This window comes from Leifsonia sp. NPDC056824 (assembly GCF_042789575.1).
Taxonomy (GTDB): Bacteria; Actinomycetota; Actinomycetes; order Actinomycetales; family Microbacteriaceae; genus Leifsonia.
Genome location: NZ_JBHUAV010000003.1, coordinates 460,920 through 511,835, shown reverse-complemented (window position 1 = coordinate 511,835; position 50,916 = coordinate 460,920). Strand labels below are relative to the sequence as shown.

At 70.9% G+C, this 50,916-nt stretch carries 47 protein-coding genes; 21 read left to right on the top strand and 26 right to left on the bottom strand.

Annotated elements, in window-relative coordinates; all coding sequences use genetic code 11:
• Positions 1 to 84 precede the first annotated feature (84 nt).
• The 5 genes from ACFRFH_RS15245 to ACFRFH_RS15225 form a co-directional block, all read right to left on the bottom strand.
• Complete coding sequence (locus tag ACFRFH_RS15245; protein ID WP_382463838.1) at positions 85 to 2,394, bottom strand: FG-GAP-like repeat-containing protein; 2,310 nt, start codon at positions 2,392 to 2,394, stop codon at positions 85 to 87.
• 90 nt (positions 2,395 to 2,484) lie between these two features.
• Positions 2,485 to 4,425, bottom strand: a complete 1,941-nt coding sequence (locus ACFRFH_RS15240) for an esterase/lipase family protein (RefSeq protein ID WP_382463837.1) — start codon at positions 4,423 to 4,425, stop codon at positions 2,485 to 2,487.
• 212 nt (positions 4,426 to 4,637) lie between these two features.
• Positions 4,638 to 6,005 (bottom strand): NAD-dependent succinate-semialdehyde dehydrogenase, encoded by a 1,368-nt coding sequence (locus ACFRFH_RS15235; protein ID WP_382463836.1) that lies wholly within the window; start codon positions 6,003 to 6,005, stop codon positions 4,638 to 4,640.
• Positions 6,006 to 6,267: 262 nt separating this feature from the next.
• Entirely contained in the window at positions 6,268 to 7,560 is a 1,293-nt protein-coding gene (locus ACFRFH_RS15230) for an APC family permease (RefSeq protein ID WP_382463835.1), read from the bottom strand.
• A gap of 99 nt (positions 7,561 to 7,659) precedes the next feature.
• On the bottom strand, positions 7,660 to 8,040 hold the full coding sequence (locus ACFRFH_RS15225; RefSeq protein WP_382463834.1) for an SHOCT domain-containing protein: 381 nt from the start codon (positions 8,038 to 8,040) through the stop codon (positions 7,660 to 7,662).
• A 201-nt stretch (positions 8,041 to 8,241) separates the two neighbouring features.
• Between ACFRFH_RS15225 and ACFRFH_RS15220 the strand changes: the two genes are divergently transcribed.
• From ACFRFH_RS15220 to ACFRFH_RS15205, 4 genes are read left to right on the top strand one after another with little or no spacing between them, the layout of a single operon-like run.
• On the top strand, positions 8,242 to 9,723 hold the full coding sequence (locus tag ACFRFH_RS15220) for an anaerobic C4-dicarboxylate transporter family protein (RefSeq protein WP_382463833.1): 1,482 nt from the start codon (positions 8,242 to 8,244) through the stop codon (positions 9,721 to 9,723).
• Between the two features lie 24 nt (positions 9,724 to 9,747).
• A complete protein-coding gene (locus ACFRFH_RS15215; protein WP_382463832.1) occupies positions 9,748 to 11,100 on the top strand; it encodes a M20/M25/M40 family metallo-hydrolase in 1,353 nt (450 codons plus the stop codon).
• 26 nt (positions 11,101 to 11,126) lie between these two features.
• A complete protein-coding gene (locus ACFRFH_RS15210; protein WP_382463831.1) occupies positions 11,127 to 11,354 on the top strand; it encodes a hypothetical protein in 228 nt (75 codons plus the stop codon).
• A 43-nt stretch (positions 11,355 to 11,397) separates the two neighbouring features.
• On the top strand, positions 11,398 to 11,688 hold the full coding sequence (locus tag ACFRFH_RS15205; RefSeq protein WP_382463830.1) for a hypothetical protein: 291 nt from the start codon (positions 11,398 to 11,400) through the stop codon (positions 11,686 to 11,688).
• Positions 11,689 to 11,707: 19 nt separating this feature from the next.
• On the opposite strand, the gene ACFRFH_RS15200 is transcribed toward ACFRFH_RS15205, so the two are convergent.
• Positions 11,708 to 11,980, bottom strand: coding sequence for a hypothetical protein (locus tag ACFRFH_RS15200; protein WP_382463829.1), 273 nt, complete (start codon positions 11,978 to 11,980; stop codon positions 11,708 to 11,710).
• A 190-nt stretch (positions 11,981 to 12,170) separates the two neighbouring features.
• Between ACFRFH_RS15200 and ACFRFH_RS15195 the strand changes: the two genes are divergently transcribed.
• Positions 12,171 to 12,464 carry a hypothetical protein gene (locus tag ACFRFH_RS15195; protein ID WP_382463828.1) on the top strand — a complete coding sequence of 98 codons (294 nt, stop codon included), beginning with the start codon at positions 12,171 to 12,173 and terminating at the stop codon, positions 12,462 to 12,464.
• A gap of 5 nt (positions 12,465 to 12,469) precedes the next feature.
• Here the strand turns inward: ACFRFH_RS15195 and ACFRFH_RS15190 are convergent, their stop codons facing one another.
• The gene (locus ACFRFH_RS15190) at positions 12,470 to 14,806 is read right to left on the bottom strand and encodes a glycoside hydrolase family 5 protein (protein WP_382463827.1); all 2,337 of its coding nucleotides are present in this window, start codon (positions 14,804 to 14,806) and stop codon (positions 12,470 to 12,472) included.
• 108 nt (positions 14,807 to 14,914) lie between these two features.
• Between ACFRFH_RS15190 and ACFRFH_RS15185 the strand changes: the two genes are divergently transcribed.
• Positions 14,915 to 15,760: an SDR family NAD(P)-dependent oxidoreductase gene (locus ACFRFH_RS15185; protein WP_382463826.1), complete on the top strand. Its 846-nt coding sequence runs from the start codon at positions 14,915 to 14,917 to the stop codon at positions 15,758 to 15,760.
• 81 nt (positions 15,761 to 15,841) lie between these two features.
• Here the strand turns inward: ACFRFH_RS15185 and ACFRFH_RS15180 are convergent, their stop codons facing one another.
• Both ACFRFH_RS15180 and ACFRFH_RS15175 read right to left on the bottom strand, forming a co-directional pair.
• Positions 15,842 to 17,608: an ABC1 kinase family protein gene (locus ACFRFH_RS15180; protein WP_382463825.1), complete on the bottom strand. Its 1,767-nt coding sequence runs from the start codon at positions 17,606 to 17,608 to the stop codon at positions 15,842 to 15,844.
• 4 nt (positions 17,609 to 17,612) lie between these two features.
• Positions 17,613 to 18,209 carry a PadR family transcriptional regulator gene (locus ACFRFH_RS15175; protein ID WP_382463824.1) on the bottom strand — a complete coding sequence of 199 codons (597 nt, stop codon included), beginning with the start codon at positions 18,207 to 18,209 and terminating at the stop codon, positions 17,613 to 17,615.
• A 173-nt stretch (positions 18,210 to 18,382) separates the two neighbouring features.
• On the opposite strand from ACFRFH_RS15175, the gene ACFRFH_RS15170 reads away from it, so the two are divergent.
• From ACFRFH_RS15170 to ACFRFH_RS15160, 3 genes are all read left to right on the top strand, one after another.
• Positions 18,383 to 20,032, top strand: coding sequence for a DUF2510 domain-containing protein (locus ACFRFH_RS15170; protein ID WP_382463823.1), 1,650 nt, complete (start codon positions 18,383 to 18,385; stop codon positions 20,030 to 20,032).
• Between the two features lie 95 nt (positions 20,033 to 20,127).
• Complete coding sequence (locus tag ACFRFH_RS15165) at positions 20,128 to 20,697, top strand: molybdenum cofactor guanylyltransferase (protein WP_382463822.1); 570 nt, start codon at positions 20,128 to 20,130, stop codon at positions 20,695 to 20,697.
• Positions 20,697 to 20,942: a DUF6457 domain-containing protein gene (locus ACFRFH_RS15160; RefSeq protein ID WP_382463821.1), complete on the top strand. Its 246-nt coding sequence runs from the start codon at positions 20,697 to 20,699 to the stop codon at positions 20,940 to 20,942. The genes ACFRFH_RS15165 and ACFRFH_RS15160 overlap by 1 nt, the downstream gene beginning before the upstream one ends.
• 6 nt (positions 20,943 to 20,948) lie before the next feature.
• Here the strand turns inward: ACFRFH_RS15160 and ACFRFH_RS15155 are convergent, their stop codons facing one another.
• Together ACFRFH_RS15155 and ACFRFH_RS15150 are read right to left on the bottom strand one after the other, a co-directional pair.
• Positions 20,949 to 21,458 carry a hypothetical protein gene (locus tag ACFRFH_RS15155; RefSeq protein ID WP_382463820.1) on the bottom strand — a complete coding sequence of 170 codons (510 nt, stop codon included), beginning with the start codon at positions 21,456 to 21,458 and terminating at the stop codon, positions 20,949 to 20,951.
• Positions 21,458 to 23,428 (bottom strand): primary-amine oxidase, encoded by a 1,971-nt coding sequence (locus ACFRFH_RS15150; protein ID WP_382463819.1) that lies wholly within the window; start codon positions 23,426 to 23,428, stop codon positions 21,458 to 21,460. The genes ACFRFH_RS15155 and ACFRFH_RS15150 overlap by 1 nt, the downstream gene beginning before the upstream one ends.
• A gap of 594 nt (positions 23,429 to 24,022) precedes the next feature.
• On the opposite strand from ACFRFH_RS15150, the gene ACFRFH_RS15145 reads away from it, so the two are divergent.
• Genes ACFRFH_RS15145 through ACFRFH_RS15135 form a run of 3 tightly spaced genes read left to right on the top strand, consistent with a single transcriptional unit; the run spans position 24,023 to position 25,361 of the window.
• On the top strand, positions 24,023 to 24,673 hold the full coding sequence (locus ACFRFH_RS15145; protein WP_382463818.1) for a TetR/AcrR family transcriptional regulator: 651 nt from the start codon (positions 24,023 to 24,025) through the stop codon (positions 24,671 to 24,673).
• Positions 24,674 to 24,702: 29 nt separating this feature from the next.
• Positions 24,703 to 24,969, top strand: coding sequence for a type II toxin-antitoxin system Phd/YefM family antitoxin (locus ACFRFH_RS15140; protein WP_382463817.1), 267 nt, complete (start codon positions 24,703 to 24,705; stop codon positions 24,967 to 24,969).
• On the top strand, positions 24,966 to 25,361 hold the full coding sequence (locus ACFRFH_RS15135; protein WP_382463816.1) for a PIN domain-containing protein: 396 nt from the start codon (positions 24,966 to 24,968) through the stop codon (positions 25,359 to 25,361). Before ACFRFH_RS15140 ends, ACFRFH_RS15135 begins: the two co-directional genes overlap by 4 nt.
• Positions 25,362 to 25,379: 18 nt before the next feature.
• Here the strand turns inward: ACFRFH_RS15135 and ACFRFH_RS15130 are convergent, their stop codons facing one another.
• The 5 genes from ACFRFH_RS15130 to ACFRFH_RS15110 are packed head-to-tail and all read right to left on the bottom strand — an operon-like array spanning position 25,380 to position 30,318.
• Complete coding sequence (locus ACFRFH_RS15130) at positions 25,380 to 26,771, bottom strand: aspartate ammonia-lyase (protein ID WP_382463815.1); 1,392 nt, start codon at positions 26,769 to 26,771, stop codon at positions 25,380 to 25,382.
• Positions 26,768 to 27,925 carry a M20 family metallopeptidase gene (locus tag ACFRFH_RS15125; protein WP_382463814.1) on the bottom strand — a complete coding sequence of 386 codons (1,158 nt, stop codon included), beginning with the start codon at positions 27,923 to 27,925 and terminating at the stop codon, positions 26,768 to 26,770. Before ACFRFH_RS15125 ends, ACFRFH_RS15130 begins: the two co-directional genes overlap by 4 nt.
• A gap of 7 nt (positions 27,926 to 27,932) precedes the next feature.
• Positions 27,933 to 28,604 (bottom strand): DUF1028 domain-containing protein, encoded by a 672-nt coding sequence (locus ACFRFH_RS15120; RefSeq protein WP_382463813.1) that lies wholly within the window; start codon positions 28,602 to 28,604, stop codon positions 27,933 to 27,935.
• The gene (locus ACFRFH_RS15115) at positions 28,601 to 29,041 is read right to left on the bottom strand and encodes a RidA family protein (protein WP_382463812.1); all 441 of its coding nucleotides are present in this window, start codon (positions 29,039 to 29,041) and stop codon (positions 28,601 to 28,603) included. Before ACFRFH_RS15115 ends, ACFRFH_RS15120 begins: the two co-directional genes overlap by 4 nt.
• Positions 29,041 to 30,318: a flavin-containing monooxygenase gene (locus ACFRFH_RS15110; RefSeq protein ID WP_382463811.1), complete on the bottom strand. Its 1,278-nt coding sequence runs from the start codon at positions 30,316 to 30,318 to the stop codon at positions 29,041 to 29,043. Before ACFRFH_RS15110 ends, ACFRFH_RS15115 begins: the two co-directional genes overlap by 1 nt.
• Positions 30,319 to 30,557: 239 nt before the next feature.
• Here ACFRFH_RS15110 and ACFRFH_RS15105 point away from each other — a divergent pair, with 239 nt between their 5' ends.
• The 3 genes from ACFRFH_RS15105 to ACFRFH_RS15095 all read left to right on the top strand — a co-directional run bounded on the left by ACFRFH_RS15105 (position 30,558) and on the right by ACFRFH_RS15095 (position 34,471).
• A complete protein-coding gene (locus ACFRFH_RS15105) occupies positions 30,558 to 32,021 on the top strand; it encodes an aldehyde dehydrogenase family protein (protein WP_382463810.1) in 1,464 nt (487 codons plus the stop codon).
• A 10-nt stretch (positions 32,022 to 32,031) separates the two neighbouring features.
• Positions 32,032 to 32,883: an HpcH/HpaI aldolase/citrate lyase family protein gene (locus ACFRFH_RS15100; RefSeq protein ID WP_382463809.1), complete on the top strand. Its 852-nt coding sequence runs from the start codon at positions 32,032 to 32,034 to the stop codon at positions 32,881 to 32,883.
• A 79-nt stretch (positions 32,884 to 32,962) separates the two neighbouring features.
• Positions 32,963 to 34,471, top strand: coding sequence for an APC family permease (locus ACFRFH_RS15095; RefSeq protein ID WP_382463808.1), 1,509 nt, complete (start codon positions 32,963 to 32,965; stop codon positions 34,469 to 34,471).
• 243 nt (positions 34,472 to 34,714) lie between these two features.
• Here the strand turns inward: ACFRFH_RS15095 and ACFRFH_RS15090 are convergent, their stop codons facing one another.
• On the bottom strand, positions 34,715 to 36,274 hold the full coding sequence (locus tag ACFRFH_RS15090) for a GMC family oxidoreductase (RefSeq protein WP_382463807.1): 1,560 nt from the start codon (positions 36,272 to 36,274) through the stop codon (positions 34,715 to 34,717).
• Positions 36,271 to 37,701: a purine-cytosine permease family protein gene (locus ACFRFH_RS15085; protein WP_382463806.1), complete on the bottom strand. Its 1,431-nt coding sequence runs from the start codon at positions 37,699 to 37,701 to the stop codon at positions 36,271 to 36,273. Before ACFRFH_RS15085 ends, ACFRFH_RS15090 begins: the two co-directional genes overlap by 4 nt.
• A gap of 155 nt (positions 37,702 to 37,856) precedes the next feature.
• On the opposite strand from ACFRFH_RS15085, the gene ACFRFH_RS15080 reads away from it, so the two are divergent.
• The 4 genes from ACFRFH_RS15080 (at position 37,857) to ACFRFH_RS15065 (ending at position 41,899) form a co-directional block, all read left to right on the top strand.
• The gene (locus tag ACFRFH_RS15080; protein ID WP_382463805.1) at positions 37,857 to 38,792 is read left to right on the top strand and encodes a LysR family transcriptional regulator; all 936 of its coding nucleotides are present in this window, start codon (positions 37,857 to 37,859) and stop codon (positions 38,790 to 38,792) included.
• A 111-nt stretch (positions 38,793 to 38,903) separates the two neighbouring features.
• Positions 38,904 to 40,541, top strand: coding sequence for an amidohydrolase (locus ACFRFH_RS15075; RefSeq protein ID WP_382463804.1), 1,638 nt, complete (start codon positions 38,904 to 38,906; stop codon positions 40,539 to 40,541).
• Between the two features lie 28 nt (positions 40,542 to 40,569).
• On the top strand, positions 40,570 to 41,613 hold the full coding sequence (locus ACFRFH_RS15070; protein ID WP_382463803.1) for a DUF4037 domain-containing protein: 1,044 nt from the start codon (positions 40,570 to 40,572) through the stop codon (positions 41,611 to 41,613).
• A 139-nt stretch (positions 41,614 to 41,752) separates the two neighbouring features.
• Entirely contained in the window at positions 41,753 to 41,899 is a 147-nt protein-coding gene (locus ACFRFH_RS15065) for a hypothetical protein (protein ID WP_382463802.1), read from the top strand.
• A gap of 52 nt (positions 41,900 to 41,951) precedes the next feature.
• Here ACFRFH_RS15065 and ACFRFH_RS15060 read toward each other — a convergent pair whose 3' ends face one another.
• The 6 genes from ACFRFH_RS15060 to ACFRFH_RS15035 are packed head-to-tail and all read right to left on the bottom strand — an operon-like array spanning position 41,952 to position 48,098.
• The gene (locus ACFRFH_RS15060; protein ID WP_382463801.1) at positions 41,952 to 43,010 is read right to left on the bottom strand and encodes an ABC transporter ATP-binding protein; all 1,059 of its coding nucleotides are present in this window, start codon (positions 43,008 to 43,010) and stop codon (positions 41,952 to 41,954) included.
• The gene (locus tag ACFRFH_RS15055) at positions 43,010 to 43,822 is read right to left on the bottom strand and encodes an ABC transporter permease (protein WP_382463800.1); all 813 of its coding nucleotides are present in this window, start codon (positions 43,820 to 43,822) and stop codon (positions 43,010 to 43,012) included. The genes ACFRFH_RS15060 and ACFRFH_RS15055 overlap by 1 nt, the downstream gene beginning before the upstream one ends.
• Positions 43,819 to 44,793, bottom strand: a complete 975-nt coding sequence (locus tag ACFRFH_RS15050) for an ABC transporter permease (RefSeq protein WP_382463799.1) — start codon at positions 44,791 to 44,793, stop codon at positions 43,819 to 43,821. The genes ACFRFH_RS15055 and ACFRFH_RS15050 overlap by 4 nt, the downstream gene beginning before the upstream one ends.
• Positions 44,793 to 45,923, bottom strand: coding sequence for a PotD/PotF family extracellular solute-binding protein (locus ACFRFH_RS15045; RefSeq protein WP_382463798.1), 1,131 nt, complete (start codon positions 45,921 to 45,923; stop codon positions 44,793 to 44,795). Before ACFRFH_RS15045 ends, ACFRFH_RS15050 begins: the two co-directional genes overlap by 1 nt.
• A gap of 55 nt (positions 45,924 to 45,978) precedes the next feature.
• The gene (locus tag ACFRFH_RS15040; protein ID WP_382463797.1) at positions 45,979 to 46,959 is read right to left on the bottom strand and encodes a sugar phosphate isomerase/epimerase family protein; all 981 of its coding nucleotides are present in this window, start codon (positions 46,957 to 46,959) and stop codon (positions 45,979 to 45,981) included.
• Positions 46,956 to 48,098: a Gfo/Idh/MocA family protein gene (locus ACFRFH_RS15035; RefSeq protein WP_382463796.1), complete on the bottom strand. Its 1,143-nt coding sequence runs from the start codon at positions 48,096 to 48,098 to the stop codon at positions 46,956 to 46,958. The genes ACFRFH_RS15040 and ACFRFH_RS15035 overlap by 4 nt, the downstream gene beginning before the upstream one ends.
• Before the next feature lie 162 nt (positions 48,099 to 48,260).
• On the opposite strand from ACFRFH_RS15035, the gene ACFRFH_RS15030 reads away from it, so the two are divergent.
• Positions 48,261 to 49,427 carry an ROK family protein gene (locus ACFRFH_RS15030; protein ID WP_382463795.1) on the top strand — a complete coding sequence of 389 codons (1,167 nt, stop codon included), beginning with the start codon at positions 48,261 to 48,263 and terminating at the stop codon, positions 49,425 to 49,427.
• A gap of 89 nt (positions 49,428 to 49,516) precedes the next feature.
• Here ACFRFH_RS15030 and ACFRFH_RS15025 read toward each other — a convergent pair whose 3' ends face one another.
• Positions 49,517 to 50,011, bottom strand: a complete 495-nt coding sequence (locus tag ACFRFH_RS15025) for a peptidoglycan-binding protein (protein ID WP_382463794.1) — start codon at positions 50,009 to 50,011, stop codon at positions 49,517 to 49,519.
• 132 nt (positions 50,012 to 50,143) lie between these two features.
• Between ACFRFH_RS15025 and ACFRFH_RS15020 the strand changes: the two genes are divergently transcribed.
• Positions 50,144 to 50,338, top strand: coding sequence for a hypothetical protein (locus ACFRFH_RS15020; protein WP_370056725.1), 195 nt, complete (start codon positions 50,144 to 50,146; stop codon positions 50,336 to 50,338).
• A gap of 15 nt (positions 50,339 to 50,353) precedes the next feature.
• Here ACFRFH_RS15020 and ACFRFH_RS15015 read toward each other — a convergent pair whose 3' ends face one another.
• Complete coding sequence (locus ACFRFH_RS15015) at positions 50,354 to 50,830, bottom strand: hypothetical protein (protein ID WP_382463793.1); 477 nt, start codon at positions 50,828 to 50,830, stop codon at positions 50,354 to 50,356.
• Positions 50,831 to 50,916: the final 86 nt, after the last annotated feature.

Sequence of the window (50,916 nt, the reverse complement as noted above, 5' to 3'; positions counted from 1 at the left end):
GCCGAGGGGCACGTAAACGCCCCTAAAAGTGCGTTTTAGGGGCGTTTACGTGCCCCTCGGCGGGGCTTGGGCGGGGCTTGGGCGTCAGCCCATCCAGGTCATTCCGCCCCAGCCGGTGCCGATGCGGACGCGCGGCCAGAAGCCCGTGCCCCCGTCGCCGGCGTAGAGCCAGAGGTTGCCGGAGGTGTCGCGCGCGACGAGGTCGTCCGTGCCGTCGCCGTCGACGTCGCCCACCGCCAGGAGCTGGTTCATGATCCCCCAGCCGGTGCCGATCTGGATCGTGGGCTGCCAGCCGGTCGGGGTGTGCGGGTACAGCCAGAGCCGGCCTGCACCGTCCTCGGCCACCAGGTCTGACTTGCCGTCCGTGTTGAAGTCGCCGATGCCGACGAGGGAGACCATGCCCGCCCAGCCGGTGCCGATGACGCTGGCCGACAGCCAGCCGCCGTGGCCGTTGCCCGGGTAGAGCAGGAGCCGGCCGGCGGTGTCGGTCGCGACGATGTCGGCGGTCCCGTCCCCGTTGAAGTCGCCGACCGAGACGATGCGCACGATCGAGTTCCAGCCGGTGCCGACGAGGCGGCGCGCACCCCAGCCTCCCGAGCCGTTGCCCGGGTACAGCCACAGGGTGCCGGTCGTGTCCCGCGCGAGCACGTCGGGATGGCCGTCGCCGTCGAAGTCGCCCGGCGCGACCATTGCGGTCATGCCGTTCCAGCCGCTTCCGACCTGCACTGCGGCCGGGGTCAGCCAGCCCGCGGCGCCGTCGCCCCGGTACTCCAGCAGCGCGCCGGCGGTGTTGCGGGCGAGCACATCCGGGTGCCCGTCGCCGGAGTAGTCGTGCAGGCGCGGGTGCGGCGCGGTGATCGTGATGTCGACCGTCGCGGGGCTGCCCGCGCTCCAGGTGCTGACGTAGGTGACGGAGATGGTCCCCGTGGCGTTGTGGATGGGCTGACCCGTCGCCCACGGCGCTGTCGCGTCGTTGAACTTCCCGCCGCCCGGGTCGGGCTCGGTGACGACGACGGAGCCGCTGTACGCGTTGTCCGTGAGCAACCGGATGCCCGGGGAGACCCAGATCGGGTACAGGTTCGTGTCGTCCATCGCCGTCTGGACACCGCGGTAGTACGTCGCCCGGTCCTCCACGAAGTACACCTGCTGCGTCCCCGGGTCGACGACCCGCGCGTAGTCGCCCTGGGCCGACACGTCGTTGACCGGCACGGCGTGCCAGGTGTGCGTGGTCTCGCCGGGGGCGAGCGCGTAGGTGGTCTCGGTGTGCGGCGTCCAGCCGAGGGCGTCGCGCGTCGCCGAGTTCAGGTCGCTCAGGACGTCGTGCATGGGATCGGCCGTCCCCATCACGTCGTACATGTCGCCCCCGTAGAACCGGACGCAGTTCGGTCCGCGGGTCAGCCCGCAGTAGTCGAGGTCGGAGGAGCCGACACCGATGTTGACGCCGATGCCGTTCGCGAGGAACTGGGTGTCGACGTTGAGGCCGAGGGTCTCCTCGATGAGGCCGCTGGAGCCGAGGCCGTCGCCGATCGTGCTGACGGCCGTGTACTGGTTCTGGCAGTCGGAGGGCAGCAGCACGACCAGGTGGTGGGCGCTGCCGGCCGGCGGCCGGTTCAGGTAGTCCTGGGCGGAGGTGTAGCCGAGCGCGACGGCCGCCTGATCCCAGAACGTGTCGATGTCCTGGGCGCACCCCTGCGGGGAGGTGATCGTCGTCACCGTCGCGGTGTTCGGGAAGGCCAGCTGAGTCGAGGGGTCGGTCCCGCGGTGCGACTGGTTCGTCCAGAACGTCCCCACCGTGCTCGCGATCGTGTCCAGGTTCGCCGTCGAGTAGGTCGTGGGATCGATCGGCCGGATGCCTGCGCCCGTGGGGTTGACGATCACGATGTCGATGCTGTGCGTGTTCGGGCCGGCGACGATGGCGGGGGTGATCGTGGCGTTCGCGATCGGGAGCGGCTTCACGCTCCCGTCGCGCGCCGTGAGCGGTGCGGCGGTCGCCGTGCCGGACGGGACGGCCACCGTCCCGTCGAAGGCCGCACCTGTCGCCGCGCCGGCCGGCACCTTCCCGCTGACGGGGACGGTCGTGCCGGAGCCCGTCACGACGGCGTAGCTCGTGCCAGTGTGCGCGGTCTTCACCTGCGCGCCGGTCTTCGTGACGACGGGCTGGACGGTGGTCACCCGCAGGGTGCCCTTCAGGGAGACCGCGTGCGAGCCGTGCGGCACGGACCCGTTCACGGTCAGCGGACCGGAGGCGGGCGTGGCCTTCGCGGCCACGGTCGGTACGGTCGTCGCCGGCACGGGCGCGGCCGAGGCGGCGCCCGTGGCGGACAGTGCGGTCAATATCAGCGAGGCGGTGAGGGCACTGGAGGCCGCGGTCACCCAACGTCGGGTCGAAGTCACGGATGAACACTAATGGTCCGCGAGACCGGATCGGACGGCTCGGACCACCCCAGTCCGGGGCGCACGGTATGTTTTCGGGCCGCGCCGCCCTCACGCGTCCCGGTTGACGATGGTGAACGCGAGCTGCGCCGCCGGACCGAAGACCGGCAGGGCGCGGGCGGCGGGTGGGAGGTCGAGCACCGCGTGGATGACGTTGCGGTCCTGCGGGTCGGGGGTGAGCACGAGCTCGTCCGCCATCTGCCCGAGCTGGTTGATCGCCCCGGGGACGGCGCTGTTCCAGCCCGTCCAGGCGCCGAAACGGCCGTCCGCCGCACGGCCGATGTCGACGATGAGCACGTCCTGCCAGTCGCCGACCTGCTCCAGGTTGCTGGAGAAGTCGAAGACGCCGTTGCGGGTGATGACCTGGTAGACGCGCAGGGTGAGGGCGTAGCGGGAGAGATCCTCGCTGAGGCGGGCGTAGTCGGAGGCCGGCTGCGCGCCCGCCGGGGTCGCGGCCGCGGCCGCGTCCGCCGCGAGGTCGTGGGACACCGACGCGACCGCCGCGGCGGCCACTGCGGGCAGCGTCGGGTCGAGCGGGTTGTCGAGCGCGACGTTCACCGGCTCGAGCGACGGCGCCTCCCGCTCCTGCTCCTCCTCCCCCGCGGCGAACGACTCCGCGAAGCGGTGCCACCAGCCCTGACGCGGCTGCGCAGGCGCGGGCGGCGCGCTCTGCGCCGGCGCGACCGCCGGCGTCGGGTCGTCGCCCACCCCTGGCGTGACGTGCGTCGGCGGGAGGTCGGTCGGCGGCTCCTTCGAGAACAGGAACGTCCCCACCAGCGGGATCGGCGCGTCCACCGAGTCGTCGCCCACCGCGCCGGGCGCGTGCTGCGCGATCTCGGCGTTGAGCTGCACCGGGTTGTAGTGCACGGCCTTCTGCTCGGTGATCAGCACCGACAGTCCGCGGATGGCGAGCTGGAGGTCGGCCTGCCAGGCGACGTCGGGATGCGCGGCGATGGCCGAGGCGGGCGGAAGCTTGCTCAGCTCCACCTGCACCGACCAGTGGCCGAACAGGAAGCGCGACAGGTTCTGGTAACCCTCCTCGGAGTTGACCTCCCCGTACGGTCCCGAGTGCGACTTGTAGACGAAGGCCCGGTGCGCGCCCTTCACGTAGGCGTTCTCGATGAGCACCAGCCCGTCGCTGCGCGGCCCGACGCCGAGCTTCGCCAGGTTGTAGTCGTTCTGGTCGGTGCCGATGATGCAGAACACGTCGTCGAGGTCGAACACGTCCGGTGGGATGATCCGCGGGTCCCAGGCCTCCCCGATCGGCTTGTCCCCGAACTTCTTCCCCGGCGTCAGGTAGCCGTACATCTTCGGCGGCGAGAAGATGTCCGACCCGGCCGGACCGAAGGTCTCCATCAGCCAGTTGAGGAGGCCGCCGGTGAAGACGATCCCGCCGTGCGGCGTCGCGTACGTGCAGAACTTGGCGACCAGCTCCTTCGCCGGGATGCGGCCGTCCTCCTCGCACACCTTCTGCATCATGCAACGGGCGACCAGGCCGCCCATCGAGTGTGCGACCAGGAACACTTTCGGCGCTCCGGTCTTCTCGCGCACCTGAAGCACGAGGTCGTACAGCTCGCGTGCCGCCTGCTCGATGTCGAAGCCCTGCGCGCTGGTGTGCTCGCGGACCAGGTCCTCCGTCCAGGTGATCGCCCGGTCGAACAGGTTGCCCGACCGCGGGGTCGGCGCGGCGTAGGTGGTGGCGGCCTCGTCGTAGAAGCGGTGGATCCAGATCGACTTCTGCGGCAGCGAGCCGTGGGCGGCGGTCGCGAGCAGCTCCTTCTGGCTGCCGCGCACGAGCACCTGGTAGGCACGCTCCCCCAGCAGCCGCAGCAACGGCCCCTCGAACTGGTAGAACATCGGGTCGCCGTCCCCGTTGACCCGGGTGTGGGTGGCGCCCTCGTTGAAGCCGTAGAAGGGATCGTTGACCGTGGAGTCGATCTGACTGGTCGGGCCGGCATACCCGCGGCAGTAGACGATCGGCAGCTCTTGCACGGGGAAAGGGTCCCGCCGATCGTGAGGAAGTGTCAAGACCGGACGTTCCACCCCGCCGTCCCCCTCGCCCGCCCACCCCGCACACAGGAGAATCGCGAGCGACGCGCCTGAACTCTCCTTCCCAAAGCCGTTCGGAAGGAGATCCGCCGCGTTTCTCCTGCACAACACAAGAGGCCGGCCGCGCGTCGCGACCGGCCTCCTGTGGACAGAACTCAGCCGCCGATGCGGATGAGCTTCTTGTTGACGAACTCGTCGGCGCCGAACCGGCCGAGCTCGCGGCCCGAACCGGAGCGCTTCACGCCGCCGAAGGGCAGCTCGGCGCCGTCGGCGAGCACGACGTTGACGAAGACCATGCCGGCCTCGATCTGGTCGGCGACCCGGAGGGCCTGCTCCTCGTCGGTCGTGTAGAGGTACGAGCCGAGGCCGAACGGGGTGTCGTTGGCGATGCGCACGGCGTCCGCCTCGTCCTTCGCGCGGAACACCTGCGCGACCGGTCCGAAGAACTCCTCCTTGGAGGCCGGGTTCTCCGGGGTGACGTCGGTGAGCACGGTCGTCTCGAAGAACGCGCCGTCGCGGCCGCCGCCGCGCACCAGGGTCGCGCCGTTGGCGACGGCGCGCTGCACCTGCTCGTCCAGGCCCTCCGCCGCGCGGAGCGACGAGAGCGGGCCGAGCGCCGAGGACTCGCTGGTGGGGTCGGTGGCCTCCACCTCGGCGAGCTTGGCGGTGAACTTCGCCAGGAACGAGTCGTACAGCTCGTCCGCGACCACGAAGCGCTTGGCCGCGTTGCAGGACTGGCCGCTGTTGTCGAGACGGGCGTCGACGGCGTTCTGCACGGTCGCGTCCAGGTCGTCGGTCGACAGCAGGATGAACGGGTCCGATCCGCCCAGCTCCAGCACGACCTTCTTGAGGTTGCGGCCGGCGATCTCGGCGACGGCGGCGCCCGCGCGCTCCGAGCCGGTCAGCGAGACGCCCTGCACGCGCGGGTCGGCGATGACGGTCTCGATCTGGTCGTGCGACGCGTAGATGTTGACGTAGGCGCCCTCCGGGAAGCCCGCGTCCAGGAACATCCGCTCGATCGCGGCGGCCGACTCCGGGCACTGCTCGGCGTGCTTGAGCAGGATGGTGTTGCCGATGATCAGGTTCGGGCCGGCGAAACGGGCGACCTGGTAGTACGGGAAGTTCCACGGCATGACGCCGAGCAGCACACCCAGCGCCGAGCGGCGGACGACCGCGGACCCGGCGCCGTCGAGCAGCTGGATGGGCTCGTCCTTCAGGAACTCCGACGCGTGGTCGGCGTAGTACTCGTAGATCGCCCCGGCGAAGTCGACCTCGCCGAGCGCCTGCTCCACCGGCTTGCCCATCTCGCGCACGATGATGTCGGCCAGCTCCTGGCGACGCTCGACGTGCAGCTCACCGACGCGGCGCACCAGGGCGGCGCGCTCCTGGACCGTGGTCGTCTTCGACCAGGTGCGGTACGCGTTCTCGGACGACGCGATCGCGGCCTCGAGACCGGCGTCGGTGATGGTGTCGAAGGTCTTGACCGTCTCGCCCGTGGCGGGATTGGTCACGGCGTAGCTCATGTTGCTCCTTATTCCTACAGTGACGGGGTCGTGGCCCTGGGTGATCGGGCAAAGACGCCCGCACCAAAACACTACGGGTCCGGCATCGGCTCGCGCTACGAGCGCTACCCGACTCCCACGAGCGCGCCACCCCCTCAGCCGCGCACCGCACTCCCCGTCGGCAGGACCATTGGGGGCAACTCGCCGACAATCTCCTGCTGAACGCCCTTCGGAAGGAGATCCAGCCGCGTCTTCCTTTCTGCGGGAGCGGCGGGCGGGTGCTTCAGGCCGCCCGCGCCCTCCGTCCGCGCGCCGCGGCCTTCCACCCGAAGTCGATCACCACCGCCAGCACCAGGATCGCGAGCAGCGCGAACGCCGTCGTGGGCTCGTTCACGAGCGTGGTCGTGCTGAAGATCACGAACGTCCCGAGCGTGGCCAGCAGGCCGATCACCAGCACCACGATGTTGCCGCCGGTCTCGTGCCGGATGCGCAGGTGGGCGATGCTCACCGCCGAGAACACCAGTAGGGCGACCGCGCTGCCGATGGAGGCGATCGCGTTGAGGTTGAAGAACGACACCAGCAGGATCGCCAGCACCGCCATCACGACCAGCCCGGCCGGGAACGGTCCCCACTTGCGGCCGAAGAACGGCGGGAACTGGCCGACGCTCGCCAGGTGCTGCGTCATCCCGATGGACGGGTAGAGGCCGGCGTTCACCGCGCCGGTCGTCGAGAACAGCGCCGTCACCACCATGAGCACATACCCGGCCTGTCCCAGCACCGGCTTGGCGGCCTCGGCGAGCGCCGTCGACCCGTACTTCACCACCTCGTCGGCGGTGAGTGTGCCGAACACCCCGAGCGACACCGCGACGTACACCGTCGTGGCGATGAGCAGCGCGAAGTAGATGGCTCGCGGCAGCTGGCGCGCCGGATTCGGGAGGTCCTTCGCCGTGAACGTGATGACGCCGAAGCCGAGGAACGCGAAGAACGTCAGGGCGACGCTGGAGATGATCTGCTGCCAGCCCGGATAGCCGGAGGGCGCGAGGAGGGCCGGGTTCCAGGTCGCGATCGTGACCACCGCGAACACCACCAGGATGACGAGCACCACGCTCACGATGACCGATTGCACGCGCGCGACCGCCGTCGAGCCGACGGTGTTGAGCCCGCTCATCACCAGGATGAGCAGCACGCCGAGCACCTTCGCCCAGAAGGGATCGTCGTGCGCGACGACCGAGCTGGCGTAGCTGCCGAACGACGACGCGATCATCGCGACCACGATCGACCCTGCGGTGAAGAACAGCCACGCGCCGATCCCGGCGATGTGCCCCTCCCCGAATCCTTTCGACAGGAACGTGAGGATGCCGCCGCCGGAGGGGTACTTGGATCCGAGCTTCGCGAACGAGTAGCCCTGCAGGAAGGCGATGATCCCCGCGATCAGGAACGACAGCCAGACCGCCGCGCCGGCGACCGCGCCCGCCGCTCCCAGGAGGGCGAAGATCCCCGCCCCGACCATCGAGCCGACCCCGATGTAGGTCGCCTGAAGCACCGTCATGCGCTTGGCGCCCGTTGTCGAACTCATCCGCGACCTCCGATCACACTCCCCAGCGGTGTCCGGACGCGGGCGCCGCGCGCGGGGGGTTGAACCGCCGCGGCGCCCGGAGCCGGTGATCCGTGTGCGCTAGCCCAGCGCGCGCGCCTTCAGGTGCGCGAACTCGTCCGGCGTGATCGCGCCAGCGTCCAGCAGGGCCTGCGCTTTGGCGATCTCGTCCGCCGGGCTCGTCGTGGAGGTGACGTCGCGGATGTGCGCGTCGACCGCGGCCTGCGTGTCGACGGCCTCCTTCATGTTGCGCTCCGCCATGCCGCGGCCGCGGGCGATGAGGTAGACCAGCGCGGTGAGGAACGGCACGAAGATCAGGAAGATGATCCAGACCGCCTTCCACCAGCCGTTGAGCTTCTGATCGCGGAACAGGTCGCCGATGATCGCGAACAGCGCGAACAGGTAGGCGACGAACGCGAAGCACCAGAAGAACAGCCAGACGGTACTCCAGAAGTTGCTCATTTCGGTCCTCCCCCGTTAGTGCCGGCCCTCTTACCGGCGACCGGAATGTAACCCCGCCCGGATGCATCTGGCTACACCCGGTTTTTTCCCCTATTCCCATCCCGGCCGGGGTGATGCATCCTGTGGCCGGACGGGGAGCCGGCGCTGGGGAGACGGCACTGCGGAGACGGCACTGCGGAGACGGCACAGGGGAGGCCGATCATGGAAATCGCCTTGGTCATCATCGAGGGGTGCGTCGTCATCGGCGCCATCGTGCTGGGGGTCAGGACCGGCGGGATCGGCCTGGGGCTGTGGGGCGTGGTCGGCACCGCGATCCTCGTGTTCGTCTTCCGGCTGCCGCCCGGGTCGCCACCGATCGACGCCTTCTTCATCATCATCGCCGTCATCACCGCGTCGAGTGCGATGCAGGCCGCCGGCGGCATCGACTACCTGGTGTCGATCGCGTCGAAGATCATCCAGCGCAACCCGAGGCGCCTCACCTACGTGGCACCGCTCGTCGCGTTCGTCTTCACCGTCCTCTCCGGCACGTCGAACATCTTCTTCGCGCTCATCCCGGTCATCTACGAGACCGCGTACCGCAACGGCCAGCGGCCGGAGAAGGCGCTCGCGGCCTCCACCGTCACGTCGGGCCTCGGGATCACGGCGAGCCCGGTGTCCGCGGCGATGGCCGCCTACCTGGTGCTGATGGAGTCGAAGGGCTTCGGCCTCCCGCAGGTGCTGGCGATCACCATCCCGTCGGCGATCGTGGCCTGCATCGTGACCTCGTTCGTGCAGCAGCGGGTCGGCAAGGAGCTACTCAGCGACCCGGTGTTCCTGAAGCGCGTGGAGGCCGGGACGGCGGAGGTCCCCGACGCACTGGAGCGCCGGTACGAGCAGCAGGTCGGCCTGGCGGCGCCCGCCGCCGCGACCGCGGGCGAGGAGGGGACCGGCACCCCCGGCGCCGCTCCCACCGCTGTCGCCACCAAGCCGCCGCGCGGGGCCGGCCGGCTCTCGAAGGAGGAGGCCTCCGCCATCGAGCACCCCGTCCCACCGGGAGGCCGGACCGCGGCGTGGATCTTCGTCGTCGGCACGCTGCTCGTGGTGCTGCTCGGCCTGTTCCCGTCGCTGCGCCCGGCCTTCCCCGACGCGGAAGACAAACCGCAGCCGCTCGCGATGGCGATCGTGATCGAGATGGTGATGTTCACCGTCGCCCTCGTCATCATCCTCGTCCGCCGGGTGAAGCCGTCGCTGGTGGTCGAGCAGCCGCTGCTGCGTGCGGGCTATGTGGCCGCGGTCGCGCTGTTCGGCATCGCCTGGATGGCCGACACGTTCATCTCCGCCAACGAGGAGACGATCATCAAGCCGCTCGGCGAGCTCATCCAGGCCAACCCGTTGCTGCTGGCCGTCGCGCTGTTCATCGTCTGCGGTCTGACGACCAGCCAGTCGGCGACCACCAACACGCTCATCCCGATCGCGCTGACCGCGGGGCTCGCCCCCGGGGTCATCACGGCGATGTGGCCGTCGCTGATCGGCGTCTGGCTGTTCCCGGCCAACGGCTCGCAGATCGCGTCGGTGGAGACCGACCGCACCGGCTCGACCAAGCTGACGCAGGTGCCGATCTGGCACTCCTTCACCATCCCGATGCTGGTGTCCTGGGTCGCCGTCGTGGCCTCCGGCCTCCTGATCCAGCTCGTCATCCACTGACCGCCGCATCCCGGAGGAGACACCATGACCGACACCGCAGCCGACGTGACGGCAGCCGCGAAGGAGCTGATGCCCGACGTGCTCGAGCGGCTCGACGCCCTCGTGCGCATCCCGTCCGTCGCCTTCCCCGGCTTCGACCCCGAGCCCGTGCACCGCATGGGCCAGGCGGTGGTCGAGATGTTCGCGGCGGCGGGCGCGGAGGGCGTCCGCCTGCTCGACGTGCCGGGAGGCTACCCCTGCGTGTACGCCGACCTGCCCGGCCCCGACGGCTCCCCCACCGTCCTGCTGTACGCGCACTACGACGTGCAGCCGGCGCCGGAGAGCCAGGGCTGGTCCAGCCGGCCGTGGGAGCCGACCCGCAAGGAGAACGGCCGCATCTACGGCCGCGGCGCCGCCGACGACAAGTCGGGCCTGGTCGCCAACTTCGCCACGCTGAAGCTGCTCGGCGCCGACCGCCCCTGCCGCGTCATCCTGCTTTCGGAGGGCGAGGAGGAGACCATCTCGCACCTGGAGGCCTTCGTGGAGGCCAACCCCACCCTGTTCGCGTGCGACGCCGCGGTCATCGCCGACATCGGCGGCCAGGAGGTCGGCCGCCCCGGCCTCACCGTCGCGCTGCGCGGCGACGTCGCGTGCACCGTCACCGTGCGCACGCTCGCCAACCCCGTCCACTCGGGCGAGTTCGGCGGCGCGGCGCCGGACGCGATGACGGCGATGATCCGCATCCTCGACACCCTGCACGACGAGAACGGCGACACGGTGATCCCCGGCGTCGACTCCGGACGGTGGGACGGGGCTGCGATGGACGAGCCGGTGTACCGGGAAGGGTCGGCCATCCTCCCCGGTGTCGCCTTCCTGGGCACCGGCTCTTTGGCCGACCGGATCTGGATGAAGCCCTCGGTGACGGTGCTCGGGATGGACCTCCCGAACACCGCCGAGGCGTCGAACGTGCTGCTGCCGTCGGTGACGGCGAAGCTGTCGATGCGCATCATCCCGGGTTCGGACGGCGACGCCCAGCTGGACGCGCTGATGGCGCACCTGCGGTCGCAGCGGCCGTGGAACTGCGAGGTCGAGGTGGAGAAGGTGAAGGTCGGTCACGCGTTCCGGGTCGACGAGAGCCACCCCGCCATCCCGGCCGCGATGGACGCGATGCGGGAGGCCTACGGCCGCGACGTCGAGTCGATCGGCAGCGGCGCCTCCATCCCGCTGGTCGCCTCCCTGAAGAAGGTGTCGCCGGAGGCGGCGATCCTGCTGTGGGGTGCAGAGGACACGAAGCAGTCGCGTATCCACGCCTCCGACGAGTCGGTCGACCCGGACGAGATCGAGCGGCTCATCGTCACCCAGACCCTTTTCATCCGGAAGCTCTCGGCCGCGATGTAGGCCGGCACGGGACACGGGGACGGTCGATGCGGGAGCTCGCCAGGTTCGCGGGGGCGGTGGCCATCGTCGCGCTTGTCGCCCTGGCGACGACCCCGGGCGCCGCGCTCAGCACAGTACGGCTGGTGGACGCGCTGGTGGTGCTCATCGCTGCGGCGCTGTCCGCCTTCTGCGCGGGGGTCGCGGAGGTGCGGCGGGCGCGGGAGGTCGACGCTGTGGCGGCGGATGCGGTGGCGAAGGCGCAGGTGCCGTCGTAGCCGCATCGCAGTGTCGTACGGCTGCGCTGTGTAGTTTGTTCCCATGACCGACCTCCCGGACGCGCTCCCCGCCGACTACGAGCCTTCGCACGTCTTCCGGGTGGTCGCGATGCCGCTCGACCGCGGCTGGGGCGTCTGGCTGCGCGCCGCCGACGACAGCGTCATCCACAGCTTCGGGATCGGGCTGCCTCCGGAGATGCCGTTCCGGCCCGACGTGCTGGAGGTGCTGGGGCCGGTGCTCAACCTGCAGTTCCGGCTGGCGTACATGGACGACTCGGCCTGGGACGAGCTGGAGAACCACTGGTCGGCCGTCGTGTACGAGTACACGCGGTAGCACTCAGTCGCCGGCGCACTCAGTCATCCGGCGTCGTCACCTGCTCGACACCGTCGCCGTCCGCCACGGTGCCCGGCACGGTCCCCTCGTAGAGGTAGGCCGCCGCCTCCGGCCACGCGCTGGCGTCCACCAGGCGGAACACGTCGACCGCCGCGGCGCCCTCGAACGCCGCCGCCGCCCGGATCACCGCGGGAGGCCCTGCGCCGACGATCGGGAGCCGCCTGCTGACGCTCTCCGCCGAGTCGTCGGGGTACAGGAAGACGGCCACGAACGTGTCATGCGCCTCGTCCATGACCCACCCCCGAAAGTCGTCTCCGCAGCGCAGCCGGGACGCCGCACCTCTACCTTCCGGCACCTCCCCGAACCGTGTGGCCGCATGATGCACCAGCCGTCACGAGCGCGGCAAGACGCTGCACCCCCTCGCCCGGGGGACAAAATCTCGGGAATAGCCAAGGCCGTGCCGCAGGAGGCACAATCCGCACATGAGCGAAGCCAACGCCACCGGCCCGACCGCCCTCGGCCCCGGCACCGTGCCTGGGGGCATCCCACTCAAACTGCACCTGAGCGAGCCGGAGTACGCCGCGCTCGTCCGGATCGCACTGCACCGCCACACCACAGCGTCCCACCTCGTGGAGACGCTCGTCCTGCGCGCGCTCGAACACGCCGACGTGCCGCCGCCGGCCGACTCGTCGCCGAAACGGTCGCACACGACGTACGACGAGGCGACCCGCGGATTCACCCGCGACGGGGAACGGGTGACGCTGCCGGAGCGGTGAGCGCCTCAGCTGTTCGTGTCGAGGGTGTAGCGGGCGGTTGCGCAGCCGCTCACCAGCCAGCCGCCCGGCGCGGCGGTGATCTGTACCTTCGTGAGCCCGGTCGAGTGCAGGTGGGGTCGCGCCGTGCCCGGCACCCAGACCTCCAGCCCGCAGCTCGCGCTCTGCGTCGCCCCGGCCAGCAGGAGGTCCGCGCCGTTCGCCGTCAGCGTCGTCACCGTCCCGGGAGCCGAGCGCGGGTAGGCGCGGCCGAGCACGCGCAGGAGGTCGTCGCGCTGCGGGGCGTCGCCTCCGGTCGCGCAGTCCTGCACCATCAGACCGTCGCCGGTCTTGCCGATGCCGTTCTGCGGGTCGCCGCAGGCCTGCTTCCACACCCAGTAGGCGCTGCCGAGCCAGTTCGCGTCCTCGGCCTTCGCGTAGCGGGCGAGGCGCGCGTCCACATCCGAGGTGTCGCCCCAGTAGCCGTACTCCCCCGACCAGAGCGGCGCCCCGTACTCGTCGGCGACCCGCTGGGCGAGTGTGAACTGCCGGTCCAGCCCGACGATCGGCGGGAGGCCGAGCGAGCGGTCCATCGTGATCGACTCCGCGTAGAGGTGCGGTGAGAACACGATGTTGCGGTCGGACGTGAAACCGGGCGTCGGCCCGCTGTCGAAGCCGAGCCCCGACCAGAGGATGCTCGGCTCCACGACCACGAGCTGCTGCGATCCGGCCGCGCGGATCGCCCCGATCGCCCGGTCGTAGAACCGGCCGAGTAGGTACGACGTGGTGACCGGCGCCGTCTCGCCGAACCCCGGCTCGTTCAGGAGGTCGTAGCCTGCGACCGTCGGGTCGTCGCGGAACGCGGCCGCCAGCTTCCCCCAGGTGGCGACGAGCGCCGACTGCACGCCATCGGTGTCGAAGTAGAAGTTCTGGAACGCCCGGTCGCCGGCCGGCGAGATGTCGCGTCCGGTGAACTGGCAGCGCGGCGCGCCGTCCGTGATGGTCGCCCAGGCCGGTGCGCCGTCATAGCCCCACATCGGGTCGGTGCCGGGCCGGCAGTCCGTCCCGGTGGGCGTCGCGCCCTTCCACCAACCGTCCTGATGCATGTCGAGCACGATGTAGAGGCCGTGCTCGCGCGCCCAGCCGACGGCCTGCCGGATCGTGCGGAGATAGCTGCTCGACAGCGTCCCGCGCTGAGGTTCGAGCGCGGACCAGGAAAGGTTCAGCCGCACCACGTCGAAGCCCTGCGCCGCGATGCCCGCGAAGTCGGCCTCCGTGAGCGGGCGGGTCGCCGGCACGCCCTTCGTCGGCTGGTAGAAGTCGACGAGCTGGTTCACGTTGACGCCGCGCAGCAGCACCTGGTCGCCGCGGCCATCCGTGATGACCCGGCCGGAGGCACGGAGGAAACCGGCCGGTGCCGCACCCGAGCTCGCACCGGCGGCGGAGGCCGGCGCAGTCGATGGCACAGCGAGCGCGACCACGACGCCGATCACGACGATCGCCGCGGCCGTCGCCCGCGCCACGCGCACGCGGCCCGCGACGGGGACGCGCTCCACGACGAGCGCGCCGACTCCTGCCACCCAGCCCACGCACGCCCCGAACGAGAGTCCGTCGGCGATCGCCACGTAGGCCGCCATCCCCGGCCACAGGTCGCCGTTCAGGCCGCCGTCGACCGCGAACGCGACGACCGCCTGCACGACTCCGACCATCCCGCCCGCGACCAGCGCCGCGAGCCAGCCGCCCAGGACGCCGGGGACGCGCCGTCGCATCCAATTCAGGCACAGCACCGTGGCGAATGCGATCAACAGCACGGCGACGATCACCGACAGCGGGCCGTGGTCGGGGCGTGCCACCGGGACGCCAGGAGCGTAGGCGGGACTCGTCCACCAGAAGCCCGCCAGCAGCGGGGCGGCCGCCGCGACGAGCGCGGCAGGGATCCACGGCGGTCCGCAGCGGTGCACGACCCGTCGGGTCGGCCCGCCGAACCATCGCGCGAACGCCGCAACGAGAAGGGCGGCGGCCACTGCCTTCGCCGTCACGTAGCCCGCCGCCCACGCGCTGACCGCGAGGTTCCCCGTCATCACGAGGGCGGCCGCCGCCTGCGCGAGCAGAACCGCCAGCACGACCCCGGCCACCAGCGTCCAGTACCGCTCGCCCGCGCGGAGCGCCGTCCACCACGTCATCCCGAGCAGGACGGGGAGGAAGACCAGGGAGGGAGCGAACGGCCAGACGCCAGCAGTCGCGGAGGGCTGCGCCCCCGACCAGCCGACCAGCGCGAGCAGCCCGGTCGGGTCGAGGACGGCCTGGAGGATGACCAGGACCAGCGCGGCGGATACCGCTACAAGGGGACGGCGGACCGACTTCATGGCACTCCATCGTGTCAAGGCTTCAGGCGCATGCCGACGTTGGCAGCCAGCACAGAATCCTTTATTTGGCACTCAGTGTCAAGTTGCGCCGGGTGGGAGGATGAAACCGTGACCGAATCGATTCTGCTCATCTCCGGAACGTCCTCCGGTATCGGCCTCGCGACCGCGGTCGCCGCCGCACGCCACGGGTTCACCGTCGTGGCGACCATGCGCGACCTCGGCAAGGCGTCCGCGCTGCAGGCGGCGGCCGACGCCGCCGGCGTCACGCTCGACCTGCAGCCGCTGGATGTGACGTCGCCCGCCTCCATCGAGGCCTGCCTCGACCACGTCCGCTCGACCTACGGGCGCCTGGACGCCCTCCTCAACAACGCCGGTTCCGGGCATCTCGGGACGGTGGAGCTGGAGTCCGTCGACGATGTTCGCGCCGTGATGGAGGTCAACTTCTTCGGCGTCGTCGCCGTCACCAAGGCCGCCCTGCCGCTGCTGAGGGAGAGCCGCGGTCGCGTCGTCACGGTCTCCAGCGTCGGCGGCGTGGTGGGCCAGCCGTTCAACGAGGCGTACTGCGCCGCGAAATTCGCCGTCGAAGGCTTCATGGAATCGCTGACCCCGGTCGCCGCGACCGTCGGCGTCGCCGTGAGCGTGATCGAGCCCGGCGCCGTGACGACTGAGTTCGTCGCGAGCGTGCAGGCTCAGGAGGCGCCGGCCGTGGCGGGGACGCCGTACGAGGGCGCGCTGAACGCCTACCTCGCCCGCACCGCCGCCGCGTTCGACCCGGCCGCGGCGCAGACCCCGGAGGGCGTGGCCGACGTGATCGTGGAGACGCTGACGGCGGCCGAGCCTCCCGCGCGCGTGCAGACCTCGGAAGCGGCGCGCCGGTTCGCGGGCGTCAAGCTCGCCGACCTCGACGGCGCCCACGTCCAAGCCGTCACCCGCCACTGGGTCACGGGCGCCTGAGCCGCGCACTCGGCGTCGAGGGGCGCGTAAACGCCCCTAAAACACGGTTTTAGGGGCGTTTACGTGCCCCTCGGCACTCCGCTAGCGGCGGCGGCCGCCCACGAGGACGTAGATCAGCGGCAACGCGGAGACGCTCATCAGCACGATCCCGAATGCCTGCACCGTGGGCAGCAGCACGGCCCCCGCGACCAGGAACCCGCTGAACAGCACCGCCGCGATCAACCGCCGGGTGACGCGTTCGAGCCGCCCGATCCGCTGGTCGAGCCCCGGCGTCTTGACCGAGAAGTTGCCCTCCTCGATGCGGTTGACCATCCCGTCGAGCCGTTTCGGCAGCCGGACGGTGACGCCCGCGATGGAGGCGGCCTCCTTCAGCGCGTCCTGCACCATGTTGCCGCTCTCGTCGCGCAGCAGCTGCGTCGCGTACGGCTCGATCGAGTCCCACAGGTTGAACTCCGGGTCGAGCGCGCTGCTCACCCCCGACGTCAGCGATATCGCCCGCACGATGAGCAGGAAGTGCTCCGGCAGCTGGAACGGCAGCGACCGGATCACGTCGCCGAACTGGATGGCGAAGTCGCGGAACTCCCGCTGGTCGACGTCCCGCAGCTGAGCGAAGCCCATCCCGCCGAACCGCGCGAAGAGCTGGGTCATCGCCCGCTCCAGCTCGGACGTGTCGGAGGTCGGCAGCAGCACCCCGACGTCGCGCATCGCGTCGACGAGCCCCTTGCCGTCGCGCCCCGCCGCCGCGATGAGGAGCTTGCGGAGGCCGCGCCGCGTGCCGTCGGGGACCTCCCCCATCATCCCGAAGTCGATGAACGTCAGCTTCCACGGGTGCGCGGTGGTCGCGTCCATCCCGTCGGCGGCGAGCGTGGGATCGGGCGTGACGAAGATATTGCCCGGGTGCGGGTCGGCGTGGAAGAACCCGTTCGTGAACAGCTGGTCGAACATCACCGAGGCGAACACCGGCGCGACGTGCGCCGGGTCGATCCCCGCGGCGCGCAGCGCGAGCACATCGGTGATCTTGATCGCCGTCACGTCCTCGAGGGTGAGCACGCGGCGCGTGGTCCGCTCCCAGACGACCTCCGGGACCGCTACGCGCGGGTCGTGGGTGAAGTCCTCCGCGAACCGCGCCGCGCTCCTGGCCTCGTGGAGGTAGTCGATCTCCTCCAGGCTGGTCGCCGCGAACTCCTCCACCAGCGCCGGCATGTCCACCCGGTCGGACACCACCCTGACCCGCTTCAGCCAGCCGCCCACCCGCCGCAGCGCCGCCAGGTCGACGTCGACGATCGCGTCGATGCCCGGCCGCTGCACCTTGACGACGACCGTGTCGAGCCCGGTGTCGTTCCTGTCCTGCTCCGCGAGGCGCGCCCGGTGCGCCTGCCCGAGCGAGGCCGCCGCGACGGGAACGGGGTCGATGCTGTCGAAGACGCGCTCCAGCGGCATCCCGAGCTCCGCCTCGGCGAGCCGCCGGATGGCGTCGAACGGGACCGCAGGCACCTCGTCCTGCAGCCCTTCGAGCTCCTTCGTGATCTCCGGAGGGAGGACGTCGAGCCGCGACGACATGAACTGCCCGACCTTGATCATGAGCCCGCCGAGCTCGACGGCGAGGTCGTGGAACCGCCGCGCGAACGCGGTGAGCCGCTTGGTGCGCCCGCGCTCGCTGAAACGGCCGAGCCCGATGCGCGGAAGGAAGAGGTCGTACCACCAGATGTGGACGAGGTTGGCCGCGGCGAACCGCAGGATGCGGCGGTAGCGGGCCCGGGTGTTGCCGGCGCCCGCTACTGCTGCTGTCCTGCTGTTCGTCCCTGGTGTCGTCGTCGCGCCTGATCCGGCCGCGTCGGGCGCCGCCACCCGCTCAGTCCTGGGCGTCCTGGGCGAGGATCGAGTACAGCTTCCGCCGCGCCTCGTCGAGGACCGCGGCGGCCTCCTTCACCTGCTCGGGCGTGCCCGTGCGCCGCACCTGGGCGGCGGCCTGCGCGAGCGCCATCCCCGCCTTGGGAAGCTCGGAGTCGAACGGGTTGTGCCCGCCGCTCCAGTTGCCCGGGCCCCAGGGCGGGCTCGTGGTCTCGCTCTTCTCCTCGGGCGCCCACGGCGCAGGCCCGGCCTCCTCGGCCGCAGCCTTGCCCTCCTCGGTCAGCGCGTACGTCTTGCGCCCGTTGGACTCCTCGGCCGTGATGAGCCCCTCGTCGGCCAGCAACTGGAGCGTCGGATACACGGACCCGGCGGACGGCTTCCAGCTCCCGCCGCTGCGCTCCTCGATCTCCCGGATGATCTGGTACCCGTGCATGGGCTTCTCGGCCAGCAGCGCGAGCACGGCGGCGCGGACGTCGCCGCGGCCCATGCGGGTGCCGACCTTCTTCTCGAACTGCGACCGGAGCTGGTCGAAGGCCTGGAAGAGGCCGTCGGCGTTCATGTTGCCCCAACCGCCCCCACCGGTGAATGTTCCGCTCATGATGTGCCTCCTGATAAGGATCGGGTGAGTCGGTAACGATAGTTAACGATATATCGTTCAGGGCGGATTCGGGAGGGTTCTCAGCGCACACTCACCCCAATCCAGGGGCGATTTCATACCGAACGGTCGGCTTCTCGGTAGTCTGCTCTCACCCGACCCGAGAAAGACTCACAGTGAGCAATTCGATGCACGGCGCGTCTCCGCGCGTCGACTTCGCCGGGATCAACGCGCTCGCCACCCGACCGGCCGGCTACGCGGTCGCGCTGAAGTGCCTCCAGGTCCAGGCCGACGCAGAGGACCTCGACTCCTCGCTCCGGTCGGACAAGCACGTTCGGCTCCACCCGGACGCGTGGTCCTGGTATCAGGGCGCACTGGGCGAAATCGAGGTCGGCCGGCTCCTCGGCGCACTCGGCCCGGAATGGTTCGTCCGGCACTCCGTTCCGATCGGTGCGGACACGAAAGACGTCGATCACCTCGTCATCGGGCCAGGCGGTGTCTTCGCGATCAACACGAAACATCACGCGGGGGCCTCCGTCTGGGTGGGTGACCATGTGCTTCGGGTCAACAACGCGAACACTCCTCATCTGAAGATCGCCCGCACCGATGCGCTGGATGTCGGCCGTCGGCTGGCCGAACACGTCGGATTCCCCGTGCCGGTGACGCCGGTGCTCGCGGTGCTCAACGCGAGGGCGCTCAAGGACGTCCGTTCACCTCAGAACCGTTCGATCGTCGTGAAGGATGCCAGGCAACTGGTCGCCTGGCTCCGATCCCAACCTGCCCAGCTGAGCCCTGCCAAGATCGAACTGCTGAAGCTCGCCGCCGAGGAACCGACGACCTGGCACGTCGACCCTCGGGCTGCGGACACTCTCCGGATGATGCAGAGGTTCGAGCGGCTGGTCGCCCGGGCCGGCCTGTCGGATACGCACGCGTCGAGGCCGCCGTCGCGGACGGCCACTCGGCGTCCTGCAGCGGGCACCCGATCCGCTGCCTCGAGTCGCAGGGCCAGACACCCTGCTCCGAAGCTCGGCGACCCGGTCCGCGCGTGGTCGGGCGCAGCCATCGTCATCGCCGCGATCCTCATCATCCGGGCCGTGGCCGACCAGCCCTGCGGGTCGCCACTGGCATGCGTGTTCCCCTCCGTCTATACGGCGTGGAGGCCGCTGATGGTGTTCGGCGGATTCGTCGCCCTCGCCCTCGCACTGCTCCGAACCGGCCAGTACGCCTTCCCCCGAGCCGTTGCCATGCTTCGCGAGTGGCATACATCCCGCCCTCCGAAACCACAACGAGCGCCGACCTCCTCGCGCGCAGGGAACCGACACGAAAGGCACCCCATGAACCCTCCCGCCGGCTGGTACGCCGACCCCGTCACCTCTGGCATCGTCCGCTATTGGAACGGCACCGTGTGGACGGAGCACACGGCCCCGCAGGTACCCGTCCCCCCGATCGGGTACGGCGCAACCTCCGAAGCCGCCGCTGCCGAGACCTCGTACGGCAATCCAGCAGGCTACGTCTCCCTACCGTCGCACTCGTCGTACCTGCCGGCACCGGGCCCGCAGTACGTCGTCGCCGTCCCTCCGAAGAACAGCAAGGCGACCCGGGCGCTCGTGTGGGGAATCATCAGCATCTTCATCAACCCATTCGCACTGCCGTCGGTCCTTGCGATCGCCTTCGGCGCGCAGGCCCGCACGACGGCGGACCAGATGGAGCGGGCTGGGATCGTCGACTCGGGGCGGGGCCAGGCGACCGCCGGGCTCGTTCTCGGCTGTGTCGGAGCTGCGTTCTTCGTGTTGTGGGCAGTCATCTTCTTCACCCAGAACCGGTAACGCGGATCGGCAGCCAGTCGAGTTCTCAGTACGTGGCGCCGCCTTCACGCACCGGCGACTCGCACCCCTACCCCGACCGTGGCAGGCTGGACCCCGTGGCCCTCCCTCCCCCGCCGCCCGCCGCCATCGTCATCGCCGGCGGCCGCTCGACGCGTTTCGGCAGCGACAAGCTGCTCGCGGAGGTCGGCGGGCGCACGCTGCTGCAGCGCACGATGGAGGCCGTGGGCGGCTGCGCGACGGTCGTCCTGGTGTCGGCGACCAACGGGACGGTGCCGCGCGGGGTCGTGACCGTGTCCGAGTATCCGCGGTGGGGTGGGCCGTGCGCCGGCATCGCGGCGGGTGCCGCGGCGCTGCCCGAGGACACCGCCGAGACGCTCATCGTCTCGGCCGATCTTGCACGACCGGACCTCGCCGTCGCCGCACTGCACGCCATCCAGTTCGGCGTGCTCGCCGACCAGGACGGCAACGCGCAGTGGCTGCTCGCGCGCGTCCCGGTCGCGGCACTCCGGGCGCAGCTTGCAGAACTGGATGCCACCGGCGGCCCGGCCGGGCGGCCGGCCCGCGCACTGATCGGCCACCTCGGCCTCCCGATCGTCCCCGCCCACCGCGACGCGGTCGCGGACATCGACGAACGGCACGACCTCGAACGAGCGAAGGAGCACTGATGGAACCGCAGGAACTCGACGCATGGGCCGGCGCCGCCGCGCGGCGGCTCGGGGTGGGTCTCGAGCCGGGCGATGTGGCCGCGCTGCTCGACCTCGCGCGGGATGCCGCCCACGGGGTGACCCGTCCGGCGGCGCCGCTCACGGCCTACATCGCCGGCCTGGCCGTCGGGTCGGGGCGGTCGCTGGAGGATGTCGCTCGCGAGCTGCGGGTGGCGATCGCGGAGGCCGGCCCGGGCGAGGGCTGAACCCGCCTACATCGCCGCCATCAGCAGGACGCCGACCGACATCCCGGCGACCTCGCCGAGCTCCAGGAGCCCACGCGCCCCGCGGCGACGCGTGAGGTGACTCTCCCGCGCCATCGTGACGAGCAGCCACGCGCTGTACGCGAGGTACCCCGCGACGAACGCGACCACGATCACGCCGAGCGACACCCCGTGCGCGTGCGCCGAACCGGAAGCACCGCCCCGCGACATCCCCAGCGACATCCCTACCAGCGCCGCCATCGTCACCCCGCCCAGCGCCCGGTGCAGACTCATCGGCGGCACCCTCCCCGACCGCCGCTGCAGGGCGAACCCCGCCGACGCCAGCGACAGCACGATGGCGGCCAACCCGACGCCGGGCACGGACGACCCGAGCACGCAGCCCAGCATCGCCAGCACCATCAGCCCCGCCGAAACCCACACCCGCACCGGCCGCGGCGACCCCAGCAGGCAGCAGGCGGAGACCGTGGAGGCCCCGAGCGCGCCAACGTCGAGGAGCATCAGTGGCCGCAGGTGCAATCGGCGCCGCAGGAGGCGGAGGCTTCCGCACCCGAGTGGCACGACGACGCCGACCGCGGCACATCCAGCGTCGGGTTCCGGTCGAAGAATCCGTACGGCTTCAGCGTGAACCCGGCGTAGTCGACCGGCATGATAGGCCAGTCCTCCAGGCGCGGGAAGTGCGTCAGGCCGAACGTGTGCCAGACCACGATGTCCTCGCCGTCGAGCGGGCGGTCCTGCGCGACGTACGCGGGGAGGCCGGCGCCGCCCGGGTGCAGGTTCACCGCGTAGCCGGCCGCCCACAGCTCGGACGGCTCGTACTGCGTGACCCAGAGGTGGTGCGCGGCGAAACCCGCGCGGCGGCGCTGGTGGGCCTCGTCCGCGGTGAACAGTGCGGGTTCCGACGACGGGTGCAGCACGTAGCTGGTCGGGCGGCCGACGCGGTTGCGGCGGGAGGCGCTGCTGATCGACCAGACGCGGCCCACCGAGCCGTCGGCGTCGCGCACGGCGCCGGACTCCGACGACAGCCGGGTGATGGTCCGTCCGATCGCGCTCCCCCACGGGTTGCTCTCCGACACGGGGACGCGGGCGACGTCGATCTCGTCGACGGAGTTGGCGACGCCGTCCACGGTCATGTCGAGCCGGGCGCAGAACATGTGCTGGTGCACCGGAGCTCCGAGCCCCGGTGCGAGCGGCGTGGAGTACGGGTCGTCGCCGCCGTCGTGGGCGCCGGTGAAGACGATCCCCGTGGCCTTGGCCTCCACCTCGAACGTCCCGTCGAGGTAGAAGTAGAAGTAGAAGCCGTAGTCGTAGTTGCCGACGGTCGTGAAGAACGACACGACCAGGCGGCGCTGGCGGCGGGCCTCCGAGGTGTGGGTGAACTCGTCGGTGTGCTTCCAGAGGATGCCGTAGTCCTCCTCGTGGATGCAGATCGCGTTCGTGATGGTGCGCGGGTTGCAGAAGTCGTCGGCGACCACGGCGTCCAGGTAGAAGATGTCGCCGAGGCAGTCGCAGCCGAGCTCCAGCGAGTTCGCGAGGCGGCCGAACTGGTACTCGCCGGCGTCGTAGTAGTTCTGCCAGCCGTGGATGGGCGTCGGGTCGGCGTAGTTGACGACCATCTCCGAGATGGAGGCCCGGTACAGGATGGGTCGGCGCTCCTGCTGGTAGGTGAAGGCGACGTCGTGGAGGGTGAGGCCCTCGCGGCCGTTGAAGCCGACGCGCAGGTCCCAGTTCTCCCAGCTCAGCACGCCGTCCCGGTACTCGAAGCTGACGCCTTCCGGCTGCGTGATCTCGATCGGCTTGAGCGAGGTGCGCAGCGAGCAGGTGACCTCCGGGTCGAGATAGTCGCCGGACTCCAGCGGAACCGTGTCGATCGGGGTCTCGACCAGGCGGATCACCGAGCGCGAGAGGGTGTCGACGTGCGCCACCACGCCGTCGATCGGGTGCGCCCACGGGAGGTCGGACGGGCTCTGCTGGACGAACGCGAGCACGCGGAACATCCGGCGGCCCTCCTCGTCGTCGTAGTCGAAGTGGCCGGCGGTCAGCGGGCAGGTGCGGACGGTGCTGACGTCGTGGATGCCGCGCTTGGCGAGCGCCGCGACCCAACCGGCGTCGGCCTTGACGATCTCGTCCACGAGGGTGAACTCCTCGTCCAGGACGGGCGCGGTTCCCTCGGTGACGGGGTCGAGCTCGCGGGTGTGGACGACCTCCCCCGCGGTGAGGTCGGCGACCGCCTGCGTGACGGCGCCGGTCGAGAAGTCGAGCAGCAGGGCCTCCACCTCGCGGTGCAGCGTGGCGGCGCGGTCGGGGTCGAGGACGTCGCGCTTGTGCGGCTCGCGCAGCATGACGTAGGTGAACCGGGTGTGCTCGGTCACCAGGCCGGCGGCCGCGAACACCTGGCGGGCGCGGTCGATCTCGGCACCGGTGAGCGCGGCGAGCGGGTGGGAGGTCGCGGTGGCGATCGTCAGGGACATTCCAGAACTCCTTCGTCGGTGGATCCCGATGGTTATTGACTGTAGTGTCAAAAACCCGGATTGGGAAGGGCGCCTGCAGAGAACGGAGGAGTTTCGGGGCAGCACGCCGGGCGGGGGCGGGTCGCGGAGGAGATTCGGGGCCGGGGCGGGCGGATGTCCTCCGTTCGCGACGCGGGCGGGAGCGGGCGGGAGCCCTCCGCTGGCGACGGGCGTGGGAGGGTGCGGGAGTCCTCCGCTGACGACGCGAGTAGCGGAGGAGATCGTCGCCTGCGAAGGCCAGATGTCCTCCGGTAGCTGCGGTTTCGGGGTTGCGCGGGGGGGGATCTCCTCCGTTGGCGACGCGGGTGGGGAGCGGAGGAGATTCGGGACGGCACGCCGGGCTGGGGCGGGTTGCGGAGGAGATTCGGGGCCGGGGCGGGCGGATGTCCTCCGTTGGCGACGCGGGCTGGGAGCGGGCGTCTCCGTTCGCGACGCGGATGCGAGCGGAGGAGGGCGGGGACTGAAGGGGTCGAGTGTCCTCCGGTGGCTGCGGTTTGGGGGGTTGGGCGGGCGGATGTCCTCCGTTGGCGACGGCGCGTCGGGCAAGATGGGGGCGTGCCGAAGATCGTCGATCACGACCAGCGCCGCCGCGACATCGTGGACGCCTACCTGCGCGTGCTCGCGCGCACCGGCGTCGCGGGGACGCACGGCCGCTCCGTCGCGGCCGACCTCGGCGTGGTGCCCGGCACGCTCTGGCACTACTTCGACTCGGTGGAGCAGATCGCGGAGGCAGCGGCCCAGCGGGGAGTCGAGCGCACGCTGGAGCGGATCGCCGCCCGCGCCGGCGACGCCCGCGGACTCGCGGCGCTGCTGGCGATCGCGGAGGAGATCCTGCCGACCTCCGCGGTGACCCGCGAGGAGGCGCGCGTGGTGGTGGCGTTCTGGGGCCAGGTGCACCCGGGCTCCGACCCGCGCTCGGCGTTCGGCCGCACGCGCGAGTTCACCGAGCTCACCCGCACCGCGCTCGCGCAGGCGGTGGCCGACGGCGAGCTCGTGGGCACCACTCCGGTGGAGCCGCTGGTGCGCCTGCTCGACTCCATCTACGCGGGCGAGCAGGTGATCTGGGCAGCGGAGTCCGTGGAGGACGACGTGAGCCGGGTGCGCGCCACATTCGCGACGGCGGTGCTGCCGTGGCTGGACGAGAGCGGGTCCCCGGCCACGGGAAGGCTGCAGGACTGGGCGGGTGTCGAAAAGCATCGTAGATAAATGTCTACGGCATCGGGTAGCCTGGGGGGATGATATCGACCATCGATGACCACAGCATCACCGTCGGGCAGCTTCGGCAGAACCCGACGAAGATGCTCGCCGACGTCCAGAGCGGCGAGCGCTACGTGGTGACCAACCATGGTCGTCCTGTCGCCGACGTCGTGCCTCACGTCGAGTCGGCGTGGGTCCCGGTCGAGCGGGTCGCTGCGCTGCTCGAGCGCAGCGGCGACGAGGATTGGGCACGCGAGCTCCAGGACCAGCGGGCCGAGCAGGATCTGCGAGACCCCTGGCAGTGAGGGCTCTGCTCGACTCGAACGTCCTGATCACCGGCGGGTACGTCATCCCGGAGGGGATCACCGATGTCGCGATCTGCTCCGTCTCCTACGCCGAGCTCGAGCAGGGACTCGTGGCGCCCGGGCTCGACCCGTCGGTGCTCGCCGACCGCAAGCTCCAGGTCCTGGAGATCCGGCAGGCGTTCGGGAGCGGCCTCCCGTTCGACGATGTCGCGGCGATGTATTACGGGCGGATCGTCGAGGCGGTACAGGCAGCGGGCAGGTCGCCGCGCGGGAGGATCGCCGACCTGATGATCGCTGCGGTCGCCCGGGCGCACGGCGCCGCGATCGTCACGCACAACGTCGCCGATTTCGCCGGCCTCGAACGCATCGTCCGCGTGATCCCCGCGGACTGACTCGACGGTCCCGCCGTTTCAGCGCATGCCGGTCAACACCCGCGGGTCCGTGATCGCGTCGTACTCCTCCGCCGTCAGCAGCCCGCGTCCGACGATCGCCGCCCGCACGTCTCCCCCGGTCTCCAGCGCCTCGTGCGCGATCTGCGCGGCCGTCGTGTAGCCGATCCGCGGCGTCAGCGCCGTCACCAGCCCGACCGATGACGCGACGCGTGCCCGCAGCAGCTCCGCATCGGCCTGGATGCCGTCGACACAGTTCACCCGCAGCGTCCGGCACGCGTTCGTCAGCCAGGTGAGCCCCTGCAGCAGCGCGTTGGCGATGACCGGCTCGAACGCGTTGAGCTGGAGCTGGCCGTTGTCGGCCGCCATCGTGATGGACACGTCGGCGCCTGCGATCGCGAAGGCGACCTGGTTGACGACCTCCGGGATCACCGGGTTGACCTTGCCCGGCATGATCGACGAGCCTGCCTGGCGCGGCGGGAGGTGCAGCTCGCCGAAGCCGAACTGGGGGCCGCTCGACAGCAGGCGCAGGTCCGAGGAGATCTTCGAGAGCTTGATCGCGGCGCGTTTCAGCGCGGCGGAGACCAGCATGAAGACGCCGGTGTCCGAGGTCGCCTCGATGAGGTCGGTGGCGGTCACGAGCGGGAGGCCGGTCAGCGCGGCGAGGTGGCGCACGACCGCGGTGGCGTAGCCGGGCGAGGCGGTGATGCCGGTGCCGATCGCGGTCGCGCCGAGGTTGATCTCCGCGAGCAGCGGGATGGTCTCGGTCAGCCGGAGGTTGTCTTCGTCCATCGTCACCGCGAACGCCGTGAACTCCTGGCCGAGCGTCATCGGCACCGCGTCCTGGAGCTGGGTGCGGCCGATCTTCACATGGTCGCGGAACTCCACACCCTTGGCGCGGAACGCCGCCGCCAGCACCGCGTGCTCGGCGATCAGCCGCCGCAGCCCGATGGTGAGCGCGACCTTGACGGCGGTCGGGTACACGTCGTTGGTGCTCTGGCTGCGGTTGACGTGGTCCAGCGGGTGGATGACGTCGTACCTCCCGCGCGGATGCCCGAGGCGTTCGAGCGCGCGGTTCGCGATGACCTCGTTGGCGTTCATGTTCGTGGAGGTGCCGGCGCCGCCCTGGATCAGGTCGACCACGAACTGTTCGTGGAGGCTGCCGTCCACGATGTCCTGGCAGGCGGCGTCGATCACCTCGCCGACAGCCGGCTCCAGCACGCCGATCTCCGCGTTCGCCCGCGCGGCCGCCTGCTTGACCAGCGCCAGCGCGGTCACGAGCTCGGGATACGTCCCGATCCCCCGCCCGGAGATCGGGAAGTTCTCCACCGCGCGCTGCGTGTGCGCGCCCCAGTAGGCGTCGGCCGGGACCTCGACCGGGCCGAGCGAGTCGTGCTCGGTGCGGGTGGTCACGCGACGAACTCCACGACGGTCTGCGCGAGCGCGACGGCGGCGTCCCGCAGCGCCTTCTCGGCGAGCGGGCCGACGCACGCGGCGGCGAACTCGGGCTGGTGGTTGGTGGCCGGGAGGCTGCCGACGCCGACGTACGGGTGGATGGCGGGGACGACCTGCGACACGTTGCCCATGTCGGTGGAGGCGCGGTTCATCCGGCCCGCGGCGGACGTGCCGTCGAACACCCGGCCGAGCGCCTCCGCGTTCGCCCGGTACAGCGCGAGCGCGCGCTCGTCGTTGCGGAACTCGGAGTACGGCTTGCTCTCCGGCGTGATCGTGAGGGTCGTGCCGGAGGCGAGCGCGCCCGCCTCGAAGCACCGGTTCACCTTCTCCTCGATGCGCTCCAGCTCCTCCAGCGTCTCGGCACGGACGTACCAGCGGCCCTCGGTGCGGTCCGGGATGGCGTTGGGCGCCTGACCGCCGACCGTCTGGATGCCGTGCACGCGCGCCGAGTGCGGGAGCTGCTGGCGCAGCAGCCCGATGGCGACCTGCGCGACCACGAAGGCGTCGTTGGCGTTGACGCCCTCCTCCGGGTAGGCGCCCGCGTGTGCGGCCTTGCCGTCGTAGCGGACGTGCGAGTGCGCGACGGCGAACGGGCGCGCCTCGGCGACGTCCACCGGGCCGGGGTGCGCCATCACGGCGAGGTCGAGGCCGGTGAACGCGCCGCGGTCGAGCAGCTCGATCTTGCCACCGCCGCCCTCCTCTGCGGGGGTGCCGTAGACCTCGACGGTGATGCCGAGCTCGTCGGCGAGCGGGGCGAGAGCGGAGGCGACGCCGACGGCGATCGCAGCGATGAGGTTGTGGCCGCAGGCGTGACCGAGGCCGGGGAGCGCGTCGTACTCGGCGCAGACGCCGATGCGGACCGGGCCGGCGCCGGCGGTGGCGAGGAAGGCGGTGTCCAGGCCGAGGTACGCGGGTGTCACGGCGAAGCCGCGGGAGGCGAGCGCCTCCTGCAGGCGGGCGCTGGAGCGGTGCTCGTTCCAGGCGGTCTCGGGATCGGCGTGCAGCGCCTCCGAGAGCGCGACGAGCGACGGGAGGTCGGCGTCGACGAGCGTGCGGGCGCGGTCCTTCAGCGACGTCGCGGTCGCGATGTCACTCATCGCGGTGTCACTCATCGCAGTGTCACTCATCCCCGGGCACCCCGTAGCTGGGCGCTCCCGCCGGCATCAGCCCGCGCGTCACGTAGGCATCGCGCTGCGGTAGCCACGTCTCCACCAGGATCTCCCCCAGCAGTTCGACCGGGTTCTCCGCCCAGTCCACGCGGAGGTCGGTGACCCGCCAGCCGGCGTCGCGCACGACCGCGACGCCGGCCGAGTGCACCGGCCCCTCCTCGCCGCCCGCCGCGACCGCGGCCCGGAGCGCGGCCAGCAGCCGCACCTCCAGCTCGCCCGCGGCCGACTCGAACGCGTCCACCATGAGCTGGGGCACGTCGTCGCGCGCGAGCATGTTGCCCGCCGCGACCGCGTGCGCAGACTGCGCCTGGCCGTGGTGGCCGAGCACCTGGGAGCCGGAGTGGATGGCCGAGCGGCCGTTCCGGTCGATCACGAGGAGCTGCCGGTAGTCGATGTCCGGCGTGGAGTCCACGACCCACGCCAGGACCTCCTCCACCGGCCGGCCGTCGCGCAGGCCGTCGATGAGCTGCGGTCCGAGCCGGGGGTCGGTGATGTTCTGGGAGTGCGCGCCGCCGACGCCGTCGGCGAGGTTCACGCAGCGGGCGGCGACCGCGGGCGAGGAGGAGCAGATGGCCGAGCCGATCGCCCCCGTTCCGTCGACGGCGAGGATCGAGAACGTCACTCGGCGCCTCCCCCCACAGCCGCCGACGCGCTCAGCACGGCCGTGGCGTCGATCTCGACCAGCCACTCCGGCCGGGCCAGCGCCGAGACGACGATGCCGGTGGAGACCGGGAACACGCCCTTCAGCCAGCGTCCGACGACCCGGTAGACGGCCTCCCGGTAGCGCGGGTCGATGAGGTAGATGACGACCTTCACGATGTCGTCGAGGCTCGAGCCGGCCTCCTCCAGCAGCATGGCGATGTTCGCCATGGCCTTCTCGGCCTGCGCCTCCACGTCGCCGATGCCGACCGACTCGCGGGTCTCCAGGTCCTGGCCGATCTGGCCACGAAGGTAGACGACGCCGCCCGCGACGACGGCCTGGCAGAGGTCGTTGTCGAGGTTCTGCTCGGGATAGGTGTCCTTGGTGTTGAACGGGCGGATGCGGGTGTGCGTCGGCATCAGACGGCTGCTCCTTCCGCCGCGACCGCGGCGTTCTCGTACGACAGGTAGGTGCGCTGGATCTCGATCTGGTCGGCGATGTAGCCGGCGTCGTGCCAGACGCCCCAGATGAAGCTGGAGCCGCGCCGCGACTGCCACGGCAGGCCCAGGAAGTACACGCCGCGCTCAGCCGAGACGCCGCGCTGGTGCACCGGCTTGCCCGCCGCATCCAGCGCGTCCACCTGCAGCCAGCCGTAGTCGACGCCGAAGCCGGTCGCCCAGACGATGGAGGTGATCCCGGCCGCCGCGAGGTCGAGCTCGGTGACCGGGTCGGTCACGCACGCGGGGTCGGGGCCGAGGATGCGGGCCTCCGGCTCCTCGGGGAGGTCGAGGCCGTTGCGCTCGATGTACGCGTCCGCCTCGTCGAGCACCGAGAGGTAGTTGGCGTCGCCGGCGTGGATGTTGGCGGCCAGGTCGCCGCCGAACCGGAGGACGCCGTCGGCGTAGTCCTGCGTGCGGCCGACGAGCGTGATGCCGCTCTCGGCCAGCTCGCGGAAGTCCACGGTGCGGCCGCCGCGCGCGCCGCTGACCGCGATGGTCACATGCTCGGCGCCGGCGGCGGGGGCGGAGGCCTCCCACTTGCCGAGGACTCCCAGCCACCACACGTTGTCGCGGCCGCGGTAGCGGCGCGGCGGCCGGTCGTGCGGGCCGACGGACAGGTGCACCTGCCGTCCTGCGCGGCGCAGCTCGTCGGCGATCTGCACGCCGGAGGAGCCGGCGCCGACGACGAGGACGCCGCCGGCCGGGAGCCGGCCGGGGTTGCGGTAGTCGCTGGAGTGGAGCTGCTCGACGCCCGCGGCCGCCGGGATGACGGTGGGGATGACCGGCTTCTGGAACGGGCCCGTCGCGGCGACGACGTGGCGGGCGGTGTAGCTGCCGTCCGTGGTCTCGACCTGGAACCCCGGCGCCCCGACAGTGCGGCGGACCGACAGCACCTCCACCCCGCTGCGGATGGGGGCCTCCGTCATGGCGGCGTAGGCGACGAAATAGTCGGCGACGCGCTCCTTGGGGGCGAAGCCGTCCTGGTCGACGTCGTCGAACTCCAGGCCGGGGAAGCGGTCGTGCCACGCGGGGCCGTTGGCGACGAGCGAGTCCCAGCGTCCCGAGCGCCAGCGCTCGGCGATGCGGCCGCGCTCCAGCACGAGATGCGGGATGCCGCGCTCGGTCAGGTGGGCGCTCATCGCCACACCGGCCTGTCCCGCGCCGACGACGAGGACCTCGATTTCCTGGCTCGACATGCTGATCTCCTTCACTGATGGTGTGGCCATTGTCAGCAGCCGAGCGCGAATCTGTAAAACAATGAGAATCGCCGAATTGGATCAGTTGAAGTGATGCTTCGCGTGCGTTTCGCGCGCGTGAACACTCCATTTCGGCATTGCATGTTGCGCGGCCTGAGCCCACTCCATCACTTCAATCGATCCACTGGAACGCTTTTCAACGCTCGTTTCGATGCACTCGACGTGCGTACTCTTCCGACATGACGATCGACACAACCGTCCGCATCGACGGCAGGGCACTCATCAACGGCGACAGGGTCGGCGCGAGCTCGGGCGAGACGTTCGTCACGATCAACCCGGCGACCGGCGAAGCGCTGGCGGAGGTCGCCAGGGGCGGCGCCGCCGACGTCGACCGCGCTGTCGCCGCGGCCCGCGCCGCCTTCGAGTCCGGCGCCTGGAGCCGCCGCGACGCCGCCGACCGCGGCGCTGTCCTCCGGCGGCTCGCCGACCTCATCGATCACAACGCCGCGGAGTTCGCCCTCCTCGAATCCCTCGACATGGGCAAGCCGCTCTCGCAGACCAGCACCGTCGACGTCCCCGGCACCGCGGCGACCTTCCGCTGGTACGGCGAGCTCGCCGACAAGCTCACCGACGAGGTGCCCTCCACTCCCCCCGGCTCGACCGCGATCGTCAGCCGGGTCGCGCTCGGCGTCGTCGCCGCGATCGTGCCGTGGAACTACCCGCTCGACATCGCAGCCTGGAAGCTCGCGCCCGCACTGGTCGCCGGCAACAGCGTCGTGCTGAAGCCCGCGGAGACGACGAGCCTCACCGCCCTCCGCCTCGGCGAGCTGGCGCTGGAGGCCGGCATCCCGGCGGGCGTGCTCAACGTCGTCCCCGGCCCCGGCTCGGTGATCGGCCGGGCGCTCGGCCTCCACCCGGACGTCGACGCCCTCACGTTCACCGGCTCGACCGCGGTCGCGAAGAAGCTGCTGACCTACTCGGGCGAGTCCAACCTGAAGCGGCTGAGCCTGGAGGCCGGCGGCAAGAGCTCCAACCTGATCTTCGCCGACGTGGAGGACCTGGCGCTGGCCGCCGAGAAGGCCGCGTTCGGCGCGTTCTACAACCAGGGCGAGGTCTGCTCCGCCAACTCGCGCATCTTCGTCGAGCGTCCCGTGTACGACGAGTTCGTCGGGCTGCTCACGGCCGCCGCCGAGGCGTATCGCTCCGGCGACCCGCTCGACCCGGCCAGCGGCAACGGAGCGCTCGTCTCCGAGTCGCACGCCGACGGCGTCGCCGCCGCGATCGAGGCGGCGGCGCGCGACGGCGAGCTGATCGGCGGCGAGCGCATCCAGCGGCAGGGCTCGCGCGCGTTCATCGAACCGGCGATCGTCGCCGGCCTCCCGCTCTCGCACTCGCTGCACCGCGACGAGGTCTTCGGCCCGCTGGTCGTGGTCCAGGCGTTCGACCACGAGGATGACGCCGTGCGCGCGGCGAACGCCACCGACTATGGGCTGGCCGCGTCGCTGTGGACCTCCAGCCTCTCTCGCGCCCACCGGGTGTCCGAGCGGCTGGTCGCCGGCACCGTCTCGGTGAACACGGTGGACGCGCTCGGCTCCACGACCCCGTTCGGCGGGTTCAAACAGTCCGGCTTCGGCCGCGACCTCTCCCGGCACGCCATCGACAACTACGTGGGCCTCAAGACCACATGGTTCCAGCACGCGTAGGAGGCCGGCCATGACAATGCAGCTCGACGCCACGCCGCGCACGACCACCCGGGTGCCTCCCGAGGTCGCCCGCTCCTGGCTGCTCCTGGCGGCAACACGCCTCGACGCGGTGGCCGTCGCGGGTTCGGCCGCCGACGCCGTCGTCATCGACCTGGAGGACGCGATCGACGCGTCCCGCAAGGAGGTCGAGCGGGAGTGCGTCGCACGGTTCCTGGAGTCCGGCGGTGCGGCCTGGGTGCGCGTCAACGACCGCACCTCGGCCTTCTGGGCCGGGGATGTGGAACGGCTGCGCGGCCTCCCCGGGCTGCTCGGCGTCGTGCTCGCCAAGACCGAGGAGGCGGCCCACGTCACGGAGACCGCCGAGCGGCTCGGCGGCGCCACACCGGTGGTCGCCCTCATCGAGTCCGCCCTGGGCATCGAGAACGCCGCCCTGATCGCCCGCTCGGCAGGAGCCTTCCGGCTGGCGTTCGGCAGCGGCGACTACCGCCGCGATACGGGCGTCGCCAACTCGGACGCCGCCCTGGCCTACCCGCGCTCGCGGCTCGTCGTCGCGAGCCGCGTCGGCGGCCTCCCCGGCCCGATCGACGGGCCGTCGGTGCTCGACGGCACGCCGATCGTCACTGAGCAGTCGCGGTCGGCCGCCGCGCTCGGCCTCACCGGGCGGCTCTGCCTGCGCGAGTCGCAGGTCGGCATCGTCAACGAGGTGATGGCCCCTTCCGCCGAGGACGTGTCCTGGGCGGCCGGCTTCCTCGACGAGTTCGAGGAAGCCGGCCGCGTCGTCCGCGACGGCAGCGACCTCCCGCGCCTCGGCCGTGCCGAGAAGATCCTCCGCCTGGATCGCGCGTTCAGCGCGGCCGGGTAGCCCCACCGGCCGGGCGTCCCCCGGCCGATTTCCCCCGCCAGTCCCACCCGAAGAGAATGCAAGGACGAAGGAGTCCCCGATGACCGACACGAAGCTCCAGACCTCGAACATCCGAACCCAGCATTTCCGCAAGACCCTCGGCCGGCTCGACATCGTCTTCCTGTCGATCAGCGCCGTCATCTCCATCGACACGGTCGCGCAGATCGCGGCGGGAGGCGGCGCCGAGGCGTTCACCTGGACGGCCGTGATCGGCCTCACCTTCCTGTTCCCCTACGCGCTCGTCATCTCCGAGCTCGGCAGCACATTCCACGACGAGGGCGGCCCGTTCGTCTGGGTGCGGCTCGCGTTCGGCAAGCTGACGGCGGCGATCGCGACGCTGTTCTACTGGATCACCAACCCGCTCTGGATGGGCGGCTCGCTGGTGTTCATCTCCGCCGCGACCTGGGGCGCCTACATCGCCCCGCTCCCGGAGGGCAGTGCAGGGGACATCGTCTTCAAGCTGGTGTTCATCTGGCTGGCCATCGGCACCGCGATCATCGGCCTCCAGTACGGCAAGCACATCGTCGCCGCCGGGGCGATCATCAAGATCCTGCTGCTGGTGGTGTTCGTCGTCACGGTGGCCGTCTACGCCGTCAAGAACGGCGTGCACGGGTATGCGGCCGGGGCGTTCTCGCCGACGCTCGGCGGGTTCCTCGCGGTGACGCCGGTGATCCTGTTCGCGGTCGTCGGCTTCGAGGCGCCCAACGGCGCGGCCGAGGAGATGCGGAACCCGCAGCGCGACGTGCCGCGCGCGATCACCTCCTCCGGCATCATCTCGATCCTGTGCTACCTCGTGCCGATCTTCGCCATCCTGGCCGTGCTCCCGGCGAACAAGGTCCAGGGCGCCAGCGGCCTGCTCGACGCGTTCAAGGAGGTCTTCTCGGTCTACGGCATCGCGACCGGCCCGGTGATGTTCATCGCCGCGCTGCTGTTCGTGTTCGTGGTGCTCACCCAGGCGAGCGCGTGGATGATCGCCTCCGACCGCGTGCAGGCCGCCGCCGGCGCGGACGGTGCGTTCTTCCGCTACTTCGGCGTCTTCTCGAAGCGTTTCGGCACCCCGGTGCGGATGAACCTGCTCTCCGGGATCGTGGCCACGGTGTTCTGCGTCGCGGCGACGCTGCTGCTCAAGGGCAGCACCGCCGCGGTGTTCACCGTGGTGCTGACGGTCGCGATCTCGACGCTGCTGCTGTCGTACCTGGTGATCTTCCCGTCCATCATCCGCCTGCGCCGGAAGTACCCGGACGTCGAGCGTCCCTTCCGGGTCCCGGGAGGCCGCGGCGGGCTGTGGACCGCCGTCGTGATCATCTACGCGTGGGTGCTGCTCGGCTCCTGGGTGGCGGTCTTCCCCGGCACGCTCGAGGGGCTGCTGGGTCTCAAGTACGACTTCGTCGACACCTGGGGTGTCGACCGTCCCACCTTCGAAGGCTTCACCGTCGGCACCTTGATCGTCATCAGCGTCCTGGCCCTGGCCGGCTACTTCTGGCAGCGCGCCCGTGACCGCCGCGTCGCCCCCGGCCCCGAGGTCCTCCTCGAGCCGATCCGCGACTGACCCGGCCCCCGCCCGCCCCTCCCGCGCAGCGAACGGAGGAGATCCCGGCCCACCAAGCCGGGATCTCCTCCGCTAACTGCCATCCCGGGGCCGCTGCCGGTGGATGTCCTCCGTTAGCGACGCCGTCGGTAACGGAGGACATCAGGCACGGGAGGTGCCGTGAAAGCAGGTAACGGAGGAGTCTGCGGCCTCGTGGGGCGAGAACTCCTCCGTTAGCGAGGAGAGGGCGAGGCGGGTGGGCGGCTAGGTGGGGGTGGGGGCGGCGAGGAGGTCGGCCGCCCGCTCGGCGACCATCATCACGGTGATGACCGGGTTGACCGACGTCAGCGTCGGGAAGATCGACGCGTCCGCGATGCGGAGGCCGTCGATGCCGCGGACGCGCAGCGCCGGGTCGACGACCGCGAGGTCGTCGTCGGCGGCGCCCATCCGGCAGGTGCCGCTCACATGGTAGACGGTCTGGTGGATGTCGCGCTGCACGGCCGACAGCTCCTCGTCGGTCTGGACGTCGGGGCCGGGGAAGACCTCCCGCACCAGGTGGCCGCGCATCGGCTCGGCCTCGGCGATCCGGCGCGCCAGCCGCACCCCGGCGACCAGCATCCGCTCGTCGTGGCCGGAGGCGTCCGTGAAGTAGCGGTAGTCGATCACGGGCGGCGCGTCCGGGTCGGCGGAGGCGATGGTGACGCGGCCTCGGCTGTGCGGCTTCGCGACATTGGGCGCGATGGCGACGATGGCGGGCGGGAAGACGACGCCGCGGGCGCGCGGATGGTCGACCACCGGCTCCACCGGGAAGTGCATCAGCACGTCCGCGCGCGCCGGGTCGCCGTCCACGCCGACCATCGCGCCGGCGTCCCAGCCGGAGGCCGAGACGGCGGGCGGCGCCGACACGGCCTCCCACACGACCAGGCCCTCGACGTGGTCCTGGAGGTTCTCCCCCACGCCCGGCAGCTCGTGCACGAGCGGAACATCCGCTGCGGCGAGCACCGGCACCGGGCCGATCCCGGACAGCAGCAGGAGCCGCGGGGTGTCGATCGCGCCACAGGCGAGCACGATCTCGCGCCGCGCCCTGACCTCGCGCAGCATGCCGGACGCGTCGCGGTAGTGCACCGCGACCGCGCGGCCGCCGTCCAGCACGATCCGCGAGGCCCGCGCGCCCGTGATCACGTCCAGCGACTCCCGGTCGTCCATCACGTCGTGGAGGTAGTGGATGGAGCTCGACCCGCGCACGTTCGTCGCCGGGTCGTAGCCCACCTCGAAGAAGCCGGCGCCGCGCGCCAGGGTGTCGATGCGGCCGTCGTTCCAGCGCTCCTGCAGCGGGAGGCCGAGGGCCGAGACGGCGGAGGCGACCACATCCGCGACGAACGGGTTCCGGTCCGCCGCGCCGACCGGGTGCACCGGGATGGCGAGCCGGTCGAAGTAGGGCTGGAAGCTCGCCGCATCCCACCCGGTCGCCCCCGCCTCCACCCACTCGGAGAGGTCGGACGCGAGCGGCCGCCACGCGATCATGGTGTTCGCGGTCGAGCAGCCGCCGAGGATCCGCATCCTGGTCTGCCGGATGTACGAGTTGCCGCGCTCCTGCGGCACGCTGCGATAGTCGAGGTCGTACTCGCTCCCGATCATCTCCTCCCAGCGCCGGAGCTCGCGGGCGCGGCCCTCGTCGCGGTCGCTCGGCCCCCACTCCAGGAGCGCGACCGTCACGTCCGGGTTCTCGGAGAGGCGCGCGGCGACGATGCCGCCCGCAGTGCCGCCGCCGACCACGACGTAGTCGTACTCGGCGGCGGCCTGTGCTGCTGGATCGTGGGTCATTCTGCTCCTGCGACGGGGGTGGGGAGGGAGGCGGAGACCGCGGTCGGCGCCGCCGCCTTCGACGGCGCCCACTTCATGAGCGCGTAGTACAGCGGGCAGATCACGGCCAGGCCGACGATCCACGAGATGTCGACGCCGCCGAGCGCGGTCGCGATCGGCCCGGTGTAGAAGGCGGTGTTGATGAACGGCAGCTGGATGAGGACGCCCAGCACGTAGCAGACCACCGCGTTGCGGTTGATCCGGCCGTAGACGCCGCCGTCCTGCCGGAACAGCGAGGGGATGTCGTACTTGCCGTGCTTGACCGCGTAGTAGTCGACCAGGTTGACGGCCGTCCACGGGATGAGCACGCAGAGCAGCAGGATCATCAGGTTCGACAGGTTGACCAGGAAGTTGGCCGAGAAGGCGAAGCCGAGGACCAGCGCGACGAGGAAGAGGATGACCGCGATGGCGCCGCGGGTGACGGCCCGCGGGATCCACTTCGGGAACAGCGTCTGCCCGATGGTGATGATGGCGAGGCTGCCGCAGTAGAGGTTCATCCCGTTGCTGACGCTGATCCCCACGCCGAACACGAGCATCGCGAGCCCGGCGATCCCGGGGATGAGGGCGCTGAGCCCGGTCGCGACGTCGTCTTTCGGGAAGGCCGCGCCGACGATGGAGCCGAGCACCATCGGGATGACCGAGCCCGCCACGCAGCCGGCGAACGTCGCCCAGAACGCGGCGCGCACGCCGGTGTCCTTCGGCATGTAGCGCGTGTAGTCGGACACGTAGGGCGCGTACGCGATCTGCCAGAGCGCGGCGACCGAGATGGTGCCCATGATGCCGGCGGCGGTGACCGAGCCGTAGTCGATGGCGCTCGCGGGGAGGGTGCCCGCGGCGAAGATGTAGACGAAGACGATGGCGATGGTGAGGCCGGCGACGACGCTCATCACCGTCCCGAACACATGCAGCAGCCGGTAGCCGAACACGGCGCCGAAGACGCTGATCAGGCCGACGATCACGGTCGACCAGAACGCGCCAAGGTGGGTGAGCGAGTCGAGCGCCTGGCCGCCCAGGATCACATTCGAGGCGAAGAACGCCACGTACATCCCGACCACGATGACGACCACCAGGAGGCTGCCGTACGACCCGAACTGCGCCCGGGTCTGCAGCATCTGCGGCACGCCCATCTGCGGCCCCTGCGCCGCGTGCAGGGCCATCACGACGCCGCCGATCAGGTTGCCGACGACGAGCGCCACGATCGCCGCCCAGATCGGGAGGCCGTACACCGCGGTCGCGAGCAGGCCCGTCGCGATCGACAGCATCATGATGTTGCCGCCGAACCAGATCGTGAACAGGTTGCGGGCCTTGCCGTGCCGCTCGTCCTCGGGGATGTAGTCGATGGTGCGGGTCTCGACGCCGAGGGCGTCGCTGCGGACCTCTGTGGTCATGGATGTGCTCCTCGTCGTGGCCTGGGGGCTTGGCATAGAAGCCTCTGCCTTTCGGGCGCATCAATCAACTAAGGTTGCCTGAAGCACTGCATCACTTGGAGAGATACCGCGCCGCAGGAAACAGTGCCGAAACCTGGTCGTAATGGAGGCCTCCCATGAGCAAGAAGCCGGATGTCACCCTGGCGCAGCTCCGCTACTTCATCGAGGCCGCCACGCACCTCTCGATGACCCGCGCCGCCGAAGAGCTGTTCGTCGCCCAGTCCGCCGTCTCGTCGGCCATCGCGCAACTCGAGCAGCAGGTCGGCGCGCAGCTCTTCATCCGCCAGCGCTCGCGCGGCCTGACCCTCACGCCGGCCGGGCAGCAGTTCCTCGGCGACGCCCGGGCGCTCCTGCTCAACCTGGAGGAGGCGCTCGACACCGCGCGCGGCATCGACAACCAGGTGCGCGGCACCATCCGGATCGGCTGCTTCGTGACGCTCGCGCCGTTCATCCTCCCCGCGATCGTCAGCCGGGTGCGCGCCGAGCACCCGTACCTCGACATCGAGGTGGACGAGCTGGACACCGACGGCGCCAGGGCCGCACTGCGCAGCGGCCGGGTGGAGCTGCTGATCGGCTACGACTTCGGATTCGGCAACGACATCCGCACGGCGGTGCTGTCGGACGCTCCCCCGCATGTGATCCTGCCGGCCGACCATCCGCTCGCCGCGTCGCCGCAGGTGTTCCTGCGCGAGCTGTCGCGGGAGCCGATGATCCTGCTCGACCTGCCGCACAGCCGGGAGTACTTCCTCGGCATCCTCGCCGGCGCCGGGCTGCAGCCGGAGATCCGGCACCGCTCGCTCAACTACGAGACGGTGCGCGCGTTCGTGGCGCACGGGCACGGCTTCTCGATCCTCAACCAGCGACCGCGGCACGACTTCAGCTACGACGGCCACCGGGTGGCTGCGCTGCCGATCGCGGACAGCGTCCCCGCCCTCCCCGTCGTGCTGGCGGCGATGCGGTCGGTGCGGGCGACCGCCCGGGCGCGCGCGGTGAGCGACATCGCGGCGCAGGTGGTCGCGGAGGCGCTCAACCCGGAGCCTGTGCGCGCGTGATCTGACGTTTCGGACACGCATCTGCTCGGATGATGAACTGATCCAGTCGAAACTATTTGCGTGATCCAGCGCCGCCGCCGAGACTGGTCGGTGAGCGCGAAAGGGACGCCGATGACGAGTCTGCACTTCACCAACGCCCGCCTGTACCTCGGCGACGGCGGCTGGCAGGACGGCGGCGTGCTCGTCTGTGACGGGCTCATCGCGGCGGTCGGGGCGGACGACGAGCTGGCGGCACTGCGGGGTGCCGGCACGGTCGTCCGCGATGCGGCCGGCGCCTCCCTGCTCCCCGGCTTCCACGACACGCATGTGCACCCGCCGATGGCCGGTGCCTCGCTGCTCGGCATCGACCTCATGCCCGTGCACGACGCCGACGAGTACCTGCGGATCATCGCCGGGTACGCGGCCGCGCATCCCGAACTCGACGTCATCGTCGGCGTCGGCTGGTACGGCGACGTCTTCCCGGGCGGCCTCCCCACGCGCGAGCTGCTCGACGGCGTGGAGGCCGACCGGCCCGTGATCCTCACCAGCCACGACGGCCACGGCGTCTGGGTCAACTCCCGGGCTCTGGAGGCCGCCGGGATCGCGCCGGACGCCGCCGACCCGCTGGGCGGCCGCTTCGTGCGCGACGAGCGCGGCGCGCTCACCGGCGTGCTGCTCGACACCGCGATGCAGGCGCTGGACCCGATCCTCCCCGAGCCCGGCCCCGGCGCCGTGGAGGAGGCCATCCTGGCCGCCCAGCACCGCCTCCACTCGGTCGGCGTGACCACCTGGCACGACGCCGCCGTGGGCAAGAGCGAGCTCGGACCGGACTCGCTCGACGCCTACCTGAATCTGGCGCGGCAGGGCACGCTCTCCGCCCGAGTGGTGCTCTGCCAGTGGTGGGACCGCGACCGCGGCCTGGAACAGCTCGCCGACCTGGAGGCGCGGCGGGAGCGCGTTGCGCAGGCCGGGCGGATCGAGGCCGGCACCGTCAAGATCATGCAGGACGGCATGATCGAGAACCGCACCGCCGCCCTCCTCGACGACTACAGCGACGAGGCAGGCGTGCGCGGCGACTCGTTCATCCCTGCCCAGGAGCTCGCGACGATCGTCGCCGAGCTGGATGCCCGCGGCTTCGACGTGCACCTTCACGCGGTGGGCGACCGCGCCGTGCGCGAGTGCCTCGACGCCGTGGCGCACGCCCGGTCCGTCAACGGGCCGGCGGGAGGCCGCCACCAGCTCGCGCACCTCGACGTGGTGGACAGCGCCGACGTCGACCGGTTCGCCGAGCTCGACGTCACCGTGAACGCGCAGTTGCTGTGGGCGCGCACGGACACCGAGATCGTGGAGCGCAAGCTGCCGATGATGGGCGACGACCGGGCAGGCAGGCACTTCCCGTTCGAGTCGCTGCGGCGACACGGCGCACGCATCGTCGGCGGCAGCGACTGGCCGGTGTCCGACCCGAACCCGCTGTGGGCGATGCACACCGGCACGACGCGGCTGGCGCCCTCCACGGATCCGCACGCGACGGGGCAGGCGCTCAGCGAGCCGCTGCTGGCGTCGGAGGCGCTGCCGGCGGCGACCGTGCTCGACGCCTACACCGGAACGGCGGCCTGGATCGGCCGGCTGGAGGCGACCACCGGACGGCTGACACCCGGGTTCGCCGCCGACCTCGTCCTCCTGGACAGCGACATCTCGGACGGGCGCTCGTTCGACGCCGCCCGGGTGGTCGAGACGTTCATCGACGGCCGCAGCGTGTACCGCGCCTGACGCACGCCTCCCGCGGCACGATGGAGGTGTGATCGACGACACCACGACGGGCATCGCCCTCGCTCGCGCGTACCACCGGCAGATCGTCGGGCCCCTGCTCGCCTCGCGCTTCCCCGGCCTCCCCTACGCAGCGGGACGGCTCGGCCCGGGCTCGGACGTCCTCGGCCTGGACGACGCGAGGTCGCGCGATCACGATTGGGGACTCCGGCTGCAGCTGTTCGTCGCCGATGACGCGATCGAGGAGGTCTCCGCCTCCCTCGATCAGGCGTTGCCGGACACCTTCGACGGCCTGCCGACGCGGTTCGCGCTCACGGGCGAGACCCGCCCGCGCCACCACGTCGACGTGAACTCGGTGCCGCGGTTCCTCCGGTCACGCCTCGGCTTCGACCCGCGTGCGGGCGTCTCGACCTCCGACTGGCTCTCGCTCACCGGGCAGGCGGTGCTCGAAGTGGTGGCCGGGCCGGTCTTCGTCGACGCGGACGGCGAGCTCGGGAGGGCGCGGCAAGCGCTCGACTGGTATCCGGACGACATCTGGCGCTATGTGCTCGCCTGCGACTGGGCGCGGCTCGCCGAGGAGCTGCCGCTGATGGGCCGGGCAGCCGAGCTGGGCGACGACGCCGGCGCGCGCATCATCGGCGCGCGGCTGACCCAGGTGGCGATGCACCTGGCCTTCCTGCTGGAGCGGCGCTGGCCTCCGTACGCGAAGTGGTTCGGCACCCTCTTCGCCGCGCTCCCCCGCGCGGGCGAGTTGCAGCCCCACGTCGACGCGGTGCTCGCCGCAGGAGACGCGGACGCTCGGCAACTCGGGCTCGCCGCCCTCCTGGAGCGGCTGCTGACCCAGCAGAACGAGCTCGGGCTGACGGACGTGGCGCGGGCGACCGTCCCGTTCTGGGACCGGCCCTTCCTGCACCCGGACCCCGCGATCGTGACCCAGCTGCTCGACCCGATCACTGACGAGGAGGTCCGGCGGCTCCCGCCCGGCCGGGGCTCGGTCGAGCAGCGCACGGACAACCCGGCCCTCCTCACCGACCCCCAGGCCCGCCGCCGGACCGTCCAAGCCGACGAGACGTGACGTCCGGCTTCCGCGCGCGCACTTCTCCGCAGGAGATTTGGGCCCGACACTCACTGGATCTCCTTCCGAACCCCGTTCGGCAGGAGATTTGGTCGCGTCTTCCTTTTCAGGAGATCACGTACACCCGGGCCCCGCGATCGTGACCCAGTTGCTCGACCCGATCGCCGACGAGGAGGTCCGCAGCCTCCCGCCCGGCCGGGGCTCGGTCGAGCAGCGCCCGGACAACCCGACCCTCCTCACCGACCCCCAGGCCCGCCGCCGGACCGTCCAAGCCGACGAGACGTGAGTAATCGCGGGAATCCGAGGTCGGATTCCCGCGATTAGTCACGTTTCGGCGGTCAGGCGAAGGCGTGGAGGCCTTCGGGGGCGATGGTGAAGCCGACCTGCTGACCGGGGGTCAGCGCCTCGGCGGCCTGGGAGAGCATGGTGACCGGGATGCGGAGGTCGCCCGCGACGATCTCGGCCCGCGCGAACGGCCCGAAGAAGTCGACCGCGCGCAGCACACCCGTGGCCGACCCCGGCGTGGAGGCCGCGTCCTCCGCGAGGATGCGCACACGCTCGGCCATGACCAGCACGTCGACGCGGTCGCCCTCGCGGAGGTCGTCCTGCGCCGTCGTCAGCGACAGCCCGCCGATCGCCACCCGCGCGGCCCGGCCGGAGCCGTGGACGACGCCGGTGCCGAGGGGCTGGCCGCCGAGGAACTGCGCCACGAACCGGTTCCCAGGAGTCCGGTACAGCGACTCGGGGGTGTCGTTCTGCTGGACCACACCGCGGTCGAGCATCATCACCTGGTCGCCGAGGTCCATCGCCTCCTCCTGGTCGTGGGTGACCATGATCGTCGTCAGCCCGGTCTCCCGGTGGATGCGCTTGAGCTCGCGCTGCATCTCGCCGCGGATCTTCTTGTCCAGCGCGGACAGCGGCTCGTCCAGCAGCAACAGGTCCGGGGAGGTCACGAGGGCCCGCGCCAGCGCGACCCGCTGCTGCTGGCCTCCGGAGAGCTGGGCCGGGGAGCGTCCGCCGAAGTCGCCGAGGCCGACCAGGCCCAGCATGTCCTCCGCCTTCTTCTTCGCCGCCGCCCGCGGAGTGCGGCGGGCGCGGAGCCCGTACATCACGTTGGCCAGCACCGACAGGTGCGGGAACAGCGCATAGTTCTGGAAGACGAACCCGATGTTGCGCTTCTCCACCGAGAGCCGGGTCACATCGCGCGACCCGACCCGGATGGAGCCGCCGTCGGGGTCCTCCAGGCCGGCGACGATGCGCAGCAGAGTGGACTTGCCGGACCCGGAGGAGCCCAGCATGCAGCAGAAGGCGCCATCGCCGACGCGGAGGTCCAGCGGTTCGAGGACGCGGGTGCCGTTGAACGTCTTCGACACACCCGTCACAGTGAGCTCGGCCATCAGTTTCCTTTGTTCGTAGAGGTCGTGAAGAGCTTGGCGGCGTTGCCGGACAGCCAGTTGAGGATGACCACCAGCAGCACCGTGGAGAGGATGATGATCGTCGCCAGCGCGTCCACGTCGGGCGTCACGCCGAGGCGGACCATCGAGTAGATCTGCACCGGCAGCGTCGACACCCCGATCGGGGCGAGGAAGAGCTGGATCGCGAAGTTGTTGAACGTGATCACGAAGGCCAGCAGGCCTCCCGCGATGATGGACGGCCCGATCAGCGGGATGGTGATGGTCAGGAACGTCCGCAGCGGGCCGGCGCCGAGCGAGTGCGCCGCCTCCGCGTAATTCGGGTTCAGGTCGCGCAGCCGGCCGGAGACGATCAGCACGACGAACGGCAGCGAGGTCACGATCGAGGCGAGGATCAGCCCGAGCGTGCTCGACCCGAGGCCCAGCCAGCCGAACACCACGACGAACCCGGCGGCGAGGATCAGCGCAGGGACCGTGAGCAGGGCGAGCAGGAGGCTGTTGATCGGAGCCGTGATGTAGATGCGGCTGCGGGCCATCCCGAGGGAGAGCAGCGTGCCGACGATGACGGCGAAGATCGTCGCCTGCGTCGCCAGGTTGAGGCTGGTGAGCAGCGCGTCCACGAGGGCCTGATCGTGCGAGAGGTTGGCGTACCAGTCGAGGGTGAAGTGGAACGGGAACGTGCCGTACCGGGACTGGTTGAGGCTGAGCGCGGTCATGGCCAGCAGCGGCAGTGCCAGGACGACCAGCACCACGAACAGCCAGACCTTCATCAGCCGGGGCAGGACGGCGGTCTTCATCGCAGGACTCCTTCTGTGGTCAGCGCATCCTCGGCGATGAGGGTCTGCGCAGCGACGCTCTCCACGCGCGGCCGGCCCGCCTTCGAGACACCCGACAACGCGGAGCGCGACCACGACAGCAGCCCGGTCACGCCTCCGACGATCGCCAGCGACGTCACCAGCAGCACCAGCGACATCGCCACCGCGAACTGCTGGTGGACTCCCGCGGAGAGCTGGGCGGAGATGGTGTTGCCGAGCATCTGCCCGTTGGGGCCGCCGAGGATGGCGGGCTCGGCGAACGCCCCGACGGTCTGCACGAAAGTGAGGGCGAAGTTCACGCCGATCATCGCCGAGCTGAGCGGCCAGATGACCCGCGTGAACACGAAGCCCTTCGACGCGCCCAGGGTGCGGGAGGCCTCCAGCACCGACCCGCTGATCTGCTCGGAGGCCGAGTACATCACCAGGATCGCGGTGGGGATGGACTCCTGGATCAGCATGAGGATGTTCGCCGCCGGCGTGTACATGATCGACGCCTGCGGGTCGGCGAGCCCGATCGAGGACAGGAACGACATCACCGGCCCACCGGCCTGGATGAGGCTGACGAACCCGTAGATCAGCAGCAGCTGCGACGTGATGTACGGGATGATGACGAACCCGAGGATCAGCGGCTTCGCCCGCGGGCTCGTGTAACGGGCCAGCGCCCACGCCGCCGGCCAGGCCAGCGCGATGCTGACCACGGTCACGCAGAACGCGATCAGCAGCGTCCGGCTCAGCAGCGACATATACACCGCGCTCGAGAACATCTCCGTGAAGTTCTCGACGGTGAAGCCGCCGGAGCCGTTCGTGAACCCGATGATCAGCAGCGCGACCAGCGGGAGCAGGGCGAACAGGACGAGCAGGAGGCCGCCGGGGGTGAGCAGGAAGCCCGTGCCCAGGGCCCCCCTGGCCCGCCGCCGGGGACGGCGGGCCAGGGAGAGAGGGGCGGTGGTCATCAGGAGCCGGCTTTCACCTGCGTCCAGGCGTCGACCCACGACTGGAGCCGGTCCGCGGGCTGCGGGAGCTGCAGCGCGAGGCTCGAGATCTTGTCGGGGTTCGCCTGGAGGCGGTCCAGCGTGGCCGGTTCGAGCGCGGCGACGACCGACTTGTTCGCCGGGGCCGGCGAGGAGTCGGCGGGGGTGTTCGCCCACTTGGTGAGGAAGTCCTTGCCGGTCATGTAGTTCAGCCACTTGTAGGCGAGGTCGAGGTGCTGCGTCTTGGCCGCGATCGCCCAGTTGTCGATCCAGCCGACCGCGCCCTCCTTGGTGATCTCGTACTTGAAGTTCGTGGTCCCCGGCGCCTTGGCGTCGATCAGGCCGCCGATGCCGTCGGAGTTCGCGATCCCCGCGACGATGGCGCCGCTGGCGATGCCCTTGGCGAGGTCGTCGGTGGACGAGTACAGCAGCTTGGCGTTGTCCTTCAGCTTCTGCAGCGCCGGCGTGACCTTCGCCATGTCGGGGTTCTGCGGGTCCTCACCGAGGTACAGGGCGGTGATCGGGACGAGCACGGTCGCGTCGTCGATGAGCGCGATCTGGCCCTTGTACTTCGGGTCCCACAGCACGCTGAGCGAGTCGGGCGTCGGCGTCACCTTGCTGCCGTCGAAGAACAGGCCAGTACTGCCCCAGGTCCACGGGACGCCGTAGAGCTTGCCGTCCTTGCGGATCTCCTTGCGGCCGGAGAAGTCCGGGTAGAAGTCGTTGTAGTTCGTCAGCTTGGCGGTGTCCAGCTCGTGGAAGATGCCCTGGTCGATGCCCTGGCCGATGTACTGGATGTTCGGCAGGGCGACGTCGATGCCGCCGTTGGCCTTGTTCACCAGCTGCAGCTCGTTCGACTCGGAGTCGATGTACTGGAACTTGAGGGTGGCCCCCGTCTCCTTCTTGAAGTCGGTGGCGACCCAGGGCAGGTCGGCGCCGTAGCCCTTCCAGATGGCGACGGTGAGGGTGTTGCTGCCGCTGCCCGAGGCGCTCGGCGACAGCGAGCACGAGGTCAGTGCGACGGCCGCGGCGACGGCTGCTCCGACGGCGATGCTCGTCCGTCGTGCGATGGAGCGGCGCCGTTGCCCTTTGGTGCTGCGTGAGATGTTCACGTCATTCTCTCCTTGTTGTTGTGGTGCGTCTGTCCACTCTTGGCGGTGGGGTGGGTCAGAGGATGCCGGCGGTGGCGTCCTCCAGGTAGGTGCGTGCCGCGATGAGCTGCCCGACCGGGTCGGAGGCGGCGTCGAGCTCCAGCAGGATGCCGCCCTCGTAGCCGATCCCGGCGAGAGTCGCCGCGAAGGCGGGCCAGTCGACGATGCCCTGGCCTGCGGCGCGGAAGTACGGGCGGTGCCGCTCCCAGATGCCCTCGTCCACGAGCGCGTGCTCGCGGAAGGCGCCGGCGGCGTCCTTCCAGTGCGCGATGACGACGCGCTCGCGGTGGCGCGAGACGAGCTGGACCGGGTCGCCCCCGCCGAGCACGATGTGGCCGGTGTCCGGGCAGAACGCGACGAGGAACGGGTCGGTCAGCAGCAGGAACAGGTCGACGTCGCGCGGCGTCCAGAACACCGAGTGGCTCTCGGTGTGCAGGGCGAGGGTCACGCCGTGCCGCTTCGTGATCGCGCCGACCTCGTTGGCGATGTCGGCGATCGGCGCCGCGGTTGCGAGGTCGACCGGCGCGAGGCCGTCGCCCTGCGCGTTGTTGCGGCGCATCGGGAGCCCGGCGACCAGGAAGGAGGCGCCGATGCCCGCGAGGAAGGCGGCCTCGGTCTCCGCGGCGGCGAGGATGGCGGCGCGCGTGGCCGGGTCGGTCACGTCCTCCGCGTGCTCGATGTCGGCGAAGTAGGCGCTGACCACCGAGAGGCCGCGGCGCTCCAGCTCGGCGGAGAAGGCCTCCGCCGATCCGTAGGCGGCGATCGCGGTCTGGCGGTCGGCGGGCGGGAAGGTCATCTCGAACTCGGCGACGCCGGCCTCCTGGAGTGCGTCGAGGATCGTGTCCCACACCCGGCGCGGCTCGGCGGCGGCGAGGGCCTCCAGCGAATCGCGGCCGGTGAGGCCCCAGAAGCCCGGGTCGAAGAAGGTGATCAGGTCGACGCCGAAGGCGCGGGTCGTGGCCGGGGCGCTCGTCGTCGATGCGGTGGTGGCGGTCATGCGATCGCGGTCTCCTCGAGGGATGCCGAGCGCCAGGTCTCCGTAGCCGGGGCCGGGCGCTCGCAGGTGGTGGTCAGGGTGTGGACGCCGTCGGTGCCGTTCGCGATCGCGTCGAGCACCTCCAGCACATGCAGGGCGAAGTCGGCGCTGGTGCGGTGCGGCTCGCCGGTCAGCGCGGCGGCGAGGTCGGCGACGCCGGGGCCGCGCAGCGGAAGCAGTTCCTCCAGGAGACCGTCCGTGAAGCCGTCGATGACGGCGGGCAGCTCGCGCCACTCGTCCTCACCGTGCAGGCGGACGCGCACCGGGTCGTCGTAGTTGTTGGGGTCGGGGACGCTCAGCGTGCCCTTCGAGCCGTACAGCTCGATGAACGGGAGGTTGTGGTCCCAGACGTCGAAGCTCGCCAGCACGGTGCCGATCGCGCCCGAGGCGAAGTCGAGCGTCGCCGAGGCGTGCGTCGGAATGGTGACGTCGATGGACTCCACCCGCCGGCCCGGGGTGGAGACCGGCCGGACGGTGCTGCCGATCCGGGCGCTGGCGTAGACCGTCGAGACCGGGCCGAGGAGGTTGACCAGCGCGGCGATGTAGTACGGGCCCATGTCGAGCGCGGGGCCGCCGCCCGGGATGAAGAGGAAGGTGGGGTCCGGGTGCCAGAGCTCGGCCTTGCTGTGGGTGACGAACGCGCTCGCGCCGATCACCTCGCCGATCAGGCCGGCGTCCACCGCGGCGCGCGCGGTCTGGCCTGCCGCGCCGAGGAAGGTGTCCGGCGCCGAGCCGAACAGCACGCCGCGCTCCCGGGCCTCCGCCACCAGCGGGGCCGCCGTGGCGAAGGAGGCCGTGAGCGGCTTCTCCGTGAAGACGTGCTTTCCCGTCGCGAGGAGGGAGCGGGTCACGCTCTCGTGCGCCAACGGCGGGGTGAGGTTGACGAGGATGTCCACGCCCTCCGCCGCGGCCAGCTCCTCGACGCTCGCGAAGACCGGGACGCCGTAGCGCTCCCCCGCCGCCTGCGCGAGCTCCTGGCTCAGGTCGGTGCAGCCGACGATGCGGAGGCCGTCGAAGCGCTCCAGCCCGCGGAAGTACGCGCCCGAGATGTTGCCGCAGCCGACGATGCCGACCCCGATCCGGTCTTTCTGAACAGTCACGCTGGCCCTTCTCCTTCGAAGCTCTCGGCGGAGGAAGCACGTTTGCTTTTCGCCGTTGAACGGGAACGTTAGCAATTATGCGCGGTAATAGCAAAACTATTTTTTCTCGCGTAAGATCAGGCACTGGCACGAAGGGGTAGACCACACATGGATCATTCGGAGATGCGGCAGCGCAACGCCGCCAGCACGCTCGGCATCCTGTACCGCACCGGTCCGGCGAAGATGACCGAGCTGCAGCAGGAGTCGGGGCTGTCGCGGCGGACGATCGAGCTGATCCTCGACGACCTCATGGACTCCGGCTGGGTCGTGGAGCTGGCCGCGGCCTCCCCCGACGCCCGGCCGGTCGGCCGCCCCGCGCGGTCCTTCGCGTTCCGCTACGACGCCGCGTGCGTCGTCGCGCTGCAGCTGGAGGCCGGCCAGATCCACGCGACCGTCGCCGACCTGGCGACCACGATCCTCGGCGACCTGCGGGTGCCGCTGCCGATCAAGACCTCCCGGGCCGAGCGCCTCAGCCTCCTGGACGACTGCGTGACCCGGCTGCTCGACGAGGCGGCGGTCGACCGGTCGGCCGTCGTCGCCGTCACCGTCTCCACCCCCGGCATCGTCCGCGACGACGGAATGGTCGACCTCCCGATGACCATGCCGGAGTGGACCGGCTTCTCACTGCGCGACGCGGTGGGCGAGCTGTTCGACTGCCCGGTCCGCGTCGAGAACGACGCGAAGGTCGCCGCGCTCGGCGAGAAGTGGTCGCGCGACGGCGAGGTGCAGGATTTCGCCTACATCTTCTCGGACAGCGAGCGCATCGGTATCGGTCTGGTGCTGCGCAACGAGCTCTACCGCGGCCGCGACGGCGCCGCCGGTGAGGTGAGCTGGGCACGCGACCTCGGCCTGCACGACCTGGTCAGCCCGCTGCTGGTCGACCTGGACGACGAGCTCGCGCCCGGCCACGCCGCGACGTGGGAGCTCGTGACCGCCGCCCGCGCCGGCGAAGCGCACGCACTAGCGGAGGTCGACCGCCTCGCGAGCGCGCTCAGCACCGGCGTCACCCTGATCGCGTGGCTGCTCGCGCCGGAGGAGATCATCCTGGGAGGCTCGCTCGGCACGCTGGCGGACCTCCTCATCCCCGCCCTCGAACGCAAGCTGGCCACCAACGACCGCCCCATCGAGACCCGCCTCCGCGGCTCGCAGTACGGCGACGCCAGCGTCCTGACCGGCTGCCTCCGCATGTGCATCGAGTCCCTCGGCGACCAGCTCTTCACACCCGCGGGGGTAGCCCGCATCGGCCGAGCCCGAATCCCCCTCCCCACCCCCGAAGAGGCCGCCAGCTAACCCGCCCCCTCCAACAGGAGATCTCGGCCTGACACACCCTGTATCTCCTTCCGACCCCCGTTCGGAAGGAGATCCAGTCGCGTCTTCCTTCAGGAGATCACGTACTCCAACCCCACCGCCGTCTCCAGCGTCGCGCTGGCCGCGTGGAGCGAGACGCTCCAGGTCTGATCCCCCACCACGCCGTCGACCGTGACGCCGCCCCAGCCCTGGAACGCCTCCACCGAGGCGCGGGTGTGCGGCCCGAAGATCCCGTCGATGCCGCCCGGCGTGACGCCGCCCCATTGGTCGGCCCCGTTGGTGAGGATGGTCTGGAGGCTGGAGACGACCGGTCCGGTCGAGCCTTCGCTCAGCACCGGCATCGGCCCGCCGTCCGGGAGGGCGGCCCAGGTGAGCGGCCCCACGATCCCGTCCGGCACGAGTCCCGCGCCGCTCTGGAAGTCGATGATCGCGGCCTTCGTCGCGGGCCCGAAGATCCCGTCGACGACGATGCCGAGGTTCGGTGTTCGACGCACCGCGCGCTGGGCCCGCTTGACCGCGTCGCCGGTGTCGCCCTCCTGCACCGTCGGCTGTCCTGGATTCGGCATGATGGCTCCTCTCGTCCGAGCGCCGCCAGTGTGGCAGACCGCCCGGTCTACGGCAAGACGCTGATCCTGGGCGTTCCGCGGGCGCCCGCGTGGCCGCGCGTGTCCCGCGAATGGGGGGCCTACCGTTGGCGCATGGCGATCAGAATCGAGCTGCGGACGGCGGACTGCCCCGTCTGCGGAAAACGCATGAACGGCACCGTGAAGATGCTCGGCAACCCCGGCCAGGCCGGCTTCCGCACGGCCCCGCAGGATGTGCACTGCGTGTCGGGCTGCGAGCGGGCGCTCGGCGACAACCGGGAGCGGATGCTGGGGGTGTTTCAGGAGTAGCCGTCGCGCCGGCCCTTACGGCCGGGCCGCGCGCCCGGACCGGAAGTACTCGCTGGCCGGCTTGATGAAGATCAGGACGGTGGCGATCACGCCGAGCACGACACGTACGGCCCCGATCCCGTAGCCGCTCACGATGCCGACCAGGGAGAGGATAGTCACGACCAGCAGGACGATCCGCGCCCAGTTCGCGCCGCGCCGCATGAACACGGCGAACAGGACGTAGGCGGCGATGTAGAGGATGCCGAAGATCACGCTGACGGTGATGGAGGCCCCGACAGCCGCGCCGGAGATCTTGCCGCCGGTGCTCTGCTGCACCTGCGCCGTCACGGTGCCGACCGAGGCCAGTGCGATGATCAGCAGGACCAGACTCAACGCCGCGCTCGCGATGTAGAGCCAGAACGCCGTGTTGACCTGCTTCGGCGCAGTCACTGCGCCTCCCGTCGCCGTCGTGCGCGGTGCCGCTCCTGGGACGTCCGCCTGCGGTGCGCTCATATCCAACCCTCCGGTTCGCTCTGAAACCGGTCGTCCGACCGGCGTCGCACACGGTAGGCCGCACGTTGCGTTTGAGCAATGGTCAT

What these genes read in the sequence shown, in the direction of transcription:
- ACFRFH_RS15085 (WP_382463806.1), bottom strand. Translation starts at nt 37,701, where the DNA reads ATGACCACAGAGGTCCGCAGCGACGCCCTCGGCGTCGAGACCCGCACC.
- ACFRFH_RS15100 (WP_382463809.1), top strand. Translation starts at nt 32,032, where the DNA reads ATGACAATGCAGCTCGACGCCACGCCGCGCACGACCACCCGGGTGCCT.
- ACFRFH_RS15055 (WP_382463800.1), bottom strand. Translation starts at nt 43,822, where the DNA reads ATGAAGACCGCCGTCCTGCCCCGGCTGATGAAGGTCTGGCTGTTCGTG.
- ACFRFH_RS15215 (WP_382463832.1), top strand. Translation starts at nt 9,748, where the DNA reads ATGACCGACACCGCAGCCGACGTGACGGCAGCCGCGAAGGAGCTGATG.
- ACFRFH_RS15155 (WP_382463820.1), bottom strand. Translation starts at nt 21,458, where the DNA reads ATGCTCCTCGACGTTGGCGCGCTCGGGGCCTCCACGGTCTCCGCCTGC.
- ACFRFH_RS15225 (WP_382463834.1), bottom strand. Translation starts at nt 8,040, where the DNA reads ATGAGCAACTTCTGGAGTACCGTCTGGCTGTTCTTCTGGTGCTTCGCG.
- ACFRFH_RS15060 (WP_382463801.1), bottom strand. Translation starts at nt 43,010, where the DNA reads ATGGCCGAGCTCACTGTGACGGGTGTGTCGAAGACGTTCAACGGCACC.
- ACFRFH_RS15190 (WP_382463827.1), bottom strand. Translation starts at nt 14,806, where the DNA reads ATGAAGTCGGTCCGCCGTCCCCTTGTAGCGGTATCCGCCGCGCTGGTC.
- ACFRFH_RS15125 (WP_382463814.1), bottom strand. Translation starts at nt 27,925, where the DNA reads ATGAGTGACACCGCGATGAGTGACATCGCGACCGCGACGTCGCTGAAG.
- ACFRFH_RS15030 (WP_382463795.1), top strand. Translation starts at nt 48,261, where the DNA reads ATGCGGCAGCGCAACGCCGCCAGCACGCTCGGCATCCTGTACCGCACC.
- ACFRFH_RS15175 (WP_382463824.1), bottom strand. Translation starts at nt 18,209, where the DNA reads ATGAGCGGAACATTCACCGGTGGGGGCGGTTGGGGCAACATGAACGCC.
- ACFRFH_RS15200 (WP_382463829.1), bottom strand. Translation starts at nt 11,980, where the DNA reads ATGGACGAGGCGCATGACACGTTCGTGGCCGTCTTCCTGTACCCCGAC.
- ACFRFH_RS15110 (WP_382463811.1), bottom strand. Translation starts at nt 30,318, where the DNA reads ATGTCGAGCCAGGAAATCGAGGTCCTCGTCGTCGGCGCGGGACAGGCC.
- ACFRFH_RS15050 (WP_382463799.1), bottom strand. Translation starts at nt 44,793, where the DNA reads ATGACCACCGCCCCTCTCTCCCTGGCCCGCCGTCCCCGGCGGCGGGCC.
- ACFRFH_RS15230 (WP_382463835.1), bottom strand. Translation starts at nt 7,560, where the DNA reads ATGAGTTCGACAACGGGCGCCAAGCGCATGACGGTGCTTCAGGCGACC.
- ACFRFH_RS15025 (WP_382463794.1), bottom strand. Translation starts at nt 50,011, where the DNA reads ATGCCGAATCCAGGACAGCCGACGGTGCAGGAGGGCGACACCGGCGAC.
- ACFRFH_RS15140 (WP_382463817.1), top strand. Translation starts at nt 24,703, where the DNA reads ATGATATCGACCATCGATGACCACAGCATCACCGTCGGGCAGCTTCGG.
- ACFRFH_RS15015 (WP_382463793.1), bottom strand. Translation starts at nt 50,830, where the DNA reads ATGAGCGCACCGCAGGCGGACGTCCCAGGAGCGGCACCGCGCACGACG.
- ACFRFH_RS15105 (WP_382463810.1), top strand. Translation starts at nt 30,558, where the DNA reads ATGACGATCGACACAACCGTCCGCATCGACGGCAGGGCACTCATCAAC.
- ACFRFH_RS15040 (WP_382463797.1), bottom strand. Translation starts at nt 46,959, where the DNA reads ATGACCGCCACCACCGCATCGACGACGAGCGCCCCGGCCACGACCCGC.
- ACFRFH_RS15075 (WP_382463804.1), top strand. Translation starts at nt 38,904, where the DNA reads ATGACGAGTCTGCACTTCACCAACGCCCGCCTGTACCTCGGCGACGGC.
- ACFRFH_RS15195 (WP_382463828.1), top strand. Translation starts at nt 12,171, where the DNA reads ATGAGCGAAGCCAACGCCACCGGCCCGACCGCCCTCGGCCCCGGCACC.
- ACFRFH_RS15020 (WP_370056725.1), top strand. Translation starts at nt 50,144, where the DNA reads ATGGCGATCAGAATCGAGCTGCGGACGGCGGACTGCCCCGTCTGCGGA.
- ACFRFH_RS15115 (WP_382463812.1), bottom strand. Translation starts at nt 29,041, where the DNA reads ATGCCGACGCACACCCGCATCCGCCCGTTCAACACCAAGGACACCTAT.
- ACFRFH_RS15080 (WP_382463805.1), top strand. Translation starts at nt 37,857, where the DNA reads ATGAGCAAGAAGCCGGATGTCACCCTGGCGCAGCTCCGCTACTTCATC.
- ACFRFH_RS15095 (WP_382463808.1), top strand. Translation starts at nt 32,963, where the DNA reads ATGACCGACACGAAGCTCCAGACCTCGAACATCCGAACCCAGCATTTC.
- ACFRFH_RS15210 (WP_382463831.1), top strand. Translation starts at nt 11,127, where the DNA reads ATGCGGGAGCTCGCCAGGTTCGCGGGGGCGGTGGCCATCGTCGCGCTT.
- ACFRFH_RS15220 (WP_382463833.1), top strand. Translation starts at nt 8,242, where the DNA reads ATGGAAATCGCCTTGGTCATCATCGAGGGGTGCGTCGTCATCGGCGCC.
- ACFRFH_RS15235 (WP_382463836.1), bottom strand. Translation starts at nt 6,005, where the DNA reads ATGAGCTACGCCGTGACCAATCCCGCCACGGGCGAGACGGTCAAGACC.
- ACFRFH_RS15160 (WP_382463821.1), top strand. Translation starts at nt 20,697, where the DNA reads ATGGAACCGCAGGAACTCGACGCATGGGCCGGCGCCGCCGCGCGGCGG.
- ACFRFH_RS15150 (WP_382463819.1), bottom strand. Translation starts at nt 23,428, where the DNA reads ATGTCCCTGACGATCGCCACCGCGACCTCCCACCCGCTCGCCGCGCTC.
- ACFRFH_RS15205 (WP_382463830.1), top strand. Translation starts at nt 11,398, where the DNA reads ATGACCGACCTCCCGGACGCGCTCCCCGCCGACTACGAGCCTTCGCAC.
- ACFRFH_RS15090 (WP_382463807.1), bottom strand. Translation starts at nt 36,274, where the DNA reads ATGACCCACGATCCAGCAGCACAGGCCGCCGCCGAGTACGACTACGTC.